Raw genomic sequence first — 55684 nt, 5'->3', positions numbered from 1 at the left:
GTGCCGTTCGTGGTGTCGGGCGACGCGGGCGCGGTTGCCGCAGGACGGTGTGCACCATTCCTGGCGTGGGTGCTCCTTGAGGAAGTAGCGCACACAGCGCGGCGCGTGGCAGGCGCGCAGCCGCTGCCGGTCGGGGCTCGCGAGAAAGGTGACGGCGGCCTGTGCGAGCACCGCGGTGAGCTCCGGGTCACCGTGCACGGCCTGCCGGTGCAGGGCGGGGTCGGCGTCGTCCGGCCAGTGCAGGACGGGGACGGTGGGCGTGCGGGCGGCCGCGGCATTGAGGCGGGCGAGGGCTTCGGGCACGGGCAGCAGGCGGGCCGCGTCGGCCGGGCTGGGCTCGGCGGGGTGTACGGCGCGGGCGAAGAGGGCGCGGACGGCGGCGCGCAGCTCGCGGACGGCGGTCAGGGCCTCGGCGTCGGCCGTGTAGGCGGTGGCATCGGGGACGGTGTCGGGGTGCGCGCGCACCCACGTGGTGAGGCCCGCCGGGTCGGTGAGGTCGTCGGCGACGCCGCCGTGTCCGTCGTGCCGGACGGTCAGGGCGAGATCCAGGGCGATCCGGGCGTCCCGGCTGAGCGAGTCCCGCATGACGCTAATGATAAGTGCACGCACAACCATTAACGAACGGGAGTGAGTGAGGGTTCAGGGACGCGCGGGGGCCGGGTCATTCCTCCGGCGGTGCCGGGGGCACCACGGCCACGGGGCTCGCCGCGTGCAGGAGTACGGCGTGCGTGACCGAGCCCATCAGGCGGGCGGGCGCGAGCAGCCGGCGGCGGTGCCGGCCCACGACGACCAGCTCGGCGTCCTTCGAGTGGGCGACGAGGTGGCCGGCCGCGTCGCCCGGGACCACGTACGGTTCGGCCCGGACCCCGGGGTGGCGCCCGCGGTGCGGGGCGAGGAAGCCCTCCGCGAGGGCCCGCGTCTCGTTCTCGACGGCGTCCTGGTCGATCCCGGTCGGGACCAGCTCACCGACGGCTCCCGCCCACAGCTGTACCGGCCACGGGTAGGCGGCGATCACCTGGAGGCGGGCGTCGCGCAGGGCGGCCTCGGTGAAGGCGAAGGTGAGAGCGGCGTCGTCGGGTCCGTCCACATTGAGACCGACGACCACCCGGGGTCCCGGCTCCTGCGGCGGCGCGTCGTCGACCTCGCGGCCGGGCCGGGGCACCACGACGACCGGACACTCGGCGTCGCGGGCGGCGGCCAGGCCGTTGGAGCCGAGCAGCAGCCGGGCGAAGCCGCCGCGGCCCCGGGAGCCGAGCACCATCAGCTGGGCTTCGGCGCCCAGGCCGGGCAGTACCGCACTGGGGGTGCCCTCCGGACCGCGGTACTCCACGACCGGCCCGTCGGTGCGCCCGGCCAGGTGCGCACGGGCCCGGGCGAGCACCGGGTCGTCCTCCGGCTCAGGAAGCCGGGCGACCTCGACACCGGCGGGTACCCGTACGGCGTACTGCCGCACATGGACCACCCGCAGGGGTACCGCGCGTCTGCGGGCGGCGTCGAGGGCCCAGTCCAGGGCCCGCAGACTGTCGTCCGAACCGTCGAACGCCGCGATGACCGGCAGGGTGCTCATGAGGTCCTCACCTCCGGACGGCGACCCACCACCTCTTCCAGGGCCAGCCTCGCTCAGGCGTGGCCCCGGGTGGGTTCACCGGATCGCGTGTCCGGAAAACACGGGCGGAACACCCCCGGTTCGGCCCGTCCACGTGGCTGCCCGGGTTCAGGTCAGGTCGAACTCGCCTTCCCGTGCCCCCGACACGAACGCACCCCACTCGGCGGGGGTGAAGATGAGGGAGGGGCTCTCCGGGCGGTCGCTGTTGCGCATGGCGATGAAACCCTCGACGAAAGCGATCTGGACATCCCCCAGGCCGCGGCTGCTGGACTGCCATTCGGCCTTGCTCAGGTCCAGTTCCGGCTTGTCCCAGCCCATGAGCGGCTTCTGCTGGGTGGTGGTCTCGGCCACGTCCGTGCTCCTCCCGACTCGTCGTCCGCGGCCAGCCTAGCGATCGGTTCCCATGGCCAACAGGCCACGTGAGGGGGACCTTTCAGGAGTGCGGGGGCGCGGAGCCCACGAGCCACATGGAGAAGAACTGGGAGCCGCCTCCGTAGGCGTGCCCGAGCACCCTGCGGGCGCCGTCCACCTGGTGCTCGCCCGCCTGTCCGCGCACCTGGAGCGCGGCCTCGGCGAAGCGGATCATGCCGGAGGCGCCGATCGGGTTGGTGGACAGCACGCCGCCCGACATGTTGACGGGCAGGTCCCCGTCGAGTTCGGTCACCCCGGACTCGGTGAGCTTCCAGCCCTCGCCCTCAGCTGCGAAGCCGAGGTTCTCCAACCACATCGGCTCGTACCAGGAGAACGGCACGTACATCTCGACGGCGTCGATGTCCCGGCGCGGGTCGGCGATCCCGGCCTGCCGGTACACGTCGGCGGCGCAGTCCCGCCCGGCCCGCGGCGACACGAAGTCCTTGCCGGCGAACAGGGTCGGTTCGCTGCGCATCGCCCCGCCCAGCATCCAGGCGGGCGGCCGGGGCGCGCGGGCCGCACCGGCCCGGTCGGTCAGGACCATGGCGCAGGCACCGTCGGAGGAGGGGCAGGTCTCGGAGTAGCGGATCGGGTCCCAGAGCATGGGCGAGGCCTGGACCTTCTCCAGGGTGATGTCGTGCTCGTGGAGGTGGGCGCAGGGGTTCTTCAGGGCGTTGCGCCGGTCCTTGTAGGCGACCAGCGAGCCGATGGTGTCGGGCGCGCCACTGCGCCGCATGTACGCACGCACGTGGGGGGCGAAGAAGCCGCCCGCACCGGCGAGCAGCGGCTGCTGGAAGGGGATCGGCAGGGACAGGCCCCACATGGCGTTGGACTCGGACTGCTTCTCGAAGGCGAGCGTGAGGACGGTGCCGTGCACGCGCGCCGCGACCAGGTTCGCCGCGACGAGTGCGGTGGACCCGCCGACCGATCCGGCCGTGTGCACACGCAGCATCGGCTTGCCCACCGCACCGAGCGCGTCGGCGAGGTACAGCTCCGGCATCATGACGCCCTCGAAGAAGTCGGGCGCCTTGCCGATGACGACGGCGTCGATGTCGGCCCAGGTCAACTCGGCGTCGGCCAGGGCACGTCGGGCGGCCTCGCGGACCAGGCCCGCGATCGACACGTCCCGGCGGGCGGCGACGTGCTTGGTCTGGCCGATCCCGACGACGGCCACAGGCTCCTTGCTCATCGTGGATCCCCTTCGAGTACGGCGACCAGGTTCTGTTGCAGACAGGGACCGGACGTGGCGTGGGCGAGGGCCCGGTCGGACGCACCGCGGTGGACACGGGCGGCCGCCTCGCCGATGCGGATGAGCCCGGCGGCCATGACCGGGTTGGCGGCGAGCGGGCCGCCGGACGGGTTGACGCACACTGTGTCGTCGAGCCGCAGCGCCTTGCGCAGGACGATCTCCTGCGCGGTGAACGGCGCGTGCAGCTCGGCCGTGTCGACCGGCCGGTCGAAGGCGCCGGCCCGCTCGGCGGCCAGGCGGGTGGAGGGCGAGTCGGTCAGGTCGCGCACACCGAGGCTGTGCGCCTCGATGCGGTGGTCGATGCCGCGGATCCAGGCGGGCCGTGCGCACAGGGCGCGGGCCCGCTCCCCGGCGGCGAGGATCACGGCGGCGGCGCCGTCGCCGACGGGCGGGCAGTCGCCGGTGCGCAGGGGCCGTACGAGGTAGTCCCCGTGCGGCACCGAACCCCTCAGCTGGGCATGGGGGTTGTCCTGACCGGCCGCCCGGCTGCGGGCGGCAACGGCCGCGAGCGCGGGTTCGTCGGTCTCGCCGGCGTCGATGAGGGCCTGCGCCTGGAGGGCGGCGAGAGCCACGGAGTCGGGCCACAGGGGCGCGACGTAGTACGGGTCGAGCTGGCGGGTGAGCACGTCACGCACCGAGCCGGGTGAGGACTTGCCGTACGCGTACACGAGGGCGGTGTCCGCCTCGCCGGTGAGCAGCTTGGTCCACGCCTCGTACAGCGCCCAGGCGCCGTCCGTCTCGACGTGCGACTCGGAGATCGGCGGCCAGGCGCCCACCCCGTCCAGGGCGAGGGTGAAGGAGAAGGCACGGCCGGCCAGGTAGTCGCTGGAACCGGAGCAGGTGAAACCGATGTCGGCGGTCTGCAGGCCGGTGCGGTCGAGCACCTCGTGCAGGACCGGCATGAGCATCTCCACCTCGGAGAGCTCGTCGCTGGTGCGCCGGTGGTCGGTCTGGGCGAAGGCAATTACAGCGATCTCACGCGTCACCGGGTCTCCAGGCAGTAGAGTCGTTGGCCGCGGAGCGAGAACCAAGCCCGCATGGCAGTTCCTTCCAAAACTTCATACATCCGGGCTGGTTTCAACCCTGCTGGTGCTGATCGCGTGAGACTCCGTCGTTCGCTGAGCGATCGAGCAGCGTGAGCCAGGAATCCCCGTCGTTCGCGAGGGGGAGGATTCAAAGCAGCTCCTTGTAGGTCTCGTATTGAGCGTCGGGTTCGCCGGTGGGGCGGTAGTGGTCGGGATACCGGGCCCCTTCCGTCCACACCGGCTCGACGCGCAATCCCATCCGCACCCGGTCGTACGGGATGCCGCCGATGCGTCCATGCAGGGCGAGGTCGGCGCCGTCGAGGGCGATGTGGGCGTAGACGTACGGCACTTCGATGTCGAGGTTCTTCGCCTTGATGTTGACGATGCAGAATGTGGTGACGGTGCCGCGCGGGCCGACCTCGACCTGTTCGGCGGTGGCGACGCCGCAGGTGGGGCAGGCGCCGCGGGGCGGCACGTACACCTTGCGGCAGGCGGGGCAGCGTTCCCCGACGGTGCGGTGCCCGGCCAGTGCGTCGATGTACGCGGACTGGGCGCGGCCAGGGCTGTAGGTGTAGTCGAGGCGGGCGGGGGCGACGATGCCGGTGACGGCGTTGTCGAAGTGGCCGTCGTGACCGGTGAGTCGGGGTGCTGCGCCGTCGTACGGCTCGAAGCAGGCAATGTCGGTGATGGCGCCGGTGCGTTCCTCGGCCCAGCGGATGCGGACGCGCATGCCGGTGCGGACGGTGTCGGGGCCGGGGGCGTCAAGGGCGTGCAGGAGGGCGGTGTCGGCGCCGTCGAGGCGGACCAGGGCCCAGGCGAAGGGGGTGTCGAGGGGCTGGCCGCGGCGCGGGGCGTGGTTCCAGGCCCAGGTGGTGACCGTGCCCGTGGGGGCGACCTCGACGAGGTCGCGCAGCTCCTCGGCGGTGACGGGGTCGTACTCGACGGGCGGGACGAGGGTACGTGCGTCGGACGTGCGGACGCCGAGGACGACGCGTTCGCGCAGACCGGTCAGGAAGGCGCTCTGGACGGGGCCGAGGGAGCGGGTGAAGGGGAACTCGAGGACCAGGGGGGCTTTGAGGACTTCGGGCACGGTGACTCCCTCGTCAGGCGCGTTTGTAGACGGGTGGCCGCTTCTCCGCGAAGGCGCGGGCGCCTTCCTTGGCGTCGGCGGTGTCGAAGACCGGCCAGCCGCGGGCGAGTTCCGCGGCGAGGCCGTCCGCCTCGGTCATCTCGGCCGTCTCGTACACCGACGCCTTGACGGCCTCGACGGCGAGGGGCCCGCACGCGTTGATCCGTTCGGCGATCTCCAGGGCCTTGCCGAGCGCCGTGCCGTCGGGGACGACCTGCCCGATCAGGCCGATGTCCGCGGCCTCCCGGGCACTGTACGGGCGTCCGGTGAGCAGCATCTCCAGGGCGTGGGTGCGTGGGATCTGGCGTTGCAGCCGGACCGTGGAGCCGCCGATCGGGAACAGCCCGCGCCGGACCTCGAACAGGCCGAAGGTCGCCGACTCGCCCGCGACCCGGATGTCGGTGCCCTGGAGAATCTCGGTGCCGCCCGCGACACAGTGGCCCTCGACGGCGGCGATCACGGGTTTGCGGGGGCGGTGGTGCCGCAGCATCGCCTTCCAGTGCAGGTCGGGGTCGGCCTTGAGCCGGTCCCGGTACTGCTGACCCGCCATGCCCTTCCCGGCCAGGGCCTTGAGGTCCATGCCCGCGCAGAACGCGCCACCCGCTCCGGTCAGCACGATCGAGCGGACCGTCTCGTCCTCGTCGGCCTCGAGCCAGCCGTCGTACAGGCCGACGAGCATCGGAAGCGAGAGCGCGTTCTTGGCGTCGGGCCGGTTGAGCGTGAGCACCAGCGTGGCGCCTTCGCGCTGCACGGTGAGGTGTTCGGTGCCACCCATGGGTGTCCTCCGTCCGCAGGAACGAGAACAGGTTGCAGGAGGCGGGGAAGCACTTCAAGGGTTTTCTGACAGTCAGTCAGTTTTCTCTGCGCGGACCCTTCCCAGTTGTGCCGCCCTTTGCTCTGATGACCGGCAACCGAGGGGCAGCGAGGTCAGGAGGAGCGGTGGAGTACAACCTTGCCGACCTGTTCGAGTCCGTCGTGGACGTGGTGCCGGACCGCGAGGCGCTCGTGTACCTCGACCATCCCGGCACGGGTGCGGAGCGCCGTCTGACGTACGCCGCACTGGACGCCGCCGCCAACCGCATCGGCCACCACCTGCTCGACAGTGGGATCCGCCCCGGCGAGCACCTCGGACTCCACCTGTACAACGGCGTCGAGTACCTCCAGACGGTGCTCGGCTGCCTCAAGGCACGGATCGTGCCGGTCAACGTCAACTACCGCTATGTGGAAGAGGAGTTGGTCTACCTCTACCGGGACGCCGATCTGGTGGCCCTGGTCTTCGACGCGGAGTTCACGGACCGGGTGGCGGCGGCGTTGCCGCGGGCGGAGAAGCTGCGGCATCTGGTGCGGGTGGGCATCGGTGGCTCGCTGGGGGTGCCGTTCGCCGAGGCCGAGGCCGCCGGCTCAGCGGAGCGCGGGTTCCCGGCGCGCTCGGGCGACGACCAGTTCATCATCTACACCGGCGGTACGACCGGGATGCCGAAGGGTGTGATGTGGCGGCAGGAGGACCTGTTCTTCTCCGGGCTGGGCGGCGGAGCGCCGACCGGTGAGCCGGTGAAGAAGCCGCAGGAGCTGGCCGAGCGCGTCGCGGCGGGCGGTTCGGGCATCACCTTCTTCCCCGCTCCCCCGCTGATGCACGGCACCTCCACCCTGACCGCGTTCATCGGCTTCAACTTCGGGCAACGGGTCGTGCTGCACCGCAAGTTCGTGCCCGAGGACGTGCTGCGGACCGTCGAGCGGGAGAAGGTCACCAGCATGTCGCTGGTCGGCGACGCGATGCTGCGCCCGCTCATCGACGCGCTCGCCGGGCCCATGAAGGGGACGGACTGTTCCTCGATGTTCAGCGTGTCGTCGTCCGGCGCGGTCATGTCGGAGACGGTCCGGCAGCAGTTCCTCGCCCTCGTCCCGCAGGTGATGCTGCTGAACAACTTCGGCTCCTCGGAGTCCGGCTTCAACGGCACGGCCACGGACGACTCCGGTCCCGAGCGCGGCTTCCGCATCCGCGTCAACTCCCGTACGCAGGTGGTCGATCCGGCCACGCACGAGCCGGTGGCCGTCGGCGAGGTGGGCCGGATCGCCCAGTGCGGCCATGTTCCGCTCGGCTACTACAACGACCCGGCGAAAACCGCCGAGACCTTCTTCGAGAAGGACGGCGAGCGATGGGTGCTCCTCGGCGACATGGCCACCGTCGACGAGGACGGCGTGGTGACCGTGCTGGGCCGTGGTTCGCAGTGCATCAACACCGGGGGCGAGAAGGTGTACCCGGAGGAGGTCGAACAGGCCCTGAAGTCCCACCCGGACGTGTACGACGCGCTGGTGGCCGGCGTTCCGGACGCCCGGTGGGGCAGCCATGTCGCGGCGGTCGTCCAGCTGCGCGAGGGCGCGCCGACCCCGTCCCTGGAGGACATCCAGACCCACTGCCGGGACCATCTGGCCGGGTACAAGATCCCGCGCCAGCTGGTGATCACGGAGTCCATCCGCCGCTCACCGAGCGGCAAGGCGGACTACCGGTGGGCGCGCGAGGTGGCGGTCGCGGCGGACAGACCGTAGGTCTCTCAGGCGCCGTCGAAGAAGGCGGCGGTGCGCCGGGCGAACCGGTCGGGGTCGTCGAGCCACGGGAAGTGCCCCGCTCCCGGCTGGACGGTGAACTCGGCGTTCGGGAAGACATCGGCGGCGCGGCGCGCCAGCTCGGGGCGGGGGCCGCCGTCGAGTTCACCGGCGTACACGAGAACGGGGACGGTCACTGCGGCGAGGGCGGCGCGGGTGGCGGGCGGGTCGTAGGCACCGTCGGAGCCGTACGTCTCCCCTGCCTCGTCGTTGGTCTGCTCCTCCTCGAGCGCGGCGTGCGCGGCGGCCGTGTCGTCCCAACGGCCGTAGAAGAAGGGCAGGAACACCGGGTCGAAGTCACCGTCGCCCGCCAGCCAGCGCTCGAACGCCGGGAAGGCCTCCTCGAACCACGGCTCGCCCTTGCGCAGCCGTGCCGCGGTCAGCCGGTCCTCGGCCGTCACGGGCAGGCCCAGCGCCCACGGGGTCGCGGTGATCAGCGCCAGCCGTGCCACCCGCTCGGGATGACGGGCCGCGTACAGCATCGCCAGGCTGCCGCCGGCCGAGTGGCCGAGCAGGTCCATCCGCTCCAGCCCCAGGTGGATCCGCAGCGCCTCCACGTCGCCCACCAGCCGGTCGCAGCGGTACGTCGCCGGGTCCGTCGGCACCGCGGAGTCCCCGGTGCCGCGCAGGTCGAGCAGGACCAGCCGGCGGTGCGCGGTGAGCCCGCCCAGGTCGCCGAGGTAGGCGGAGGCCCGCATGGGCCCGCCGGGCAGGACGACGAGCGGCTCGCCGGCACCGCGCGGGTGGTGGGCGAGCCGGGTGCCGTCGGGTGCGGTGAAGGTGGGCATGGCGCCGATCATCGGGGCCTGGGACCGGTCGCCGCAACACCCTTCCGCCTCAGCTGAAGCGGTCCCGGAGCTCCCGCTTGAGGATCTTGCCGCTGGAGTTGCGCGGAAGTTCGTCCACGAAGAGGACGCGCTTCGGTGCCTTGAACGGGGCCAGTTTCTCGCGGGCGTGGGCGATGAGTTCGGCCTCCGTGACCTCCCCGCGGGGTACGACGACCGCGGTGACGGCCTCGACCCACTTCTCGTCGGGCAGGCCGACGACGGCGACCTCGGCGACGGACTCGTGGGTGTAGAGGGCGTCCTCGACCTGGCGTGAAGCGACCAGGACACCACCGGAGTTGATGACGTCCTTCACCCGGTCGACGATCGTGAAGTAGCCGTCCTGGTCGCGTACCGCGAGGTCGCCGGAGTGGAACCAGCCGTCACGGAAGGCCTCGGCGGTCTCGTCCGGCTTGTTCCAGTAGCCCTCGCACAACTGCGGGGAGCGGTAGACGATTTCGCCCGGTGTTCCGTCGGGCGCGTCCTTGCCGTTCTCGTCGACCACCCGGGCGTCCACGAAGAGCACCGGCCGGCCGCAGGAGTCCATGCGGCCCTCGTGCTCGTCGGGGCCGAGGACGGTGGCGAGGGGACCGATCTCGCTCTGGCCGAAGCAGTTGTAGAAGGCCAGCTTCGGGAGGCGTTCGCGCAGGCGTTCCAGGACGGGGACCGGCATGATCGACGCGCCGTAGTACGCCTTGCGCAGCCCGCTGAGGTCGCGGGTGGTGAAGTCGGGGCGGTTCGTCAGGCCGATCCACACGGTGGGCGGGGCGAACACACTGTCCACGCGCCCGGCCTCGATCAGGTCGAAGAGCCGGTCGCCGTCCGGCGCGTCGAGGATGATGTTCGTCGCGCCGACCGCCAGGTAGGGCAGCAGGAAGACATGCATCTGCGCCGAGTGGTACAGCGGCAGCGCGTGCACGGGCCGGTCGCCGGCGCTGAGGTCGAGGGCGGTGATCGCGCTGAGGTACTCATGCACCAGGGCGCGGTGCGTCATCATCGCGCCCTTCGGCAGGGCCGTCGTACCGGAGGTGTACAGCAGCTGCGTCAGGTCCTCGCTGCGCGGTTCCGGACCGTCGTACGGCGCCGCCGCGGGCAGCCGGCTCAGCAGCGAGTCGTCCGCGTCCCGCAGCGGCAGCACGTCCACGGTGTCCGGCAGTCGGGAGGCCAGGTCGGGGTCGGCGAGGACCAGGGAGCTCTCCGACTGGCCGACGATGTACGCCAGGTCGTCGCCGGTCAGGTTCTGGTTCACCGGCACGTGCACCAGGCCCGCGCGGGCGCAGGCGAGGAAGGCGATGAGGTAGGCGTCGGAGTTGTGACCGTAGGCTCCGACCCGGTCGCCGGGGGTGAGTCCCCGGTCGAGGAGCACGCCGGCCGCCCGGGAGACGGCGTCGTCGAGCTCCTCGTACGTCCAGCGGCGGTCGCGGAAGTCGACCGCGACGCGTGCCGGGGTGCGGTGGGCGCTGCGCCGCAGCACCCCGTCGACCGTGCTGCCGTGTCCGGGCGTCATGGCACCCGATCCTCGGGCGACCGCCGGGGGAGGTCAAGCCGCCCGCCCGTCGATTCTGTCCTCACGATGACCGCCGGCACCTTGATCACCCACGGCCACGAGGCATGACCGCGCCGTACGTGGGACACGTGGTGAGCATGAGTACCACCGGAGTACGGCGGGGCGAGCCGGTCACCACGGTCCTCACCTGGGAGGTGCGCCCCGGTCGGGAGCAGGAGTTCGAGGAGTGGACGCACGGAATCACCCGCTGCGCCAGACGGTTCCCGGGCAACGAGGGCGTCTCGTGGCTGCGTCCCGAGAAGGGGCACCGCTTCCACGCGGTGCTGCGCTGGTCCGATCCGCATCGGCTGGCCGCGTGGCTGGGGTCGGACGAACGGGCGGAATGGCACGCGCGGATCGCGGACGTCGCCAGGGAGATCAGCAGCGAACGGCAGTCGACGTCCGGGATGGAGACCTGGTTCAGTCTGCCCGGCACCACCGTGCAGGCCCCGCCCCGCTGGAAGATGGTGCTCACCACGTTCCTGGGTGCCTATCCGTTCACGCTGCTGATCCAGTGGCTGGTGACGCCCCACACGGATGCCTGGCCCCTGCCGCTGCGGGCCGCCGTCTTCCCGCTGGTGCTGCTGCCGACGCTGACGTACCTGGTGATGCCACGGCTGAGCCGCCTGCTGCGGCATTGGCTGTATCCTCCGCCGGATCAGTGAGTCCGCCCGGAGCCTTCTGCCACCGCTGCCGGGACGCCGCTCCGCCGAGGAAGACATCATCGACGGTGATCCTGGCGCCTGCACGGGCCGTCGCCGTTCACACGGGACGGGTACGCCCCTCCCAGTACGGCTCCCGCAGCCGCCGTTTGTACAGCTTGCCGTTGGGGTCGCGGGGCATCTCGGCGATGAAGTCGACGCTCTTGGGCCGTTTGTAGCCGGCGAGGTGTGCGGCGCAGTGGTCGAGCAGGGCGGCGGCCAGCGCGGGGCCCGGCTCCCGGCCCGGGGCCGGTTCGACGACGGCCTTCACCTCCTCGCCCCAGTCGTCGTGCGGGATGCCGAAGGCGGCGGCGTCGGCGACGGCGGGGTGGGCGAGCAGGGCCGACTCGATCTCGGCGGGGTAGATGTTGACGCCGCCCGAGATGATGAGGTCGATCTTGCGGTCGCGCAGGAAGAGGTAGCCGTCCTCGTCGAGCACGCCGAGGTCGCCGACGGTGAAGAAGTCGCCGATGCGGTTCTTCCGCGTCTTCGCCTCGTCCTTGTGGTAGCTGAAGCCGCCCGTGGTCATCTTCATGTAGACGGTGCCGAGTTCGCCGGGCGGGAGCCGGTTGCCGGCGTCGTCGAAGATCGCGAGTTCGCTGATGGGCCAGGCCTTGCCGACGGTGCCGGGTTTCTTCAGCCAGTCCTCGGTCGTGGCGAAGGCGCCGCCGCCCTCGCTGGCCGCGTAGTACTCCTCCACGCAGTCGCCCCACCAGTCGATCATGGCCCGTTTCACATGGTCGGGGCAGGGGGCGGCGCCGTGGATGGCGTGCCGCATGGCGGAGACGTCGTAGCGCGCCTTCACGTCGTCGGGGAGGGCCAGCAGCCGGTGGAACTGGGTCGGGACCATGTGGGTGTGCGTGCACCGGTGGGCGTCGATGAGGCGGAGCATCTCCTGCGGGGTCCACTTGTCCATGAGGACCAGCTGGTGCCCGATGTGCAGGGACGCGCCCGCGAACTGGAGGACGGCCGTGTGGTAGAGCGGCGAGCAGACCAGGTGCACGTTGTCGTCGAAGGGCCTGATGCCGAAGATGCCGAGGAAGCCGCCGAGGTAGGCCTCTTCGGGGAGCTTGCCGGGCAGCGGGCGCCGGATGCCGCGCGGGCGGCCCGTCGTACCCGAGGTGTAGTTCATGACCCAGCCGAGGGTGCGGTCGGCGGGTGCCGACTCCGGTTGCCCGTCGAGGAGTCGGTCATACGGGCGGAAGCCCTCGACCTCGCCGACGGCGTACCGGTGGGTGGGCGGGAGGCCGGCCTCGTCGGCGGCGCGGCGGGCCGGTCCGGCGAAACGCTCGTGGGCGAGGAGGACCTTGGCACCGGAGTCGGAGACGATCCAGGCGATCTCGGGGCCGACGAGGTGGTGGTTGACGGGGACGAGGTAGAAGCCGGCCTGGGTGGCGGCCAGGTACGCGGTGAAGAACTCGGCCGAGTTGGGGAGGACGACGGCGAAGGCGTCGCCGCGTTCCATCCCGGCCGCGCGCAGGCCGTGGACGAGGCGGTTGGCGGCGGCGTGCAGACGTCCGGCGGTCCACTGCTCGCCGTCCGGCGCGATCAGGACCGTGCGGCCGGGGTCCTGGGTGGCCTGGGCCCAGAAACCGGCAGGGGGTGTGCTCGTCACCGGCCGCTCCTTCCGGCGATGCGGTTGATGCGGTCCACGGCCTGCTCGAAGCCGCGGGTGAGGTCGTCGAAGACGGCCTGGACGCTGCGCTCGCTGGTCATCCGGCCGACGATCTGGCCGACCGGCGTGCCGAGCAGCGGTTCCACCTCGTACCTCTGGATGCGCGACACCGCGTCGGCGACCAGCAGACCCTGCAGCGGCATGGGCAGGGTGCCCGGTCCGGCGGGGTCGTCCCAGGCGTCGGTCCACTCGGTGCGCAGCTGGCGGGCGGGCTTTCCGGTCAGGGCGCGGGAGCGGACGGTGTCGCCGGACTCTGCGGCGAGCAGTTTGCGGGTCAGGGCGGGCGAGTGGAGGTCGGCCTCGGTGGTGGTCAGCCAGATGGAGCCCGTCCACACTCCCTGGGCGCCGAGGGCGAGCGCGGCGGCCGCCTGCTGTCCGCTGCCGATGCCGCCGGCAGCCAGCACGGGCAGCGGGCCGACGGCGTCGACGACCTCGGGGGTGAGCACCATGGAGGCGATCTCGCCGGTGTGGCCGCCCGCCTCGTAGCCCTGGGCCACGACGATGTCGATGCCGGCGTCCTTGTGCTTGCGTGCGTGCCGGGCGCTGCCCGCGAGCGCGGCGACCAGCACGTCCCGGTCGTGGGCGCGGGCGATGACGTCGGCGGGTGGTGAGCCGAGGGCGTTGGCGAGCAGCCTGATCGGGTAGTCGAAGGCGACGTCGAGCTGGGTGCGGGCGACCTGCTCCATCCAGCCGGTGATGCGCCATCCCGAGGCCTCGCCGTCCGGGAGTTCGGGCACCCCGTGCTTGGCGAGGGTGTCCGCCACGAACTGCCGGTGTCCCTGCGGGATCATCGCCTCGACGTCGGCCTCCGTGACGCCTTCGACCTTCTTCGCGGGCATGACGACGTCCAGGCCGTAGGGCCTGCCCTCGGCGTGGGCCTCGATCCAGTCGAGGTCGCGCTTGAGGTCGTCGGGGGCCGTGTAGCGGACCGCGCCGAGCACTCCGAAGCCGCCGGCCCGGCTGATGGCGGCGGCGACGGCGGGGAACGGCGTGAAGCCGAAGACGGCGTACTCGACTCCCAGTTTCTTGCTCAGCTCCGTCTGCATGGGCGCAGGATGCCGCAGCCCGGCGGACGGCGGAAGAGGTTTTCTGACGTCCCGTCAGATTTTTGGTCACCTCATGCGGCCCGCATGCCCCATTGACACATCCCGCGCCTGACAGGAAAGTTTCACTCCGCAAGGCGGTCACGAAAAATACTTTCACGCTTGCGTACGGGAGGGTCCTCGATGGGCGAAGAGATGGCGACCGGGCTCACGCGCCGTCAACTGGGAACGCGGACCCTCGCCTTGGGCGGCGCTCTCGCCCTGGCACCCTTCCCGGCGGGACCGGCCGCGGCCGCCCCGGCAGCATCGAGTCACCCGACCCTGCGCCACGGCTCGCCCGAACGCGCGGGGCTGCTCCCCGCCCACCTGCGCCAACTCGTCACCGACGCCGAGGCGTTCCTCGGCGCCTCCCCCAAGTACCCCTGGTACGCCGGTGCCGTGCTGCTCGCCGGGCGCGGCGGCACCGTGGCGCTGCACGAGCCGATCGGGATGGCGGTGCGCTATGCCGCATACGACGAGAAGACCGACACCGGCGTCGAGTTCCCGGCCGGGGAGCAGATCCCGATGGCCGAGGACACCGTCTTCGACCTCGCATCCGTGTCCAAGCTGTTCACCTCCATCCTTGCCGTGCAGCAGATCGAGCGGGGGACGCTGGAGCTGGAGGCCGCTGTCGCCTCGTACCTGCCGGACTTCGCGGGCGGTGGCAAGCAGGACATCACGGTCCGTCAACTGCTGACGCACACCTCGGGGTTCCGTGCGTGGATACCGCTGTACAACGCGCCGACGTACGAGGAGAAGCTCCAGCTCATCTGGAACGAGGCGCCGCTCAACGCACCGGGAACCACCTACCTCTACTCGGACCTCAACCTGATCTCCCTCCAGCTCGTCCTGGAGAAGATCACCGCTCGCACTCTGGATGCCCTGCTCCACGACGAGATCACCGCTCCACTCGGGATGCACCGCACTCGTTTCAACCCGCCCGCCTCCTGGAAGCCGCGGATCGCCGCCACGGAGGACGCCCGAAAGCCCTGGTCGGGGCTGGACCGTGGCCTGGTGTGGGGCGAGGTGCACGACGAGAACGCCTTCGGCCTCGGCGGCGTCGCGGGCCACGCGGGAGTGTTCTCCAACGCGTGGGACCTGGCCGTGCTGGGCCGCACGCTGCTCAACGGCGGCCGCTACGGCCGGGAGCGCATCCTGCGGCCGGAGTCGGTGGAGCTGATGTTCACCGACTTCAACACCGCCTTCCCCGGGGACGAGCACGGCCTCGGCTTCGAGCTCTACCAGCACTGGTACATGGGGGCGATGGCCACCCCGCGCACGGCGGGGCACACCGGCTTCACCGGCACCTCACTCGTCCTCGACCCGACAACCGACTCGTTCCTCGTCGTCCTCGGCAACTCCGTGCACCCCGTGCGCAGTTGGCGTTCCGGCTCCGCGCCCCGGGTCGCCGCCGCGAACAACCTGGCGCGCGCCGTACCGGTCCGCCCGGCGCGAGGACGTACCGCCTGGTTCTCCGGGATGGCGAACGCGACGACCGCAACCCTCACGCTGCCCGCACTCGACACGTCCTCGGGCGGGGCACGGCTGCGCTGCGCCCTGTGGTGGGACACCGAACCGCGGGCCGACGGGCTCGTCCTCGAGTCCTCCGCGGACGGCGGCGACACCTGGCAGCCGGTCCCGTTCACGACGGCACGCCACGGCGAGGAACCCGAGGCCCACCCGGCCGGCCTGGCCACCGGATGGTCGGGACGCGTCTGGCACCGGCTGGCGGCGGACCTCCCGGCGGCCCCACGGCTCGCGCTGCGCTGGCGGTACACCACCGACCGGCTGTACGTCGGCCGTGGCGCCTACGTCGACGCCCTGCAGGTCGAGGCCGGCCGCACCGTCCTCTTCGACGAGGCGCGCCCTGCCGACGCGGCCCGCATCACGGCGACGGGCTGGACCGCTTCCGCCGGCTGACGGCCCGCGAAGCCCCGGCTCACCCCGGTCCGGTCGGCCCCGTCCGCCCCGGGACAACGCAGCGAAGCCGTCGGCCACCGCCGCACCGGGCGTCACCCGGCGAGGCCGTCGGCTCCCTCCAGCACCGCCATCGCCGCGTTGTGCCCGGGCACCCCGCTGACCCCGCCGCCGCGCACCGCGCCCGCCCCGCACAGCAGCACATTGGCGTGCCGGGTCTCCACGCCCCAGCGGCCGGTGCTCTCCTGGACGTACGGCCAGGACAGTTCGCGGTGGAAGATGTTGCCGCCGGGCAGCCGCAGCTCCCGCTCCAGGTCGAGCGGGGTCCTGGCCTCGATGCACGGCCGGCCGTCGGCGTCGGTGGCCAGGCAGTCGGCGAGGGGCTCGGCCAGGTGGGCGTCGAGCTGGTCGACGGTCGCCTTCAGCAGCGCTTCGCGCACGGCGTCGTTGTCCCGGGCGAACAGGCGAGCGGGGGTGTGCAGGCCGAACAGGGTGAGGGTCTGGTAGCCCCGCTCGACCAGATCCGGGGCGAGGATCGTCGGGTCGGTCAGGGAGTGGCAGTAGATCTCGGACGGCGGAGCGCCGGGCAGTTCACCGGCCGCGGCCTGGGCGTACGCGGTGGCCAACTGCTCGTATCCCTCGGCGATGTGGAAGGTGCCGGCGAATGCCTCGCGTGGGTCGACCGACGTGTCGCGCAGTCGCGGCAGCCGCTTGAGCAGCATGTTGACCTTCAGCTGGGCGCCCTCCGCGGGGGCGGGCGGAGTGTCACCGGTGAGCGCGGCCAGCTCCTGCGGCGAGGCGTTCACCAGGACGTGCCGGGCGACGGCGACGCCTTCCCCGTCGTGGGTGCGGTAGGTGACCTCGGCGGTGCTGCCGTCGGTGGCGATCCGCAGCGCCTCGTGCCCGGTGGCGATGACGGCGCCCGCCCGGCGGGCCGCGTCGGTCAGCGCGCCGGTCACGGCACCCATGCCGCCGACCGGTACGTCCCAGTCGCCGGTGCCGCCGCCGATCACGTGGTAGAGGAAGCAGCGGTTCTGCCGGAGTTCGGTGTCATGGGCATCGGCGAAGGTGCCGATCAGCGCGTCGGTGAGGACCACACCGCGGACCAGGTCGTCGGTGAAGTGGTGCTCGACGGCGACGCCGATCGGCTCTTCGAAGAGCATCCGCCAGGCGTCCTCGTCGTCGATCCGGCGGCGCAGTTCGTCCCGGGTGGGCAGCGGCTCGGTCAGCGTGGGGAACACGGCTCGGGCGACGCGTGCGGTCCTGCCGTAGAAGCGCTGCCAGGCCTCGTACTCGCGCTCGCCGCCGGTCAGCCGGGCGAAGGCCTCGCGGGTCCGCTGCTCGCCGCCGCCCACGAGCAGGCCGCTCGGACGGCCGCCGCGCTGGACAGGCGTGTACGAGGAGATCGTGCGGGTGCGCAGGCGGACGTCCAGGCCGAGGTCCCGGACGATCTTCTGCGGGAGCAGGCTGACCAGGTACGAGTAGCGCGACAGCCGGGCGTCGACGCCGGGGAAGGGGCGGGTGGAGACGGCGGCGCCCCCGGTGTGGTCCAGCCGTTCCAGCACCAGGACCGACCGTCCGGCCCGGGCCAGGTAGGCGGCGGCGACCAGGCCGTTGTGGCCGCCGCCGACGATGACGGCGTCGTACGCGCGATGTCCCTCGTGTTCAGGCATGGCTCTTCGTAACACGGAGTGATCCGAATCGGCCAGAGCAGGCCGGTGCGGATCACGCGTCGCCGGCCGCCCGCTGCCGGCGCAGCACCGCGACCCTGCGGTACAGCTCGACCGCCTCCTGTCCGCGGCCGAGCTGTTCCAGGCAGTGGGCCTCGTCGTTGCGGCTGGCGAGGGTGTCGGGGTGGTCCGGGCCGAGGACGCGTTCGCGGGCGGCGGCCACCGCGCGGTACTGGGCCAGCGCGTCCGCCCAGCGGCCGAGCCAGCCCAGGCCGACCGCGACCTCGCGGCGGCTGACCAGGGTGTCGGGATGATCCGGGCCGAGGACGCGTTCGCGGATCGCGCCCACGTCGCGGGACTCGGCGAGGGCCTCCTCCCAGCGGCCGAGGCGGCCGAGGTTGATGCCGAGGCCGTGCCGGGCGCGCAGGGTCTCGGGGTGGTCGGGGCCGTGCACACGGGTGCGGTCGTCGACCAGGTCGCGGTACAGCTTCAGCGCGTCCGTGCTGCGGCCGAGGCGGCCGAGGCTGATGCCGATCTCGTAGCGGGCGGCGAGGGTGTCGGGGTGGTCCGGGCCCAGGGCCTGGGCGCGGGCCTCGGCGACCTCGCGATAGGTCTCCAGCGCCTCCGGCCAGCGGCCCAACTGGCCCAGCGCGTAGGCGACCTCGTAGCGGGTGACCAGGGTGTCGGGGTGGCCGGGTCCGAGCACCCGGGCGCGCGCGGCGGCGACGTCGGACGCCATGCGGTACGAGTCCTCCAGGCGTCCCAGCCTGCTGAGGTTGAAGGCGAGGTTGTGCCGGCAGCGCAGGGTGTCGGGGTGGTCGGGGCCCATCGTGCGCTCCCGGGCGGCGAGCACCCGCGTGTACTCCTGGTGCGCGTCGAAGGGCCGCCCCGACTGGCCCAGCACGTAGGCCGTTTCCTGCCGGGCGGCGAGGGTGTCGGCGTGGTCGGCGCCGAGCACGCGCTCCCGGGCCCGGGCGACGTGCGTGTACTCGCGCAGCGCGTCGGCCGCCCGTCCGGTGCGGCTGAGGGTGAAGGCGATCTCGTAGCGGCTGGCGAGGGTGTCGGGGTGGTCCGGGCCGAGGAGGTGCTCGCGTTCGGCGGCGACCGCGCGGTGCACTTCGCCCGCCTCGGCCCAGCGGCCCAGCCGCCCCAGGCTCAGGCCCGCGTTGTGGCGGCCGGCCAGGGCCGTGAGCACCTCCGTGGACGGGGTGGGTGGTGTGTCCGGGACGGGGGCGGGGATGCGGTCCGTGCCCGGGCGGGCGATCCACTCGCTGGTGAGCGCGGCGCCGGCGTCCGGCGGTGTGGTGCGCAGCGCGGCACCGGCCGCCTTGTGGCCGGTGGTCATGCCGCGGGTCCAGGACGGCAGCCGCGGTTCGCGGGCCGCCGGTTCGGGCGGCTGCGCGGTGGCGACCGTCGGCACGTAAGGGGGCGTGGTGGCGCCCGCGCTGATCCTTTGCCCCAGTTCGGCGGCGTCGCGCGGACGTTGCTCCGGAAGCTTGGCCAGCAGATCCAGGATGATCTGCTCGAGGTAGGCCGGCAGCTCGGCACGGTGGGTGCGCGGTGGCGCGGGCGGCGTGTCGCGGTGGCCGACGAGGATCGCCCAGGCGTCGTCGAGGTCGAACGGCGGTACCCCGGTGGCGAGTTCGTACAGCACGCACCCCAGCGAGTACAGGTCGCTGCGCTGGTCGACCTCGTCCCCGCCGATCTGCTCCGGCGACATGTAGTGCGGGGTGCCCATCGCGACACCGGTGCCGGTCAGCCGGGAGGTGAAGCCGATGTCGGCCCCGAGGCGGGCGATGCCGAAGTCGCAGATCTTCACCGTGCCGTCGGTCAGCCGCACGATGTTGGCGGGTTTCAGATCCCGGTGCACGATGCCCTGCCGGTGTGTGTAGGCGAGGGCCGCGGCCACCTGGTCGGCGATGTCGACGATGTCGGGTACGGGCAGCGGATGGTGCTTGTTGTCCTCCAGGAGCTGGCTGAGGTTGCGGCCCTGCAGCAGTTCCATGACGAGGAAGAGGACGCCGTCGGACTCGCCGAAGTCGTGGACGACGGTCACGCCGCGGTGCTGGAGCGCGGCCGCCACCCGGGCCTCGCGGCGAAACCTTTCCCGCAGGACCCGGGTGAAGGACTGGTCGTGGTGCGGGCCGAGGGGCTTGAGGCACTTCACGGCGACGTGCCGGCCGAGCGACTCGTCGCGCGCCCGCCACACCTCGCCCATGCCCCCGCGCCCGATCAGGTCCAGCAGCCGGTACCGGCCCTGGATCAGCCTGGTCTCCCCCATCGCGTGCCGTCGCCCCCGTCGCTGTGAGCCGCGCCCTCCCCTGGCCCGTCCAGTATGGCGACCTGTGGTTCGAGTTTGTACGGTGCCGGGCGGGCGTCGGGGCCGAGTCGCGCCATCGCCCGCAGGATGTGCCGGGGCGGGAGTTGCCAGCGCACCCGGGCGGGAACGGCGCGCAGCAGGGTGCCGGTGAGCCGCAGGTGGCGGGTGACGGTCTCGGGTGCGGGGGCCGCACGCCCGTACAGCTCGTGGGCGTACGGTGGCAGGGAGGCGTACGCCAGTCGGGCCACGCGCCGCCACAGCAGCTCGCGCGCCGGTACCAGCAGCGGGTGCGTCGGCGGCCGGCGCAGGAAGTCGTCGACGTCCCGCGCCTCGGGCCCGGCGGTGAGTTCGGGCCGCACCTTCTCGAAGTAGGCGGCCATCTCCGCCCGGTCGGCGGGTACGGCGGCCGGGTCGAGGCCCACCAGGCGGGCGCTGACCCGGTGTTCGGCGATGTAGCGGTCGGCCTGGGCGTCGGTGAGCGGGTAGCCGGAGCGGCGCAGGACGTGCAGGTAGGAGTCGATCTCGGCGCAGTGCACCCACAGCAGCAGGCCGGGTTCGTCGATCCCGTATTCCTGACCCGTCTCCGGATCGGTCGCCGTGAGCATGCTGTGGATCTTCCGGACCCGGGCGCCCGCCCGCTCGGCCGCCTCGGTGGTGCCGTACGTCGTGGTGCCGACGAAGCTCGCGGTGCGCATGAGCCGCCCCCAGGCGTCACGCCGGAAGTCGGAGTTCTGCATGACGCCGCGCACCGCACGCGGGTGCAGCGCCTGGAGGTAGAGCGCGCGGATACCGGCGACCCACATCATGGGGTCGCCGTGCATCTGCCAGGTCACCGACCGTGGAGTGAACAGCCCCGGATCACCCGCCATGCGGGCAGGTTAGCGCCGTACCCGCGGCATCCCCAGACCGATCCACGAGATGATCTCCCGCTGGATCTCGTTGTTGCCGCCGCCGAAGGTGAAGATGACGGCGGAGCGGTAGCCGCGCTCCAGTTCGCCGTGGAGGACCGCACCGGCCGAGCCTTCCTGGAGGGCTCCCGTGGCGCCCACGATCTCCATGAGCCAGGCGTAGGCGTCACGGCGCGCCTCGGAGCCGTACACCTTGACGGCGGAGGCGTCCTGCGGCGTGAGGGTGCCGTGTTGGAGGGCGCTGACCATCTGCCAGTTGAGGAGCTTCAGGGCGTCCAGTCGGGTGTGGGTCTGCGCCAGCCGGCGGCGCACCCAGGGCAGGTCGATCACCCGGCGGCCGTCGGTGAGCTTGGTCTGCCGGGCCCAGCGCCGGACGTCGTGCAGGGCGCGGATGGCCATGGTGCCGTGCGCGGCCAGGGTGACGCGTTCGTGGTTGAGCTGGTTGGTGATCAGCCGCCAGCCCTGGTTCTCCTCGCCGACCCGGCGGGAGACGGGGACGCGGATGTTCTCGTAGTAGCTGGCCGTGGTGTCGTGCCCGGCGAGGGTGTGGATGACGGTGCAGGAGTAGCCGGGGTCGGTGGTCGGCACGAGGAGCATGGTGATGCCCCGGTGCGCCGGGGCGTTCGGGTCGGTGCGCACGGCCAGCCACACCCAGTCGGCGGTGTCGCCGTTGGTGGTCCAGATCTTGTGGCCGTTGACGACGTACTGGTCGCCGTCCCACACGGCGCGCGTCTTCAGGGAGGCCAGGTCCGTACCGGCGTCGGGCTCGCTGTAGCCGATCGCGAAGTCGATCTCGCCGGAGAGGATCCGCGGCAGGAAGTACGCCTTCTGCTCCGCCGTGCCGTACTGCATGATCGTCGGGCCGACGGTGTTCAGCGCCATCAGCGGCAGCGGTACGCCCGCCTGCGCGGCCTCGTCGAAGAAGACGAACTGCTCCGTCGGGGTCAGCCCGCGCCCGCCGTACTCCTTGGGCCAGCCCACGCCGAGCCAGCCGTCCGCGCCGAGGCGTCGGACGGTCTCGCGGTAGAACCGCTTCTGCGCGGCCCGGTCGGCGTGCCTCAGGTGGGCGTTGTCCGGCACCAGCTCGGCGAAGTAGGCGCGCAGTTCGGTGCGCAGCCGCTGCTGCTCGGGCGTGTAGTCGAGATGCACGGCGCCTCCAGGCTCCCCAAGGCCGGTCCTGACGGCGCACACGGTAGAACGTGTTTCAGTAATTGGGAATGGCGGTGGACCGTGCAGTCTTCGAGGCTCACCTCACCCCAGCGTGTTCAGGAAGTCCGTGCAGACCCGGGCGCAGGCGCGGCAGGCCGCCGAGGCGTCCTCGACGCCCGGCCGGCCGTCGAAGACGCGGGCGGACTCCAGGCACTGGGCCCGGCACCACTCCAGCTGGGTGCGCATCCCGGCTTCTTCGACGAGGTTCTGTTCGGCCAGCACCCGGCAGGTCGCGTCGCACACCTCCGCGCACATGATCCCTTGACGTCGTACGAGTTCCTGCTCCTCGGTTCCGTCCGGATCGACCAGGCTCGCGCGCAGCGCGCACACCCGGGCACACTCCGTGCACGCCTGCGCACAGGCGAAGCGGTCCTCCAGGAAACGGAAGAGCTCCTGCTGCGATGTCGTCACATGTCGCGGGTAGCCGTGACACACCGCACCAAACCCGGCGCGGGACGCGGGTCCGGTTTCCGCCCCTGCTCGCGGGAACCCGTCGCACCCGAGCACGGACGACCGGGAGGCGGAACAGACGCCCAGCCGGTTGACCGCCACTTTAGGGGGTATTTGTCCGATATGAGTAACGCATCGATGCAGATCGCCGCGCCGAGCGGCCTGCTCAGTCTCGCGCTGTTCGTGATCGCTGTCGCCGTCCTGGCGCTGCTGGCGGGCAGCTTCTGGTACGGCAACCGGATCAAGCTGAGCGAGCCCCCGCGCCCACGCCCCGAGGAGCAGCCGCATCTGCCGCCGGAGGGCCCGGTCCACGAGATCCGGGAGAACCGCGAGCCCGACGAGGTCCCCAAGATCCCCAAGGGCGGTCGCCCGCTCACGCCGTACGAGCTGAGCAACATGCAGACCCGGCCGAGCACGTCGAAGGAACGGCCCCGCTGGAGCCGCGGCAGCAGCGGATCGTTCGGCGGAGGAGGTCTCGGGGCGCACTGAGCCGCGGCGGACGCACGAAGGAGACGTCCCGAGGAGGGGAAGATCATGGCCGGCCCCGGCCGCAGCACCCTGCCGCTGCCCGACTACGACCATCTGCCGATCGGCGGGCTGGAGGCCCGGGTGCGTTCACTGACCGCCGAGGAGGTGGAGGAACTCCTCGCCCACGAGCGGACGCACGCGGATCGTGTGCCGGTGACCGAACTGCTGACCGCACGCCTCGAGCAGCTGAAGGCGGGCGCCGAGCCGACGTACGGCGACCCGGCGGCTCTGCGTCCCGAGCAGGGCGAAGGCCGCACCGGCTCGCCGGTGTCGCCCGCGACCTCGCCCGAGCCGTTCGGCCCACCGCCGCACGGCACACCCGACCAGCGCGGCAAGCCGAAGGGCGACCGCACGTAGGGCCTGTCCGGCGGATCAGGCCGGCTCCAACGGGCGGCCACCCACCGATCAGCCGCGTGAACAACCCTGCGGGTCAATACACCTAGGGCACCTTCGGGGCCGGCCGTCAGCGGCCGGCCCCGCGGTTGTCCATCCGGCCGATGCGGGCCACGTTCTCCCGGTCGTCGGCGTCCTCGCTGGGCTCGCCGGCGAACCAGGCGTCGAGGATCTCCTTCAGCAGCGCCTCCGAGGTCAGCCGCAGGCTCAGCGCCAGCACGTTGGCGTCGTTCCAGCGGCGGGCGCCGTCGGCCGTGCAGGCGTCCGTGCACAGGGCGGCCCGTACACCGGGCACCTTGTTCGCGGCGATCGAGGCGCCCGTGCCGGTCCAGCAGCACACGACCGCCTGGTCGGACGTCCCGTCGGCCACGTCCTGCGCGGCCGCCGCCGAGCACGCCGCCCACTGTGGGTCGTCGCCGTCGCGCAACGCCCCGTGCGTGCGCACCTCGTGGCCGCGCCCGCGCAGTTCCGTGACCAGCAGGCGGGCCACGGGTTCAGCCATGTCCGAGGAGACGGAGATCCGCATGCCTCGGAGCCTACGCCGACCCTGAGGGGCCGGTCGTCACGGGGACGCCTGTTCGCTGTCCTTCAGCGCGCCCCAGCCGTGCCAGCGGTCGACCTCGATCCAGGCGCTGACCCTGGCGCGGACCCGGTCCGGGTAGGGACTGCCCGTGTAGTGCCGGGAGAGGCGGTCGATGTCGGCCAGTCCCTCGTCCTCCTTCAGTTCGGTCGCGCGGCCGATGAGGGTCACGTGCGTGTACCAGTTGTCCTTGTCGAGGACGGTCAGGGTCACCCGCGGGTCGCGGCGCAGGTGCTTCAGGCGGACGCGGCCCTCGTCCATGCTGATCAGCACCCGGCCGTCGTCCCACACGTACCAGGTGGGTGTGGAGACCGGCGTGCCGTCGGCGCGCAGGGTGGCCATGACACACGGGTTGGCGCGGCGCAGCAGGGCATCGGCCTCGGCCGGCAGCGGTGGCTTGGACATCCGAACCTCTCAGTGACGTGCTGACGTGCTGGTTTCCGGGAGCCCTGCACTCAGGCGGACCGATCTCCCTCGAAGTCCCCGTCGAAGCTGGCGAAGTAGGCGGCGGCCATGTCCTCGTCGCCGTGTCCCTGGGCGGCGGCGCGGGCGAGGCGTTCGGCGCTCGCGGCGGCCACGTCCAGGCGGATGCCGTGCCGCTCCCCCGCCTCGACGATCAGACGGGCGTCCTTGACGGCGGTCGCGACCGCGAACTGGGCCGGGGACAGCCGGTCGTCCAGGATCAGCCCCGCCTTGACGCGCAGATAGCCCATGTCGAGCGGACCGCCGTCGATGGCGTCGAAGAAGCTCTGCGGGTTCACGTCGAGCGCCTTCGACAGGGCCAGGACCTCGCCGACCGCGTTGGTGGCGGCGATGACCCAGCTGTTGGCGACCAGCTTGAGGCGGGTGGCGGTGCCGGCCGCTCCGTCGTCACCGGTCCACACGGTCCGGGCGCCGACGGCGTCGAAGACCGGCGTGACCGTCTCCCGGCTCTCGCTCGGCCCCGCCGCGAGGACCAGCAGCTGTCCGGCCTCGGCGGGCTGGCGGGTGCCGAGCACCGGGGCGTCGTAGAAGACCAGCTCGTGGTCGCGGGCGAAGGCGGCCAGGTCGCCGATCGCCGCGATACCGGCGGTGGTCGACTGCACCCATGCGGTGCCGGGACGCAGCGCCGGGGCCGCGTCCCGCATGACCTCCAGAGCGGAGGCACCGTCGTACAGCATCGTCAGGACGACGTCGGCGCCCTGGACGGCCTCGGCGGGGGTGGCCCCGACGTGCGTGCCGTCGGCGGCCAGCGGGGCGGCCTTGTCGGGGGTGCGGTTCCAGACGCGGACGGTGTGCCCGGCCCTGGCCAGATTGCGGGCCATGGCGGCGCCCATGATCCCGGTGCCCAGGACACTCACGGTGAGCGTGTCGGTCATGACGTCACCTTCCTGTCGTTCTGCGGTGCGGTGGTTGTCGCTGGTGGGGAAGGCGGCCGGCGCTCACTCCGGGAGCATCAGCCGGCCCGTCTCGCCCGGTTCGAGACGTACCGCGCGGTCCGGCAACCGTACGTCGACCGGGGCCGTGTCGGAGGAGGGCACGGTGATCTCGAGCTGGCCGTGCCGGAGCCGCACCCGTACTCCCCAGTTGCCCTGGTAGCGCAGGTTGAAGCCGTAGGAGGACAGCTCGGGCAGCGGGACGGGGTCGAGCCACAGCGCGCCGCCGCGGGTCTCCAGGCCGGTCAGTCCGCGCTGGACCAGGTCGAGGGTGCCGGCCATTGCGCCCAGGTGGATGCCCTCGCCGGTGGTGCCGCCCTGCACGTCGGCGATGTCGCCCCGCAGGGCCTCCTGGCAGAACTGCCAGGCCTCGGCGCGCCGGGCGCGGGCCAGGATCCAGCCGTGCACGAGGCCGCTGAGGGTGGAGCCGTGGCTGGTGCGGTGCAGGTAGTAGTCGACGGTGCGGTGCCAGGTCTCCTCGTCCAGCCGCAGTCCCAACCGGCGGAACATTCCCTGCAGTTCCGCCGGTGAGAACAGGTAGCCGAGCATCAGGACGTCGGCCTGCTTGGAGGCCTGGTAGCGGTTGACCGTGTCGCCCTCGGCCTCCAGGATCCGGTCCAGCCGCCGGATGTCGCCGTACTCCTGCCGGTAGCGGTGCCAGTCGAGTTCGGCGAGATCGCCGTAGCCGTCGAACTGGCTGATGACACCGTCGTGGAACGGCACGTGGAGGGTGCGGGACACCTCCTCCCACCGCTGGAGTTCGTCGTCGTCGAGCCCGGTGCGCTCGGCGAGTTCGCGGCGCCGCGGTTCGGGCAGGCCGTCCAGCAGCTCCAGGGTGCGGCTGAGTACCCAGGAGGCGGTGACGTTGGTGTAGGCGTTGTCGTCGAGTCCGGGCCGCTGTGCGTCGGGGTAGGCGTCGTGGTACTCGTCGGGTCCTACCACGCCCTTGATGCGGTGCCGTCCGAGTCCCTCGTCGTAGCCGGCCACGTCCGCCCAGAAGCGGGCGATCTGGAGCAGCATCTCGGCGGCCTTGGTGTGCAGGAACTCGATGTCGCCGCTCGCCTCGCAGTACTCCCACACGTTGTACGCGATCGCCGAACCGACGTGGTACTGAAGCCGGGAGTGGTCCGGCAGCCAGCGGCCCGAGCGCGGGTTGAGGTGCAGTTCCTGGGTCTCCTCCCGGCCGTCGCTGCCGCTCTGCCAGGGGTACATCGCGCCCCTGCGGCCCACGGCGCGGGCGGCGGTGCAGGCCTGTTCGAGGCGGCGGTGGCGGTAGTGCAGGAGGGCGCGGGAGACCTCGGGGAAGTGCAGGTTGAGGTAGGGCAGGACGAACAGCTCGTCCCAGAAGACATGGCCGCGGTAGGCCTCGCCGTGCAGTCCACGGGCGGGCACACCGACGTCGAGGTCGGCAGTGTACGGGGAGAGCGTCTGCAGGACGTGGAAGAGGTGCAGCCGCAGGATGCGGCCCGCCTCACCGGGGACGTCGAGGTCGGCGCGGCGCCACAGCTGGGCCCAGGCGGTGCGGTGGGAGCGGAGCAGGTCGTCGAAGCCGGGGGCCCGGCCGACCCGGGCGACGGCGGCGTGCAGCGGGTCGCTGATGGCGGGGTCGCGGGAGGTGTGCAGGGCGACGGTCTTGTCGACGGTGGCGGTGCGGCCGGGCGCCAGCTGCAGCCGGGTCCGCTGGGTGGTGCGCGGGCGGGCGTGCCGGATCGAGAGGGGCCCGTCGGCGGTGAGGCGGGAGGCCATGCCGATGCGGATGTCGGAGGTGCGGGTGCGGCAGCGCAGCCAGACCGTGTCGTGTTCGGCGGTTCCGGATTGCTGGTGCGTCAGGTGGCGGCCGTCCAGGTCCCGGTAGCGCGGCACTCCGGCGTTGGTGACACCGCCGTCGAGGGCGGCCTCGACATGGAGTTCGCCGGAGAAGCCGTCGGCGGTGAACTCGGTGCGCAGTGCGGCCAGGTGCGGGTCGGCCATGTGCACCAGCCGCTGCTGCCGCACGGTCAGCGCCCGCCCGTTGCCGAACGCGTATCGGGTCAGGCGCTCCAGCACGCCCGAGGACAGGTGCAGCACCATGCGGTGTTCGAGCACGGTCGCGGTGTCGGGGGTGAGCCAGGGGCGGCCGCGCAGGCGGAAGCGCAGCGGCAGCCAGTTGGGCACGTTGACCATGTCCTCGTTCTCGACCATGCGGCCGGCCACATCGGAGGTGAGCCGGTTGTAGCACCCCGCCACATACGTCCCCGGGTAGTGCACATCGTCCGCGGCGCACTCCGGCAGGGCGCCACGGGTGGCGAAGTAGCCGTTTCCCAGTGTGCACAACGACTCCCGCAGTCGCTCGTCCGCGGCCTCGTAGCCCTCGTACTCCCAGGTCCAGCCCGTCACGTCGGCACTCCTCCCGCAGCAGGCAGCTCGCCGGGATCTCGTACGAGGATCCCGGCACCGTCCCCCAGCAGTGTCTCCCGGGGCCGGGCCGGGCAGTGCGGCCCACGCCGCGGACGAGGGGGAGGGGACGCCTCGGGCCTACGGTACGGGGGGTGCCACTCCGGCCGGATCGCGGGGCAGCACCGTGACCCGGTGGAAGTTGCAGCCGCCGACGGATGCGAGCTCCGCCGGGGGCAGGTCCTGGTGGGCCTGGAGGGCGACGCTCACCAGGCTCAGCAGCAGGTCGACGTCCCCCTCGCAGTCGAGGTGGACGGTGACCCACCGGGAGCCGGGCACCAGGCGGATGGCCGTGGACTCCCTGAGGTCCTCGGCGAAACGTCCGATGGCCCGGCGGGTGAGATGCAGGTCCACATCGTGGCCCGAGTGGAAGTGGGCGATCTCGCTGTGAGCGGAGCTGATTGCCCGCCCTGTCCCGCAACTGGCCGGTCCCGCCGTGAGGTCGGGCCAGGCTGCCAGTTGCTCCAGGGCGCGCTGGGCCAGAGTCATGACTCCATCGTCACCGCATCACCCCGCGGATACCAGAGGTTGAGCCTTTTGTAACTCAGGCGTGAGGATCCTCACCAGGGCAGGCGCCGGGCCGGGCGGAACCTGTACGCGGCTGACAGTGCGGCGAGGTCAGCGGGCCGGGGCCGGTCCCGTGCTGCGGCGGACGATGAGTTCGACGGGTACGACGGGCTCGACGCGGGGTTCGTCGATGCCGTCGATGCGGTCCAGGAGGAGGCGCAGGGCGCGGCTGCCGATCTCGGCGAAATCGGTGCGCACGGTGGTCAGCGGCGGCAGCAGGTGGGCGGCCTCGGGGATGTCGTCGTAGCCGACCACGCTGACGTCGTCGGGCACCCGGCGTCCGGCCTCGTGCAGGGCGCGCAGCAGGCCGAGGGCCATCTGGTCGTTGGAGGCGAACACCGCGGTGACATCGGGGCGTCGGGCCAGTCGGCGGCCCAGTTCGTATCCGGAGTCGGCGCTCCAGTCACCGACGAGGGCGTCGGGGACCTCGGCGCCGGCGACGGTCAGCGTCTCGCGCCAGCTGTCCGTGCGGACGTCGGCGGAGGTCCAGCCGGTGGGCCCGGCGATGTGGTGGACGGTGGTGTGGCCGAGGCGCAGGAGGTGACCGGTGGCCGCGCGGGCGCCGGCCCAGGAGTCTGCGGTGATCAGGGGGGTACGGCCGCCGAGGTCGTTCTCCAGCACCACCATGGGGGTGTCGATGCGGGCCTCGGCCAGCGCCGTGCCGACCCGGCGCTGGGGGGCGATGGCGATCACGCCGTCCGCGCCCTCGGCCGAGAGCGTGTCGACGGCCCTCACCACCGTGTCGCGTTCGGCGGTGTCGAGGGCGATGGAGCTGACCAGGTAACCGGCGCCCTGCGCCGCGGTGTTGATGGCGGTCAGGATGGAGGCGGGTCCGTAGCGGGCGGCGTCGAAGGAGATCACGCCGACCATGCGGGTGCGTCCGCTGGCCAGGGAGCGGGCGCTGCGGCTGGGCCGGTAGCCGAGCGTGCGCATGGCGTCCAGCACCGCGGCCCGGGTCTCGGGGCGTACGGCGGGATGGTCGTTGAGCACCCGGGACACGGTCTGCTTGGACACACCGGCCAGCCGGGCCACGTCGTCCATCACGGGGCGCGCTCCGGCGAAGCTGCGGCGGCTGCGCCCCCTGGGAGCGGGGCCGTCGGCGGTGCTTCGGGTCATGGCGGGCGGTGTTTCCTTCGGCCTCGTTCCCCGGCGGTCCTTTCCCGCCCGGCGGATCCACAGGATAGGCCGGGCGGCCGGCTTCAGGGCGTCAGCCCGTGGTGACGGGCCAGGTCCGGCTCGTGACGGTCCCGTCGGCGGACGGCAGCAGCGGTGGCGCGCCGGGCGCGGGGACGCGCAGGCGGTGCGGTCGGGTCGTCAGCGCTGCTCCGGTCCGAGATCGGGGGTGTCGGTGAGGTGGGCGCGCGGGCTGGTGGTGGCGTGCAGCTCGAGCAGGACGAGGTCATTGCTGCCGGGGCGCAGGGCGGGTGCGGGGATGTACAGGGTGCGTTGCGGGCCGCGGTTCCAGTAGCGGCCGAGGTGGAAGCCGTTGATCCAGGCCTGGCCCTTGGTCCAGCCGGGCAGCGACAGGAAGGTGTCGGCCGGTTCGGTCACCTCGAAGGTGCCGTGGTGGAATGCGGGTCCGGCGGCAGTGCCGGCCTCGAAGGTCAGTCCGCTCAGGTCGTTCAGGGGCAGCGGGACGCAGTCCCAGCCGTGCAGCGCCGCGCCGTCGAAGGTGACGGCGCCGAGCAGGCCCTTGGGTGCGCCGATGCGGGGGCCGTAGTTGACGCCACCCATGTTCTCCACGAGGACGTCCAGCGTGGCCCCGGCGCGCGGGACGCGCACGGGCAGGGTCTCGTCGTGGCGTTCGCGTTCCAGTACGCCGACGGGGGCTCCGTCCAGGAAGACCTGGGCCCGGTCACCCACGCCGCCCGCGAAGTGCAGCACTCCGTCGCCCGCGGCGGGGACGGTGGTGCGGTACAGCGCGTATCCGGACCGCAGCCCGAGCTCGTCCAGGGTGAGCGGGCTCTCGGTGCGCACGGGCCGCTCGGCCTGCCTCGCCGCGTGCGGCAGCAGCGGCGCCTGCCGGTCCAACTCCGCCACGGTGGGCGCGAGTTTCCGGCTCGGGGCCGGGGCGGGCTCGTCGGGGACGGGAGCGTGGCGGGCGATCACCTCGCGGAAGGCGTGGTACTTCGGGCCGGGGTCACCGGACTCCGTCAGTGGGGCGTCGTAGTCGTACGACGTGACGATCGGGGCGTAGGCGTGGTCGTGGTTGGCGCCGTTGGTGAAGCCGAAGTTGGTGCCGCCGTGGAACATGTAGATGTTGACGGACGCACCGGCCGACAGCAGCCGGTCGAGGTCGGCCGCGGCGTCGGCCGCGTCCCGGACGTGGTGCGGTTCGCCCCAGTGGTCGAACCAGCCGATCCAGAACTCCGCGCACATCAGGGGCCCTTCGGGCTGGTGGGCGCGGAGCCGGGTCAGGTTCTGGTCGACCTTGCTGCCGAAGGTGCCGGTGACGAGCGTGCCGGGCAGCGAACCGGCGGCCAGGTGTTCGGGGTCGGTCTGCTCGCAGGTGAAGAGCAACTCCTCGATGCCGCGCGAGCGCAGGGACTGGTGCAGGTGCTTCAGGTACGTGGTGTCGTCGCCGTAGGCGCCGTACTCGTTCTCCACCTGCACGGCGATCACCGGGCCGCCGGCGGCCGCCATGTGCGGCAGCAGCGGAGGCAACAGCAGGTCGAGGTAGCGGTCCACGGCATCCGTGAAGCGCGGGTCACTGCTGCGCAGCCGGATGTCGGGGTCGGTGGTGAGCCACGAGGGCAGCCCGCCGCCGTCCCACTCGCCGCAGATGAAGGGGCCGGGGCGCAGCAGCACATGGAGGCCCTCCGCGCGGGCCAGGCTCAGGTAGCGCGGCAGGTCGAGGATGCCGTCGAGGACGAGGGGGCCGTCGGGGTCGGGCTGGTGGAGGTTCCACGGCACGTACGTCTCCACCGTGTTGAGGCCCATCAGCCGGGCCTTGCGCAGCCGGTCGGCCCACTGGCCGGGGTGGATGCGGAAGTAGTGCATCGCTCCGGAGACGATCCGGAACGGCTCGCCGTGCAGCAGGAAACCGTCGGACGTGGTGGTCAGGGCGGGCATGCGGAACTTCCCTTCAGCTGGAGCGGGTCAGGACGGGCGGGTGGTGCGGATCAGCCAGAGGGTGGCGGCCAGGCAGAGGGCGGAGACACCGCTGAGCAGGAGCGGGACCGCGCCCGTGCCGGACAGTTCGATGGCCTTGCCGAGTGCCGGGCCGGCCGCGACACCGCCCACCATGGAGGCGGCGATGACGATGGCGCCTGCCCGACGGGCCTGTGGGGCGGCCCGGTTGAGCCAGGGCAGTCCGGTCGGGAAGATCGGCGCGATGAACAGGCCGACACCCGCGTACGCGTAGGGGGCGAGCTCCGGCACCGCCGCCAGCAGCAGGCAGACCGTCATTCCCGCACAGGAGACGGTGACGATGGTCTGGGCGGTGCAGCGCAGCGCGATCGGCACGACCAGGAACCGGCCGACCGTCATCATCAGCCAGTACACGGAGGTGGCGGTCGCGGCGGCTCCGGCGCCGTATCCCACGCTCTCCAGGTGGGTGGGTTCCCAGCCGCCGACGCCGGCCTCGATGCCGACGTGCAGGACGTAGAGCGTGACGAACACGGCCAGCACCGAGCCCAGGCTCCGGGCGAGGACGGGACCTGCTTCCCCGGCCCCGCCGTCGGGCCGGGGCGATCGGTCGCGTACACCCTTCAGGCACAGCAGCAGCGGCAGGTTGGCCAGCGCGAAGCCGAGGAAGACGGCCGGGTACCGGTCGGCGCCGACCACGCCGACGAGAGCCGGGCCGAGGATGGCGCCGATGCCGAAGTGGGCGTTGAGGACGTTGAGCATCGCGGTCGACCGATGGCCGAAGCCGGTGGCGAAGAGCTGGTTCAGGCCGTAGTCGATGCCGCCGAAGCCGAGCCCGGCGAGCAGCGCCACGGCCAGTGCGGCCGGCCAGGTGGGGGCCAGGGCGACGCCTGCCGCGCCGACGGCCATCAGGAGGTACGAGCTGCCGAGGATCTGCCGGTTGCCGAGCCGCCCGTAGAGGCGGTCGAAGAGCAGCACCCCGGCGACACCGCCGACGAAGTGGGCGCTGAGCCCCATGCCGGCGGCGGACGGCGACAGCCCGAACTCCCGTCGGAACGCCGGGATGGCGGGCCCGTACAGGGCCTGGAGCGCCCCGATGAGCACGAAGCCCGCGCAGGACGCGACGACGGCGAGCGGGCTGAAGACGGGGGCCTCGGGGACGCTGCGGGCGCCTGCGCGGGGCGGTCCGGTCGTTGGCTCGGTCACGCGGACTCCAGGGAAGGGCCCAGACGGCGTGGGCGGAAGCGGCTCTGCGACGAGCACGAGTGTTACCGGTAACATTCCGCCCGTCAAGCTCCCCTGCATGCTTCCGCGGCGGAGGAGCCGGGAGGGACCCCGGTGAGAGCTCAGGTCTGTTCGGCGAGGCCGTCCAGGCGGCTGAGGTGGGCAGGGGTCAGCCGGAGGCGGGACGCGGCGAGGTTCTCCTCCAGGTGGTCGATCCGCGCGGTGCCCGGGATGGGGAGGATCACCGGTGACCGGGCGAGCAGCCAGGCCAGCGCGACCTGCGTCGGTGTGGCGTCCAGTTCGTGTGCGACGGCGGCGATCTCCGCCCGCGCGCCGGACGCCCCGTGCGCGACCGGCCGCCACGGCAGGAACGCGATGCCCGCTGCCGTACAGGCCTCGAGGACCGGCTCGTGCTCTCGGTCGAGCAGGCTGTACCGGTTCTGCACGCTCACCACGTCGACCATCGCCCGCGCCTCGTCGAGTTCGGCGACCGTGACCTCCGACAGGCCGATCCGGCCGACCTTGCCCTCGGTCTGCAACCCCCGCAGCGTGCCGAGCTGATCGGCGAGCGGCGTCTGCGGGTCGATACGGTGCAGCTGGAGCAGCTCGAGGCGGTCGACGCGCAGTCGCCCGAGGGCCTGGTCCACCTGGTCCCGCAGAACGGCCGGCCGGCCGTCGAGCCGCCAGTCTCCACCGGGGCCGGTGCGTGCGACGCCCACCTTCGTGGTGATCAGCAGTTCCGCCGGATACGGATACAGGGCCTCGGCCAGGAGCTCCTCGTTGGCTCCCCCGCCGTAGAGATGGGCGGTGTCGATCAGGGTGACGCCCAGTTCGACGGCCCGCCGGGCGACCGCGAGGGCGGCCTCGCGGTCGGCCGCGGGCTCCGTCGGCAAGTGCATGGCACCGAAGCCGAGGCGCCCCACGAGCCGTTCTCCGCCGATCCGGAACTCGTTCGAAGTCATGTGCTGTCTTCCCCCCTCGTTCACGCGAGCACGCTACCAACGCCGTTGCCACGGCCGCCGCGCACACTGCGGGGCGGTCCCTGCCCCGAACGGGCCAGCGTCCGGCAGCGGCGCGGCGGTCCGGGGGTACGGATGTCGCACCGTCCAGACCGAGGAGTCCGATCGTGCAGCCGCCGAACCAGCCCTTGGGCCAGCCGCAGATGTCGAAGGAGACCGCAGGCGATCCCGCCCCGGGCGCCCGCCCGCCGGGGCCGCGGGTCGACGCCTCCCGGTTGTGGACCGGCGGGATCATGACCGCCGCGATCGCCGGACTCACCGCCGTGGCCGCCGTGCTGCTGGTCCGCGGGGTCATGGGCTTCCCGGTGCTCGCGCCCGACGGCCACGGCGCCCTGGGGGACGCCTCGACGGGGCTGCTGGCCGCCGGTGCGGCGGTGGTCGCGCTGGCGGCGACGGCGGTACTGCATCTGCTCATGCTGAGCACCGCGCAGGCGGGACGGTTCTTCGCGTGGATCGTCGCCCTGATCACGGCGGCGGTGGTGCTGCATCCGTTCACCTCGTCGGTGAGCAGCGAGGCCAAGGTGGGCACCGGCGTCGTCCGCCTCGCGATCGGCGTCGCCATCGGGTCTCTGCTGTCCGCGGTGGGCCGGGGAGCGGGCCGACGTGCCGCCTGACCGGGCTGCGCCGGGTACGCCGCGTGAGGGGGACTCGGCCGTTTCGGGGCCCGCGGCCCCCTGCAGCACGCATGAGGGCTCCCCGGCGGATGCGGGGAGCCCTCGTGCGGTCAGTCCGCGTCGGCCGGAGCCCCGGTCCGGGTGCGACGGTGGACGTACCAGCCCGTTGCCGTGAGCAGCGCGGCAAGGGCCGCCGCGGTGCCGACCGTGACGCCGGTGGAGGCGAGGCTGCCGCCGGAGGTGGTGGTCGTGCCGGTGCCGCCGGTGCTCGTCCCACCGGTCGTGCCGGTGCCGCCGCCGGTGCTCGTCCCGCCGGTCGTACCACCGGAGCCGGTGCCGCCCGTGCCGCCGGTGCCGCCGTCGGTGTCCACGGGGTCCTGGCCGACGAAGGCGACCGGGACCTTGACGTCCTGCGAGCGGTCACCGGAGAGGGTGTGGTCGGCCCGGGTGGCGAGCACGCACTTCGCCTTGAAGCAGTCGGTGAACTCGTCCTTGGCGTCGACGGTCAGCTCCACCTCGAAGGTGCCGCCGTCGCCGTACGGGATCGCCAGGTCCTCGCCGTAGTCCGGCGGGTTGGAGGAGATCCACGCCGAGGAGTGCGAGGTGCCGGTCATGTCGACACCGCCGATGCACGGCGTGGGCAGTTCGCCGTCGCCGTTGTCGACGCACAGGGCGACGTAGATGCCCTTGTCGACGTCGTAGCCGGAACCGGTGACGGTGAGCTTCTGGTCGTCGGTGGCGAGGTTGTTGACCGGGGTGACGGTGAGCTTCTGGCCCTCGGGGCCGGTCACCGTCCTGGTGCCGGACGGCTCGGTGTTCTCCTCGCCGTCGCCGCCCCCCGCGCCGCCGCCGTTGTCGCCGCCGGGCGCGGAGACGGTGAGCGTCACCGGCGACGTGCGGGTGCTGCCCACGGAGTTGGCGAACTCGGCGCGATACCGGTAGCCGTCGTGCGACTCCTTCGCGGTGAAGGAGTACGCGTTCCGTGTCGCCCCCTCGATCGTGGACCAGGTCTGGCCGTCGTCGGCGCTGACCTGCCAGCGCACGGTCGGCTCCGGGGTGCCCTCGGCGGCGGCGACGAAGGTCACCTCGTCGCCCGGTGCCACCGACTGGTCCGTGGGAGCCTGGGTGACCTTCGGGGACATGCGGCGGTCGAACCTGACGACCTCGCTCTCGGCCTGGTTGGTGAGGTAGACCGAGCCGCCGCCCGGGGTGACGGCGACGCCTGCGAAGCTCGCGGCGCGGCTGCCGGGCAGGGCGACCGGGTCGGCCGCCTGCTGGAAGATCGCGCTGTCGTAGACCTCCAGGGCGCCGACGTTGTCCGCGCCGTCCTCGGCGCTGCCGTAGTCCTCCCGGAGGAGGAAGGCCTGGCGGGTGGTCCTGTCGAAGGCCACCGCGGTGGGCCTGTCCTGTCCCTTCAGGGTGGCCAGCAGCTTGGCGTCCTTGTCGAAGACGAGCACCGCATAGCCGCTGCCCACCCACACGTTGCCGGTCTCCGGGTCCACCTCGACGAAGGAGAGCAGGTCCGCGGGCAGTTCGGCCGTGGCGGTGACCGTGAAGGAGCCGGTGTCGACGCGGCGGAGCTTGCCGCCGGTGGCGTCGGCGGACCAGGCGGCCTTGCGGGCGGTGTCCACACCGAGCGCGCTGCCGCTGTCGAGCGTGACCGTCCGCTTGACGGCGCCGGTCGCCGTCTCGATCTCGGACAGCACCGCACCCTGCGTGATCAGCACCGTGGAGGCGTCGGCGCCGGGCCCGACCCCCGTGACGGTGCCGCCGGGAGGCCAGACGCCCTTCGCGGCGGTGTCGCCGTCCTTGGCGGTGCCGATGCCGCGCACCGGGTACTGGAAGGCGACGCCGTCGCCGGCCAGCGGCGCGATGATCCGGTACACCGGGCGGGCGGCCATGGTGCCGGTGGACCCCGGCGCCTGCGCGATGTGGCTGAGCACCTTGCCGTCGTCGGGGTCGAGGACGTACAGGCCCGCCTCGTTGACGTCCGAGGTGTCGGGGATGTTGTGGGAACCGACGTACAGCTTCCCGGAGTCGGGGTGCAGCAGGAGGTCCAGCGGCTGGCCCGCGGTGGTGTACTCGGCGGCCTTGGTGTAGGTGACGGTGCCCGCGGGGACGTCCACGCCGTCACCGCCGTCGCCGTCTCCGGGGTCCTGGCCCTCGAAGGCGACGGGGATACGGACGTCCTGGGAGCGGTCGCCGGCGGCGCGGTGGTCGACGCGGGTGACGACCGAGCAGGCGACCTGGGTGCAGTCGAGGCCGCCGTCCTTGGCCTTGACCTCGATCTCGACGTCGAAGGTGCCGCCGTCGCCGTAGATCTCGGTGAGCTCTCCCTCGTTGGGGTCGCCCTCGGGGACGATCCACTTCGAGGCGCCGCTGTCCCCGGACTGGTCGGCGCCGCCGAGGCAGGGCGTGGGGATCCGGTTGTCGCCGTTGTCCTTGCACAGGGCGACGTAGATGCCCTTGGTCTCGTCGTAGCCCTCGCCGGTGACGCGGAGCGTCTCGCCGTCCGGGTCCAGATTCGCGGAGGCGGAGACCGTGAGCTTCTGGCCGTTCTTGCCGAGTGCCGTCTTCGGCGTGTCGGCGGCCTGCGCGGGTGATCCGGCCGTCATGGCCGTGACTCCGGCGGCCACCAGGGCGGCGGCGCCGAGGAGTGCGGCGGGGCGTCTGAGCCGGGGTCTGGGCGTGCCGTCCGGCCGCTGCCGGTCCGTGGTGTCGTCTGTCATGGAAGGTTCCTCGCTGGTCGGGTGTGCCCGGCCCCGTGGGACGCCGAGGGCCGGGCCCGGTGGCGGCGGGCCCGGCCGAACAGGGGCGGTTACTGGAAGGCGATGGGGACGTGGACGTCGTACTTGCGGTCGCCGCTGTCGAAGTGGTCGGCGCGGGTGACCACGGCGCAGGTGACGTCCTCACCGCAGACGCGGCCGTCGTCGAGGGTGGCCTTGACGTAGATCTGCACGCTGAAGGTGCCGCCGGAGCCGAACTTGGAGCTGTTGGCGAACATGCCGCCGAAGGTGTTGTTCACCCAGTGGGAGGCACCCGTCGAGCCGGTCTCGTCCTGGCCGCCCAGGCATGGGGTCGGCTTGTTCACGCCCTGGGCGCCGTCGACCACGCAGAGGCCGACGTAGATGCCCTGGCTCGGGTTGTAGCCGGAGCCGGAGACGGTGATGACCTGGCCTGCGGCCGCGGCCGTGGCGGGGCTGGTCAGCGACAGGTTGTAGGTGGTGCTGCCGTCGACGACGCTGCGGGTGGAGGTGGCGGCGGAGGCCGAGGTGGCCAGGCCCAGGGTCAGCGCGGCGGAGGCGGCGACGGCGAGACCGGCACGGGCGGCGTTCCGGGCGGAGAGAACAGATCTCATGGGGTGACGAGCACCTTTCTAGTTTCAGCGGCCCAACTTAGGTAAGGCAAACCTAAATAGACCGCTCGCGCTTCTGTCAATGGACGGCGAGGAATCCTCGACTCCCGTGCAGTCACAGGGACTTGGGCATGCCGAGGAGCGGACCGTGAGCGGCCCGCTCCTGTGTGGGTTCAAGTCCGGTAACACGCCGGTCAGTCCGCGGACTGCACCCCGAACCGGGCGACGGCGCTGCCGCGTTCGCCGGTCACGCTGTACAGCTCGACCGTGTGCGCGCCGTCAGCGGCGTTGGCGTACACGGGGAACGTCCGGCTGAGCCGGCCCTGTTCGTCCGCGACCGCCTGGTACCGGGTGTCGCCGTCGATCGCGACGAGGACCACCGCGCCGGGTTCGAAGCCGTCGCCGGTGACCTGCTGTCGGCCGCCGACGGTCAGGGTGGGATGCGTGACGGCCGCGGTGGGCTTCGAGTCGACCTCGTCCGGGGCAGCGGGCGCGGCGGCGACCGGCGGGGCAGGCTGCAGCGTGGGACTCTCGCCCGCCCCTTCGGGTTGCGCGGGCGACGGCGAGGCCCCGCCTCCCGTGCCCACCGTCAGGTCGAGCAGGCCCAGCGCGTCCCCCGCCGCGAACTCCTGCCCGCTCCAGGCGGCCAGCAGCCGGGCACCCTCGTCCGTCAGGGCAGCCCGCAAGCCCGTCCACGTCACACCGCCGTCGCGTACAGCGGGTGCGGTGCCACCCGACTCCACGTCCGCCAGGGCGACTTCGCGTTCCTCACCGTCGAGTCCGGTACGGGCGTACAGCGTGCCCCCGTCGTGGACCAGTCGCAGGCGCAGAGCACCGAGGAGCAGCGGGTCGTCGGGATCGGCGGACCGGGTGAGCCGGGCCGTGCCGTCGAACTCGACGTCCGCGACGCCGGTTTCCGGGTCCGTGCCGCCGCCGGTGGCCGGGAACCAGGTCCGGTTCGCGGAACCCTGTACGCCTTCACCGGCCTTCAGGGACACACCCTGGTCCGTCAGCACGGTGGCGGTCGTGGCCCAGCTCGCATAGCCGCCGGACACCTCGCGCGGGAACGCGTCCCCGTCCTGTGCGACCGCCACGCCCGGGCTCAGCAGCGCGAACAGGGCAGCGCCCGTCAGGACGACGGCGCCGGGTCTTTTCCTCGCCTTCACGTTCAAGCCTTTCTCTGCAGTACGACGATGACGTCGACGTCAGCCCGCATGTCCCCCACGCCGCCGGCGCGCCCAGTACCAGGTGCCGACTCCGGCGGCGACCAGCCCGGCGGCGGTGAGCCCGAGCGGCACCGCGAGGTCCGAACCGGTGCCGGCCAGCGGGCCGTCCGAAGCGCTCTCGTCGGTGTCGGCGGCGGCATCCGTATCCCCGCCAGGGGTGGACGCGCTCGCAGTGGCCGCCGGGGAGTCATCGGCGGACGCACCCCCGCCGCTGTCGCCGAAGGTGACCGGAATCCGTACCGTCTGGCTCTGGTCGCCGCCCCGCGTGTGGTCGTTGCGGGTGATGACGGCGCAGGTGACGCCGGACTTGGTGCAGTCGGTGTTGGCGTCCTTGGCGCGCACCTTGATCTGCACACCGAACGAGCCCTTGTGCCCACTGCCCTCATAGGGCTTGGCCAGCCCCTCCCCGTACGACGGCGGGTTGGAGGAGACCCACGCGGACGCCCCGGACTCGCCGGACATGTCCACCCCGCCCACGCACGGCGTGGGCGTCTTGCCGGGGCCGTTGTCCACGCAGAAGGCGACGTAGATGCCCTTCTCGGTGTTGTAGCCGGAGCCGGACACGGTCACCGTCTCGCCCGCCGGATCGAGGCCGGAGGCCTTGGAGACGGTGAGTTTCTGCTCCTCGGGGCCCGTCGCCGACGCCCCCGCGGCGACCGCTGGGGACGTCGTCAGCGCCAGCACCACCGAGGCGGCAGCCACCGGCAGCCACCCAACTCGCCTGCTGTGCAGGCCACTTGACCATGCCATGGAAACCCCCACCACACGATAACTTAGGTGAGGCTAACCTAAACTACTGATCATCTGTATGCCAGCCGAGAGGAAAGGGCCGAGCCATGCGCGCACCCGGAAGACCCCACCGCCCCCCGCGACGGCGGGCTGCCGCCACCCTCGCTCTGGTTGTCGCGCTGGTGACGGCGGCGTGCGGAGGCGGCTCGGGTTCCGCGGGGGCGGACGCGTCACCGGCCTCCGCGAGCGAGCGTGCCGCGGCGGCACAGAAGCAACTGGCGGGGAACTCCCTCGTACCGCTCGAAGGGGAGCCGCCCACACCGGAGTTGCCCGTCACGGTCGACTCCTCCGACGGACGGAAGGTCACCGTCAGGGACGCCTCCCGGATCCTGCCGCTCAACGGCGGCGTGGCGGAGATCGTCTTCACCCTCGGGCTCGGCGACCGGGTGGTGGGGCGCGACATCACGGCCACCTTCGAGGAGGCGAAGGACCTGCCCCTGGTCACCAAGGCGCACGACGTGAGTGCGGAGAGCGTGCTCTCCCTGCGTCCCACCGTCGTCCTCGCCGACACCGACACGGGGCCGCAGGAGGTGATCGACCAGATCCGTGACGCCGGCATCCCCGTCGTCGTGCTCGATCCGGCCACCGAACTGGCCGACGTCTCCACCCGGACGACCCGGATCGCCGCAGCCCTCGGCGTCCCCGAGGCGGGCAAGGCCCTCGACTCCCGTATCGGCAAGGACCTCGCGGCGGCCAGGGCGGCCGTCCCCGAGGGCAGCCGTCCGACAGTGGCCTTCCTCTACATGCGCGGCAGCGCGGCCGTCTACCTCATGGGCGGGAAGGGCTCGGGGGCCGACTCGCTGATCGAGGCCGCGGGCGCGGTGGATGCGGGCGTCGCGTCCGGCCTGGACAAGCCGTTCACTCCGCTGACCAGCGAGGCCCTGGTCAAGGCCCAGCCCGAGGTGATCCTGATGATGAGCAAGGGGCTGGAATCGGTCGGTGGCATCGACGGCCTCCTCGACGTCCCCGGCATCCGCGAGACCCCGGCCGGCATGAACCGCCGCATCGTCACCCTCGAGGACGGCGTCCTCCTCAGCTTCGGCCCGCGCACCCCCCTGGTGATCGACATCCTGGTGGACCGTGTACATCGGGGATGACCTGGGACCGCTCGAACCGGTCGGCACACGGTGCACCGACTCCTTCCGAAGATGCCCTGACTCCCCTACGCTCAGTTATGCAACAAGTTGCATTAGTCCATGAGAGAGGCGATCACATGCACCCCTTCCGCAAGGCGGTCGAAAGCAAGGACGTCGACGCCATGGAGGCGCTACTGGCCGACGACGTCGTCTTCACCAGCCCCGTCGTCTTCAAGCCGTACACCGGCAAGGCGATCACCGCCGCGATCCTGCGCGCCGTGTCCGAGGTATTCGAGGACTTCACCTATGTACGGGAGTTCACCCACCCCGACGGCCGCGACCACGCCCTCGTCTTCACCGCCACGGTCTCCGGAAAGCAGATCCAGGGCTGCGACTTCCTGCACGTCGACGAGGACGGGAGGATCGACGACCTGATGGTCATGGTCCGCCCGCTGTCGGCCGCCAATGCCCTTGCCGCGGCGATGGGCGCTCGGTTCGAGGACATCGCCCGGGAGGCGGCGGGGCGGTAAGGGGGCACGCTCACGCCCTCGACGGCAGCGCGGTCGACCGGGAGATCGCGACGGCGGGGCAGCGGAAGAGGCGGGCGGCCCCTTTGGAGCTGCCCGCCCCAGGAGCAGCGCCTCCGGCGCCTGGCGTGACATGGAACATACACGTTTATCGCCCGATTGCGGGTAGGTTGGGGTGCTTGCCCTGCACACAGCGTTGCGTCATCGGGTGCACCGTCCTAACGACTTTCCAGGAGGCTCATGCGCCCCCGAATAACCTCCGTTCCGCGAATTGCCTCCGTTCCGCCCCTCGCCCTGGCCGGCGGTGTGCTGACCCTCGGCGTCGGCGGTCTGTATCTCGCCGGGCTGCTGCTCACAGGCGGTGAGATCGAGGCGGGCACGACGGTGCGCGGTGTGGACATCGGGGACCTGAGCCGTGCAGAGGCCACCAGGAAGCTGGAGAAGCACTTGGCGGCGGCCGGCTCACATGAGCTGGCCGTGAAAGTCGGCGACCGCACGGGCGCGGTCGATCCGCAGCAGGCCGGACTCACCTTCGACGCTCAGCAGACCGTTGACCGGGCGACGCGCACCGGCAACGATCCCTTCAGCATGATCGGCGGACTTTTTCGTACGGGCGGTGACATCGAGCCGGTCGTACGCGTCGACGAGGACAAGGCCCGCGCCGTCCTCGGGAAACTGGCGAAGACACTCGACCAGAAGGTCCGCGACGGCGCGATCACCTTCGCGGACGGCCAAGCCGAGCAGGTCGCTCCGCGCAGCGGGTACGCGCTGGACGTGGATGCCGCGGTCGGCCCCCTGCGCACCTCCTTCCTGCGCGGCAAGGCCGACTCGGTCACGGTCCTGCCCGCCCGAGAGACCAAGCCGAAGGTCACCGCGGAGCAGGTGCGGCGAGCGATGCGCGGGTTCGCACAGCCGGCCATGTCGGCGCCCGTCACGCTCACCGCGGGCGGCAAACGGTTCACGATCAGCCCGGCCGTCCTGGGCGAGCACCTGACGATGCGGCCGGACGGCACCGGCAGGCTGACGCCGAAGCTCGACGCCGAGGGCCTGCGCGCCGCTCCCGCGGTGGCCGACCCCATCGCCGACATCACCGGCAAGGCCGAGAACGCCAGGCTGCGCCTCGACGGCGACAAGGTCGTAGTGGCCGACGACGCCAGGGCCGGCCTGGAGGTCACCGACAAGGCGCTGAGCAAGGCCGTGCTGCCGCTGCTCACCAAGTCGGGCACCGCCCGCACCGGCGAAGTGGCCACCCGCAGGACCCAGCCGGAGGTGACGCGCGAGAACGCGGCGCAGCTGGGACTGACGGAGAAGATGTCCTCCTTCACCGTCAACTTCGAACCGGCCGCCTACCGCACGAAGAACATCGGCCGGGCCGTGGAACTCATCAACGGCTCCGTCGTCCTGCCGGGCGAGACCTGGAGCTTCAACCGGACCGTCGGCGAACGCACCGAGGCCAACGGCTTCGTCGAGGGCATCATGATCCTCGACGACCAGTTCACCAAGGCGTCCGGCGGCGGTGTCTCCGCCGTGGCCACGACCGTCTTCAACGCGATGTTCTTCGCCGGGGTCGAGCCCGTGGAGTACGGCGCCCACTCCTTCTACATCGAGCGCTACCCCGAGGGCCGCGAGGCGACGGTCGCCTGGGGCAGCCTCGACCTCAGGTTCACCAACGACTCCGGCAACGCCATGTACATCCAGGCCGAGTCCACGGACACCTCCGTGACCGTCACTTTCCTCGGCACGAAGAAGTACGACGAGATCAAGTCGGTCAAGGGGCCACGCACCAGCGTGAAACAGCCGGCGCACAAGGTGAGCACCGACAAGGAATGCGTGCCGCAGACCCCGCTCGAGGGCTTCGACGTCACCGTGGAGCGGGTCTTCTACAACGACGGCCGGGAAGTGAACCGGGAACCGTTCCGCACCCGATACACCCCGCGGGACGAGATCACCTGCGAGTGAGCCCGAGATCCACGGCCGCCCCGACCTCACCGTGGCCCGGCGCATACGGGCAGTTCCCGGCCGGCCGGCGGCCGGCCCCAGCACGTATGCCGGACCTTACGGCCTCTGGTAGTCGAGTGCGGCGAGCCAGTTGTCCCGGCCTTGGCGGGTCAGGTCGAGGATGTGCCATACCGGGCTGAGCAAGTCGATGCCTCGCTGGTCGATGTCGTCGGACATCCGGGGGTGCGCCGAGTAGAAGTGGCGCACCGACCCGTTGTCGTCGCGGGTGAACACCGACACCGTCGAGTCCTGGTTGCCCTCGGCGTCCTCGCTGCCCAGGTCGTATTTGAAGGTGCTGGACCCGGCGCTGAGCAGACGCAGATTCGTCCACCTCCGGTTTCGGGCGTGTGCGCGGAGCGTGGACAGGTCGGCTGCGGCGACGATCGCGAGGTCGACGTTCTGCGCGATGTGGTGGGCCACTCCGTTGAACCCGTCGCACCACATCGTGCACATGGGGCACGGCTCGGTCTGCTTCTTGCCATACATGAGGTGGTAGACGACCAGGTCACGCCCGGGCCGAGTGAACAGTTCGCCCAGGCGCACAGTCTGCGCCGGCGCGTCACCAGCCTGCAGATCAGCAGGCCCCTCCTCGAACTCGTAGTCATCGACGACCGGGCCCAGTGGCAACCGGCGACGCAGGTCGGCGACGCGTTCACGATGGCGCATCAGCTCGATCTCGGCTTGCCGCAGTTCCTCGCGGGCGCCGACGTATTCGGCCGACTCGCCGGTGAGATTGGTTGGACGCATCGCTACTCCCGGCCTGGCTGCTGTCTGGTGGCCACCATCTGCTCTGGCACACCACCGTATGACCGACCACAGAGCTGTCAGACAGCGAAATGACCCGGACCTGGTCCGTGCACTCCTATGGATCAACCAAAATCCATAGGACAGCCCCGGGGCAGCGCTGCACCTGACGCACCCTCACCCTTCACCGGCGCACCGGACCGGGACCCTCGCGGCAGCCTCGGCGCCCTGGTACCAGCCTCGCCACGCGCGTACGGCGATTGCACCCCCGTGGTGGGCACACGTGACCTTCGCTGCCGCAAGGTCGATACTGCGGACAGTGGCACCCAGCCGGCCCACGTCGGCTCACCATCGCCAGAACCTGCTTCCGAGCGCCAGGAACCGCCCAGATCAACAACTGAGGTCACCCCCCTGACCAGCTAAAACGCAGGTCGGGGTCCGACTGCCAAGATCCCCAGGAGGCACCCGTGAAGATGCTCATCAACGTCCCGGAGACCGTCGTCGCCGATGCACTGCGGGGCCTGGCGGCGGCGCATCCCGAGCTGACCGTCGACGTGGAGAACCGGGTGATCGTACGGCGGGACGCGCCCGTCGCCGGGAAGGTGGCGCTCGTCTCCGGTGGCGGCTCGGGGCACGAGCCGCTGCACGGCGGGTTCGTCGGGCCCGGCATGCTGTCGGCGGCCTGCCCCGGGGAGGTCTTCACGTCGCCGGTGCCGGACCAGATGCTGCGGGCGGCGGCGGCCGTGGACAGCGGGGCCGGGGTGCTGTTCGTCGTGAAGAACTACACCGGTGACGTGCTCAATTTCGACATGGCGGCCGAGCTCGCCGAGGACGAGGGCATCCAGGTCGCCAAGGTGCTGGTCAACGACGACGTGGCGGTCACCGACAGCCTCTACACGGCCGGGCGGCGCGGGACGGGCGCGACGCTGTTCGTGGAGAAGATCGCCGGGGCCGCCGCCGAGGAGGGCCAGCCGCTGGAGCGGGTCGAGGCGATCGCCCGGCAGGTCAACGAGGCCTCCCGCAGCTTCGGCGTGGCGCTGAGCGCGTGCACGACACCCGCGAAGGGCACCCCCACCTTCGATCTGCCGCCCGGCGAGCTGGAGCTGGGCATCGGCATCCACGGGGAGCCCGGCCGGGAGCGGCGGGCGATGATGACCTCGCGGGAGATCGCCGACTTCGCGGTGCACGCCGTCCTGGAGGACCTCGCGCCGCGCAATCCCGTCCTGGTCCTGGTCAACGGCATGGGGGCGACACCGCTGCTGGAGCTGTACGGCTTCAACGCCGAGGTGCAGCGGGTGCTGGCCGAGCGCGGGGTCGCCGTCGCCCGCACCCTCGTCGGCAACTACGTCACCTCCCTCGACATGGCGGGTGCCTCGGTCACCCTCTGCCAGATCGACGAGGAACTGCTGCGACTGTGGGACGCGCCGGTGCGGACGCCGGGCCTGCGGTGGGGTGGGTGACGAGGCGGTCCAGGCGATCACCGTACCTACCACGCCGTACCTACCACGCAAGGAGATCCAGTGCTCGACGCCGACTTCTTCCGCCGTTGGATGACGGCGACCGCCGCATCCGTGGACCGCGAGGCGGAACGGCTCACGGCCCTCGACTCCCCCATCGGGGACGCCGACCACGGCAGCAATCTCCAGCGCGGGTTCACCGCAGTGATCGCGACGCTGGAGAAGGAGGCCCCGGACACGCCCGGCGCGATCCTGATGCTGGCCGGGCGGCAGCTCATCTCGACGGTCGGCGGTGCCTCCGGGCCGCTGTACGGCACGCTGCTGCGGCGGACCGGCAAGGCGCTCGGGGACGCGGCCGAGGTCGGCGAGGAACAGCTCGCCGAGGCGCTGCGGGCGGGCGTGGACGCGGTGATGCAGCTCGGTGGCGCCGCGCCCGGCGACAAGACGATGATCGATGCGCTGGTGCCGGCGGTGGACGCGCTCGGTGACTCCTTCGGCGCGGCACGGGCCGCCGCCGAGCAGGGCGCCCTGGCGACGACTCCGTTGCAGGCCCGCAAGGGCCGGGCGAGCTATCTCGGCGAGCGGAGCATCGGGCACCAGGACCCGGGCGCCACTTCGTCGGCGCTGCTCATCGCGGGGCTCGTGGAGGCCGCCGATGAGTGACGCGAAGCTGGTCGGGATCGTGCTGGTGTCGCACAGCGCGCAGGTGGCCGCGTCCGTTGCCGAGCTGGCGAAGGCGCTGTCGGGCGGCGGCACGGCGGTGCCCGTCGCCCCGGCCGGCGGCACCGAGGGCGGTGAGCTCGGTACCAGCGCGGAGCTGATCTCCGCCGCGGCCGCGTCCGTGGACCGCGGTGCCGGGGTCGCCGTCCTCGCCGACCTCGGCAGTGCCGTCCTCACCGTGAAGGCGCTCCTCGCCGAGGGCGACGAACTCCCCACCGGCGCCCGCCTGGTGGACGCGCCGTTCGTCGAGGGTGCCATCGCCGCGGTCGTCACAGCGGCCACCGGAGCCGACCTCGACGCGGTGGAGGCGGCGGCCGGGGAGGCGTACACGTACCGGAAGGTGTGACGCCCACGCCCACAGGGGGGCCAGTTCCCTCCTCCCCATCGACCGGCATGCCGGTCAGGTGATCCCCTCCGCCGCCAGCGCAACAGCCGAGCGCACGGCACCGGCCAGCTCGGTCTGCGCCGTGCGGCGGTCGGTGGCCGCGTCGGCGGTGCGCCAGGCATGGTGCTCGACCGCGGCGCGCAGGGCGGCGTTGAGCATCGCCGCCTGGATCGCCGGCCGCAGGTCGTCGGCGGGCAGCCCGGCCCGTTCGGCGAGGGCGCGGGCGAAGGCCGGCTCGGCCTCATCGTAGGTCTGGAGCCACACCGCGCGCAGGCCCGGCTCCGTCCGGGTCAGGCGTACCAGCGCCCCCAGCGTGGCGCCTTCGGTCCCGGTCACCCGTTCCTGCCCGGTGCTGAACGCCCGCTCCAGGGCCGCCACGAGGGGCTGCCCGGGCCGCCAGTCGCGCAGGCATGCGGCGATCAGGTCGATGCCGGCCGAGAACAGGGGACGTACGCAGTTCTCCTTGCTCGGGAAGTACCGCCACACGGTTCGCGCCGAGACGCCGACGGCCTGCCCGATCTGCTCGCCGGTGGTCGCGGTGACCCCCTGACGCACGAACAGATCGACCGCCGCCCGGGCGATCTCCAGCCGGATCTCGGCCTTGCGTTCCTCGGTCAGGGGCGGTCGGCCCGTCCGTCCGCGGGCTGCAGTCATCTGTTCCTCCGGCGCCGGTGTTCGGTCCTCCGGAATTCTCCACCACGATTTTATGTCACTCACAGACAATAAGTCGTACGGTGGACCGCACCGGGCCCGGCGCCCCTCCCCTCACCCCTTAGGAGCACACCCATGACCACTGGACTGGACGGCCGCAGCGTCATCGTCACCGGAGCGGGCTCGGGCATCGGGCGCGCCGCCGCCCTGGCCTTCGCCGGGGAAGGGGCCCGGGTCGTGGTGGCGGACCTCGACGCCGAGGGCGCGGACACCACCGTCAAGGAGATCGAGCAGGCGGGCGGCACGGCCGTCGCCGTCACGGGCGACCTGAGCGAGCAGGCCGTGGTGGACCGGGTCGCGCAGACCACGGTCGAGCGCTTCGGCGGGGTGGACGTCCTGGTGAACAACGCCGGGATCATGGACCGGATGTCGGCACTCGCGGACGTCGGCGACGCGGAGTGGGAGCGGGTCATACGGGTCAACCTCACCGCGCCCTTCCTGCTCACCCGGGCTGTGCTGCCGCACATGCTCGCGGCCGGCCGGGGCGCGATCGTCAACACCGCCTCCGAGGCCGGTCTGCGGGGCAGCGCCGCGGGTGCCGCGTACACGGCGTCCAAGCACGGGGTGGTGGGCCTGACGAAGTCCCTCGCCGTGATGTACCGCAAGCAGGGCATCCGGGCGAACGCCATCGCGCCGGGCGGCACGCAGACCGGCATCGTCGTGGAGGCCGAGGCCGACGCCCACGGGCCCGCGGCTCTGGGCCCGCACTTCGTCAACGTCGGCCGTCTGGCCCAGCCCGAGGAGCAGGCCGCCGCGATCGTGTTCCTCGCCTCGGACGCGGCGAGCAACATCAACGGGGCGATCCTGCCCGTCGACGACGGCTGGTCGGCCGTCTGACGGCGGATCAGGATCCCCCGACGAACTGGCGCGCCAGCCGCTCCCCTTCCGAGACTGCGGCCTCGTGGCTCTCGATGGGTGAGGCCTGGGAGTCCTTGAAGACGATGTAGGTGACACCGGAGTCCGTGCCGCCGGCCCGCGGGTCGGGCGGGATACCGAGCGCCGCGGCGGTGGCGTACGACGCCTCGCCGATGATGTCGGCCGGCCCGGTGTCACCGACGACCGCGTACTGCACCTGGTCGCGGTAGACGACGGCGACCACCGATCCGCCGCGTACGCCGTGGTCGCGGTAGTTCCAGATGTCGCTCGGCATGGGCACGACGACGTAGGGCAGGCGCTCGGCGTCCAAGTAGCGTCCGTCGGACTGCTGGAAGGCCGTACTGGGGAGGAAGTACGGGTCGGTGGCGCTGTTGCAGTGGATGCCGGGGCGGCCGTCGCAGTCGATGTCCATGTCCGCCTTCCAGAAGACGGCATCGTGTGTGCCGCAGACGGGGACGGTGGCCGCGGTGTCGCGGTCGGTGCGGTAGCGGCCGTTCGAAACGGGGGTGCAGTCCCTCACCTTGGCCAGCAGGTCGGCGGCCGTCACGGTGCCTTCGTGCGGCACGGTCGTCCGCTGGTGCCGTATGGCGAAGTCCGGATCGGGATGGACGGGGGTGGACACGGTCGTGGCGAGCAGGGCGGCGCCTGCCGCGGCGAGCGTGAAGTGCTGGACACGCACGATAAGAGACTCTCTGCTGGGGGACACTGAGGGACATTCGGCCCCAATCTGCTGCCGATGCGATCACACTGCCACCCGAAGAGGCCGGAAATGGCGCGCGCGCCCCGAACTGTCCACCAGGGGCCGGGCGCCCGAGCCGGTGTCGGCTCCGGCCGCCCGGCCGCCCGTGCCGGCGCGGGATCAGCGACGACAGCGGTCCGCGCCATCGGCATGAACTCCCCGATCCTCAGGGAGAGTTCAGCCGCGAGAAACTTCAGCATACGTAACCGCGCGGCCTGCCCGGCACCCGCCGCCCTCTTGATGTGATCGCACCAGCCGCGCCATATTGGTCCGGACCAGTGCCGTCACTCCGTCAGCGGAGGCCCAGAGGTGCGACGCGTCCCCGTTCCCGCTGCCCTCGTCTGCGGCACGCTGCTGCTGGTCTCCGCCTGCGGCGCGGGCGGCACAGGAGCGGCCGACGACGGCAGGCTGCCCGGGGCGCCGACGGGGGTGACCGCCACGGCAGGGAGCGCGACGAGCGTCCATGTGATGTGGAACGCGGTGTCCTCCGGCATCAGCGCCTACGAGGTGTACCGGAACGCCACCAAGGTCAAGGAGGTGCCCGGCTCCGCGCACATGGCCGACGTCACCCGCCTCACCCCGTCGACGGCATACGTCTTCACCGTGCGGGCGCGCGACACGGACGGGCGGCTCGGGCCGCCCAGCCGGGGGGTCCGGGCCACCACACCCGCCGTCGGCCCGGTCGACCGCTCGGCCCCGTCGCGGCCCGGCGCGGCGCAGGGACGGGCCGTCGGCAACCGGGCCGTCCAGTTGTCGTGGGCCGCCTCGACGGACGATCGTGGAGTGGCCTCGTACGACATCCATCAGGGCGCCACGAAGATCCACAGCGTGAGCGGGGCGCAGACCGCGACCATGGTGACCGGGCTCAGACCCGGCACCCGCTACTCCTTCACCGTGCGCGCGCGGGACGCAGCCGGCCGTGTCTCGTCCGCGAGCCGGGTCGTCCGGCTCACCACCGCACCGGGCACGGACGACGGGCGCGGCACTGCGCCCACCGGGTTCCGGGCGACGACCCGGCGCGCCGACGGGGCGTACCACATCGACCTGTCCTGGGTGCCGCCCGAGGCCGACGGGGTGATCACGGAGTACCAGGTCCACCTCGACGGCCGTCCGGCCACCTCCCTCGTCTGGGGCGGGACGGCGCCGCGCGACCGGGCGACGTACAGCTTCTACCTGGGCCGGGAGACCGGGGTGACCCATCGGGTGCGAATCCGGGCCAGGCTCCCGGACGGCACCTGGGGCGGCTTCTCGGCGGAACGGACGGTCACGACGGGCGCTGCCGCAAGGCCGTGAGCCACCCGTCTGAGCCGGATGGTGGATTACGTCACCTGCACGGGGGATGCCCGCATGCGGGGCGGGCCGGGGCCACGTTGGCTGCCACTGAGGCAGCACGGGCGTTTCCCGACCCCAGGCGGCGCAAGGGATGTACCGCCAACCGTGCCGCCGGAGGACAGTCCCATGCCTACTTCTCAGCCACTTCTCCGCTCCGGGCTGACCGCAGCCGCCGCCGCACTGCCACTGGCCCTGGCCGCCGGACCGGCCGTCGCGGTCAACGGGATCTCGGTGAGCACGGCCGGCTCGACGGTCTCGGTGACGACCAGCGCGTGCACCCAGATCAACGGCAGCTGGGGCACCGCCTCGCTCCTCAACAGCAACCAGGCGACCTTCGCCGAGGGCCGCCAGGTGTCGCTGTCGGGCTCGAGCGGTCTGCAGTCCGCGGCCTGGTCGAACGTCAGCCCCGGTACGTACACCGTCATCGTCATGTGCTCGAACAACAACACCGCCGGCACCCAGTCCGTCATCGTCTCCTCCGGCTCCACGCCCACGATCTCGACGACGTCCTCGCCGTCGCGCGGTGTGGTCGGCGGGGTCGGCGGCTCGACCAGGGACTACGGCACCATCACCTTGGTGGCGGGCGGGGCGCTGGTGGGCACCGGTGTCATCGCAGCGGCCTGGTTCCTGCGCCGCCGCTCGAAGCCCTACCGGCTCTGAACCGGCTCTGAGGCTCGTCCGCGCTCACTTCGCGTCGCGGCCCGGCAGTTCGGCGAACTCCGCCAGTGCGTGCTCGAGCCATTGCGTCCAGAAGGTCTCCAGGTCGATGCCCGCCCGCAGCACGAGGTGCTGGAGCCGATCCTGGGCGCTGTCCTTGCCGGGCGGGAAGTCGCGCTGCTCGATCTTCTCGTACTCGGCCAACTGCTGCCGGTGCAGGTCGAGATGGCGGCGCAGATCGGCTTCCAGCCCTGCGGTGCCGACCATGGCCGCGGCGCGCAGCCGCAGCAGCAGTGTGTCGCGGTGCGGCTTGGGGTCCTGCGCGGCGGCGGTCCAGCGGGCCAGTTCGGCGCGGCCCGCGGGCAGAACCTCGTAACTCTTCTTCTGCCCGCGGACCGGCTGCTCGGCCGGCAGGGCCCGGATCAGGCCTTCGGCCTCCAGTTTTCCCAGCTCGCGATAGATCTGCTGATGCGTCGCCGACCAGAAGTAGCCGATCGACCTGTCGAACCGGCGGGTCAGCTCCAGCCCCGAGGACGGCTTTTCGAGCAGGGCGGTGAGAATCGCGTGCGGGAGTGACATGGGGGTCATCCTAGGGACGCCCCCGGGACCTACAGCGTGGCCGCCAGCTCGGTGCCCTGCTTGATGGCGCGCTTGGCGTCCAGTTCGGCGGCCACGTCGGCACCGCCGATGAGGTGCACACTGCGACCTGCCGCGAGCAGCTCCTCGTAGAGGTCCCGCCGCGGCTCCTGACCGGTGCACAGCACGATGGTGTCGACCTCCAGCACGGTGCTGGTGTCGCCGACGGTGATGTGCAGACCGGCGTCGTCGATGCGGTCGTAGCGCACGCCCGGGACCATGCTGACGCCGCGGTGCTTGAGCTCGGTGCGGTGGATCCAGCCGGTGGTCTTGCCCAGGCCCGCGCCGACCTTGGTGGTCTTGCGCTGGAGCAGGTGGACGGTGCGCGGCGGCGCGGGCCGCTCGGGGGCGGCGAGGCCGCCGGGCCCGTCATAGGTCATGTCGACGCCCCAGTGGCGGAAGTACGTCGCCGGGTCCTCGTGCGCCTTGTCGCCGCCGTCGGTGAGGAACTCGGCGACGTCGAAGCCGATGCCGCCCGCGCCGAGGATCGCGACGCGCTCGCCGACGGGGGCGCCGTCGCGCAGCACGTCGAGGTAGCCGACGACACTCGGGTGGTCGACGCCGGGGATGTCCGGGGTGCGCGGGGTGACGCCGGTGGCGACGACGACCTCCTCGTACTCGGCGAGATCGTCGGAGGTCACCCGCGTGTTCAGCCGTACGGCCACGCCGTGCGCGTCGAGCTGGTGGCGGAAGTAGCGCAGCGTCTCGTCGAACTCCTGCTTGCCGGGGACCCTGCGGGCGACGTTGAGCTGCCCGCCGATCTCGCTCCCCGCGTCGTACAGCATGACGTCGTGGCCGCGTTCGGCCGCGCTCACGGCACAGGCGAGCCCGGCGGGGCCGGCGCCGACGACGGCCACGCGCTTGCGCCGCCTGGTCGGGGAGAGCACCAGCTCGGTCTCGTGGCAGGCGCGCGGGTTGACCAGACAGGAGGTGATCTGCCCGCTGAAGGTGTGGTCGAGGCAGGCCTGGTTGCAGCCGATGCAGGTGTTGATGGCCTCGGGGCGGCCGGCCGCCGCCTTGGCGACGAAGTCGGGGTCGGCGAGCATCGGGCGGGCCATCGACACCATGTCGGCACAGCCGTCGGCGAGCAACTCCTCGGCGAGCTCGGGGGTGTTGATGCGGTTGGTGGTCACGAGCGGGACCGCCACCTCGCCCATCAACCGCTTGGTGACCCAGGTGTACGCGCCGCGCGGCACGGAGGTGGCGATGGTCGGGATCCGTGCCTCGTGCCAGCCGATGCCGGTGTTGATGATGGTCGCTCCGGCGGCCTCGACGGCCTTCGCGAGGGTGATCACCTCGTCGAGGGTGGAGCCGCCGGGCACGAGGTCCAGCATGGACAGCCGGTAGATGACGATGAAGTCCTCGCCGACCGCCTCGCGCACCCGCCGGACGATCTCGACCGGGAAGCGCATGCGGTTCTCGTACGAGCCGCCCCAGCGGTCGGTGCGGTGGTTGGTCTGCGCGGCGATGAACTCGTTGATGAGGTAGCCCTCGGAGCCCATGATCTCGACGCCGTCGTAGCCGGCCTGCCGGGCGAGGCGGGCGGCGCGGGCGTAGTCGTCGATGGTCCGCTCGACGTCGTCGTCGGTGAGCTCACGGGGCGGGAAGGGGCTGATCGGGGCCTGTACGGGGCTGGGTGCGACGAGGTTCTGGTGGTAGGCGTACCGCCCGAAGTGCAGGATCTGCATCGCGATCCGGCCGCCCTCGCGGTGGACGGCCTCGGTGATGCCCCGATGCTGCTCGGCCTCCGCGTCGGTGGTGAGCTTGGCGCCGCCCTCGTACGGCCGTCCGTCATCGTTGGGTGCGATACCGCCGGTGACGATCAGGCCCACTCCCCCGCGCGCCCGGGCGGCGTAGAACTCCGCCATGCGCTCGAAGCCGCGCTCGGCCTCCTCCAGGCCGACGTGCATGGAGCCCATCAGGACGCGGTTGGGCAGGGTGGTGAAGCCCAGGTCGAGCGGGCTCAGCAGATGCGGGTAACGGCTCATGGCCCCTCCGTGCGCGGTGTCGTGCCCGTAGTTGTAGAGCACCGCGCACGGTTTATGCAACTAGTTGCACAACAAGGGAGAGCCAGGTCACCTGCTTTCCAGCCGTACGTGCAGTTCCCGCTCCTGGTCGCCGGAGGCCGTGCAGAGGTCGCGCACCGTGAACAGGTCGTTCAGGGTGGTGCGGAAGCGGTCGATGGCCCAGTAGCCACCCTGCACGTCGGCCTCCACGGAGGACGTGAGCCGGCCGGCCGGGCGGGCGCCCTCGTGCGGTTCGGCGACGTCGAACGTGCCCAGCCACACCGTCGGCCGGGTCTGGTGCCACTCCTGCGGCACGTCGTCGGAGCACCGGTCCGAGGCGAAGCACGCGCACAGCGTGTCGAACACGATCCGGGCGTCCTCCTTGCTGCATCCGCTGATCTCCACCGAGACGGACTCCGGGTGCAGTCGCTCACTGTCCATCCTGATCGCTCCTCTCGTGGCCGCGCTGCGGTACCGCAGCGAGTTCCCCCGCGACACCGCGCCGCACTCCAAGAAAACCACCACATTCCGGGACGCACAGCCCCGAGAGGAGCGTCGCTCGGTCCGACGGGTCAGCTCTTCGTGAAGCGGTACGTCACGCTGTCCGTCAGGATGCAGAAGCCCGGCGACAGGACGATCACGCGCAGAGTGCCGGTGCGGCGGTCGTAGTCGATGCCCTCCGTCTCGAACGTGCCCGAGCAGCCGCTGCGCAAGGGGAGCTGCCGCAGGGCCGTGACATGGCCGGTCACGTCGGCCGTGCCGTTCGGCTCGGCCGACAGGTCGATCTGGAGCAGCGGCTTGGTCATGCCGAAGAGCGTGCCGGCCGGGTCGTCCGAGGAGCACAGCAGGCGAGTGGCGCTCACGAAGTCGCAGCCCTGCACGTCACGCACGGCGTGGTCGAGGTGGACGGTGGAGGCCTGCGGGAGGTTCGCCGCCGGGGAGGTGCCCGGGTTGACGCCCGGGGTCGGGAAGACCAGCAGACGGTTCATGGTGCCCCACTCGCCCGCGAGCATCCACTGTCCGCCCGGTGAGACGGCGACCCAGGAGTTGTTCAGCGCCTCCCCGGCACTGAGCGTGTGCACGTACTCCGACCAGGTGCCGCCGGGGGCCTGCACCCGGAACATCTTCGTGGTGCCCGAGTCCCGCTGGTACGGCTCGATGTAGAAGCCCCCGTAGGAGGCGTCGGGGTCGCCGACGTGGTTCCAGCCGCGGCTGCCGACACCGGCGGGGATCGTGCCGATTCCCGTGTAGCGGTTGGGGCTTCCGGCCGGGACCTCGACGGAGGTCAGACCCTGGCTCTCGGTCAGCGGATCGGCGCGGTCGGAGCCGGCCTCGGTCCAGGTGTCGGCGGCCGTGGCGGACGGGGCGGCGGACAGGACGGCGGCGGTGGCGAGAGCGAAGGCGGCGAGGCCGGTCAGGGCGGCATGACAACGTTGCCGGGTGCGCAGGGGCATGGTCGGCTCCTCGATCGGGGGGTGGGGGCGCGCTCGGCGCATCAGTGTGGCCCGATCAGGTAGTCATGTACAGACCAATGGAGAAACGCGAGCTGTCGGCTCGGCGACCGCTCCCTGGCGCTTCGCCGGACGACAACGGTCGTGTTGAGGGATGGTGGAGAAGGGCCGTCGTGGCGTAAGAGAGATGGTTGAGCGCGGTACAACGAGCAAGTCGGCACGGGGGACCGCGTGCCGGGAGGATGGCGAAGGCGGTGCGTGCGATGGGTGCAACCGGGCCTCCCGTGGCCGACGGGACAGAACCGGGCCGCGGGTCGTTGGGGCCCAGCGGCCTGCTCGACGTGCTGGGCGTGGCCTCGGTGGTACTCGACGCCGAGGGCCGGATCGCGCTGTGGAGCCCCCAGGCGGAGGAACTGTTCGGTTACCCGGCGCAGGAGGCGCTCGGCCGGTACGCGGCCCGGGTGATGGTGCACGAGCAGCACGTCGGCCTGGTCAAGAAGCTGTTCGCCGATGTGATGGCCACCGGCCAGGGCTGGGCCGGGGCCTTCCCCATCCGGCGCAAGGACGGCACCACCCGGCTGGTGGAGTTCCGCAACATGCGGCTGCTCGACGACCGGGGGCATGTGTACGCCCTGGGGCTCGCCGCCGACCAGACGACCGTGCGCAGCCTGGAGCAGGACGTGGCGCTGTCGACGCGGATGATCTCGCAGTCGCCGATCGGGCTGGCCGTCCTGGACACCCGTCTGCGGTACGTGACCGTCAACCCGGCGCTGGAGCGGATCAACGGCGTCCCCGCCGAGGAGCACACCGGCC

52 protein-coding genes and 1 pseudogene (2 of these 53 running past the window's edge) are annotated in these 55684 nt (G+C 72.0%); 16 read left to right on the top strand and 37 right to left on the bottom strand.

Annotation, left to right across the window (positions count from 1 at the left end; translation table 11 throughout):
* From StrepF001_RS08650 to StrepF001_RS08620, 7 genes are all read right to left on the bottom strand, one after another.
* Positions 1 to 585, bottom strand: the 5' portion of a protein-coding gene (locus StrepF001_RS08650) for an ABATE domain-containing protein (RefSeq protein WP_129797714.1). The gene continues 15 nt to the left of window position 1, outside the view; 585 of the gene's 600 nt are visible here — the first part of the coding sequence; it begins with the start codon at positions 583 to 585; its stop codon lies off the left edge, out of view.
* 76 nt (positions 586 to 661) lie between these two features.
* Positions 662 to 1567 (bottom strand): universal stress protein, encoded by a 906-nt coding sequence (locus StrepF001_RS08645; RefSeq protein WP_129797713.1) that lies wholly within the window; start codon positions 1565 to 1567, stop codon positions 662 to 664.
* A gap of 147 nt (positions 1568 to 1714) precedes the next feature.
* Positions 1715 to 1957: a DUF397 domain-containing protein gene (locus StrepF001_RS08640; protein WP_129797712.1), complete on the bottom strand. Its 243-nt coding sequence runs from the start codon at positions 1955 to 1957 to the stop codon at positions 1715 to 1717.
* A gap of 82 nt (positions 1958 to 2039) precedes the next feature.
* Positions 2040 to 3206 (bottom strand): thiolase domain-containing protein, encoded by a 1167-nt coding sequence (locus tag StrepF001_RS08635; RefSeq protein WP_129797711.1) that lies wholly within the window; start codon positions 3204 to 3206, stop codon positions 2040 to 2042.
* A complete protein-coding gene (locus StrepF001_RS08630; RefSeq protein ID WP_129797710.1) occupies positions 3203 to 4252 on the bottom strand; it encodes a thiolase domain-containing protein in 1050 nt (349 codons plus the stop codon). The genes StrepF001_RS08635 and StrepF001_RS08630 overlap by 4 nt, the downstream gene beginning before the upstream one ends.
* A gap of 187 nt (positions 4253 to 4439) precedes the next feature.
* On the bottom strand, positions 4440 to 5381 hold the full coding sequence (locus StrepF001_RS08625) for an OB-fold nucleic acid binding domain-containing protein (protein ID WP_129797709.1): 942 nt from the start codon (positions 5379 to 5381) through the stop codon (positions 4440 to 4442).
* A 13-nt stretch (positions 5382 to 5394) separates the two neighbouring features.
* On the bottom strand, positions 5395 to 6195 hold the full coding sequence (locus StrepF001_RS08620) for a crotonase/enoyl-CoA hydratase family protein (protein WP_129797708.1): 801 nt from the start codon (positions 6193 to 6195) through the stop codon (positions 5395 to 5397).
* Positions 6196 to 6359: 164 nt separating this feature from the next.
* On the opposite strand from StrepF001_RS08620, the gene StrepF001_RS08615 reads away from it, so the two are divergent.
* Complete coding sequence (locus StrepF001_RS08615) at positions 6360 to 7967, top strand: acyl-CoA synthetase (RefSeq protein ID WP_129797707.1); 1608 nt, start codon at positions 6360 to 6362, stop codon at positions 7965 to 7967.
* 5 nt (positions 7968 to 7972) lie between these two features.
* Here StrepF001_RS08615 and StrepF001_RS08610 read toward each other — a convergent pair whose 3' ends face one another.
* Both StrepF001_RS08610 and StrepF001_RS08605 read right to left on the bottom strand, forming a co-directional pair.
* On the bottom strand, positions 7973 to 8812 hold the full coding sequence (locus tag StrepF001_RS08610) for an alpha/beta hydrolase (RefSeq protein ID WP_129797706.1): 840 nt from the start codon (positions 8810 to 8812) through the stop codon (positions 7973 to 7975).
* A gap of 49 nt (positions 8813 to 8861) precedes the next feature.
* Positions 8862 to 10355, bottom strand: coding sequence for an acyl-CoA synthetase (locus StrepF001_RS08605; RefSeq protein WP_129797705.1), 1494 nt, complete (start codon positions 10353 to 10355; stop codon positions 8862 to 8864).
* Positions 10356 to 10492: 137 nt separating this feature from the next.
* On the opposite strand from StrepF001_RS08605, the gene StrepF001_RS08600 reads away from it, so the two are divergent.
* The gene (locus tag StrepF001_RS08600; RefSeq protein WP_129797704.1) at positions 10493 to 11059 is read left to right on the top strand and encodes an antibiotic biosynthesis monooxygenase; all 567 of its coding nucleotides are present in this window, start codon (positions 10493 to 10495) and stop codon (positions 11057 to 11059) included.
* Here StrepF001_RS08600 and StrepF001_RS47350 read toward each other — a convergent pair.
* From StrepF001_RS47350 to StrepF001_RS08585, 3 genes and pseudogenes are all read right to left on the bottom strand, one after another.
* A pseudogene (locus StrepF001_RS47350) lies at positions 11058 to 11153 on the bottom strand (chloramphenicol phosphotransferase); the annotation flags it as partial. The gene StrepF001_RS08600 and the pseudogene StrepF001_RS47350 sit on opposite strands and share 2 nt — an antisense overlap.
* A 3-nt stretch (positions 11154 to 11156) precedes the next feature.
* A complete protein-coding gene (locus tag StrepF001_RS08590) occupies positions 11157 to 12710 on the bottom strand; it encodes an acyl-CoA synthetase (protein ID WP_129797703.1) in 1554 nt (517 codons plus the stop codon).
* Positions 12707 to 13816: a nitronate monooxygenase gene (locus StrepF001_RS08585; protein ID WP_129797702.1), complete on the bottom strand. Its 1110-nt coding sequence runs from the start codon at positions 13814 to 13816 to the stop codon at positions 12707 to 12709. The genes StrepF001_RS08590 and StrepF001_RS08585 overlap by 4 nt, the downstream gene beginning before the upstream one ends.
* Before the next feature lie 180 nt (positions 13817 to 13996).
* Here StrepF001_RS08585 and StrepF001_RS08580 point away from each other — a divergent pair, with 180 nt between their 5' ends.
* Positions 13997 to 15772: a serine hydrolase domain-containing protein gene (locus StrepF001_RS08580; protein WP_129797701.1), complete on the top strand. Its 1776-nt coding sequence runs from the start codon at positions 13997 to 13999 to the stop codon at positions 15770 to 15772.
* Positions 15773 to 15864: 92 nt separating this feature from the next.
* On the opposite strand, the gene StrepF001_RS08575 is transcribed toward StrepF001_RS08580, so the two are convergent.
* From StrepF001_RS08575 to StrepF001_RS08555, 5 genes are all read right to left on the bottom strand, one after another.
* Positions 15865 to 17442: an NAD(P)/FAD-dependent oxidoreductase gene (locus StrepF001_RS08575; RefSeq protein WP_206306799.1), complete on the bottom strand. Its 1578-nt coding sequence runs from the start codon at positions 17440 to 17442 to the stop codon at positions 15865 to 15867.
* Positions 17443 to 17494: 52 nt separating this feature from the next.
* Positions 17495 to 19720, bottom strand: a complete 2226-nt coding sequence (locus StrepF001_RS08570) for a serine/threonine-protein kinase (protein WP_129797700.1) — start codon at positions 19718 to 19720, stop codon at positions 17495 to 17497.
* Positions 19702 to 20628 (bottom strand): oxygenase MpaB family protein, encoded by a 927-nt coding sequence (locus StrepF001_RS08565; protein ID WP_129797699.1) that lies wholly within the window; start codon positions 20626 to 20628, stop codon positions 19702 to 19704. The genes StrepF001_RS08570 and StrepF001_RS08565 overlap by 19 nt, the downstream gene beginning before the upstream one ends.
* Positions 20629 to 20637: 9 nt before the next feature.
* Positions 20638 to 21816: an acyl-CoA dehydrogenase family protein gene (locus StrepF001_RS08560; protein ID WP_129797698.1), complete on the bottom strand. Its 1179-nt coding sequence runs from the start codon at positions 21814 to 21816 to the stop codon at positions 20638 to 20640.
* Positions 21817 to 21918: 102 nt separating this feature from the next.
* Positions 21919 to 22287: a ferredoxin gene (locus StrepF001_RS08555; protein ID WP_129797697.1), complete on the bottom strand. Its 369-nt coding sequence runs from the start codon at positions 22285 to 22287 to the stop codon at positions 21919 to 21921.
* Between the two features lie 162 nt (positions 22288 to 22449).
* Between StrepF001_RS08555 and StrepF001_RS08550 the strand changes: the two genes are divergently transcribed.
* Together StrepF001_RS08550 and StrepF001_RS08545 are read left to right on the top strand one after the other, a co-directional pair.
* Entirely contained in the window at positions 22450 to 22815 is a 366-nt protein-coding gene (locus StrepF001_RS08550; RefSeq protein ID WP_206306798.1) for a DUF6479 family protein, read from the top strand.
* A 45-nt stretch (positions 22816 to 22860) separates the two neighbouring features.
* Positions 22861 to 23211: a hypothetical protein gene (locus StrepF001_RS08545; protein WP_129797696.1), complete on the top strand. Its 351-nt coding sequence runs from the start codon at positions 22861 to 22863 to the stop codon at positions 23209 to 23211.
* 106 nt (positions 23212 to 23317) lie between these two features.
* On the opposite strand, the gene StrepF001_RS08540 is transcribed toward StrepF001_RS08545, so the two are convergent.
* From StrepF001_RS08540 to StrepF001_RS08500, 9 genes are all read right to left on the bottom strand, one after another.
* A complete protein-coding gene (locus tag StrepF001_RS08540; RefSeq protein WP_129797695.1) occupies positions 23318 to 23773 on the bottom strand; it encodes an RpiB/LacA/LacB family sugar-phosphate isomerase in 456 nt (151 codons plus the stop codon).
* Between the two features lie 36 nt (positions 23774 to 23809).
* The gene (locus tag StrepF001_RS08535; protein WP_129797694.1) at positions 23810 to 24232 is read right to left on the bottom strand and encodes a PPOX class F420-dependent oxidoreductase; all 423 of its coding nucleotides are present in this window, start codon (positions 24230 to 24232) and stop codon (positions 23810 to 23812) included.
* A 50-nt stretch (positions 24233 to 24282) separates the two neighbouring features.
* Positions 24283 to 25185 carry an NAD(P)-dependent oxidoreductase gene (locus tag StrepF001_RS08530; protein WP_129797693.1) on the bottom strand — a complete coding sequence of 301 codons (903 nt, stop codon included), beginning with the start codon at positions 25183 to 25185 and terminating at the stop codon, positions 24283 to 24285.
* Between the two features lie 63 nt (positions 25186 to 25248).
* Positions 25249 to 27618: a glycosyl hydrolase family 65 protein gene (locus tag StrepF001_RS08525; protein ID WP_129797692.1), complete on the bottom strand. Its 2370-nt coding sequence runs from the start codon at positions 27616 to 27618 to the stop codon at positions 25249 to 25251.
* Positions 27619 to 27756: 138 nt separating this feature from the next.
* The gene (locus tag StrepF001_RS08520) at positions 27757 to 28164 is read right to left on the bottom strand and encodes a luciferase family protein (RefSeq protein WP_129797691.1); all 408 of its coding nucleotides are present in this window, start codon (positions 28162 to 28164) and stop codon (positions 27757 to 27759) included.
* A gap of 129 nt (positions 28165 to 28293) precedes the next feature.
* Positions 28294 to 29358 carry a LacI family DNA-binding transcriptional regulator gene (locus tag StrepF001_RS08515; RefSeq protein ID WP_129797690.1) on the bottom strand — a complete coding sequence of 355 codons (1065 nt, stop codon included), beginning with the start codon at positions 29356 to 29358 and terminating at the stop codon, positions 28294 to 28296.
* 198 nt (positions 29359 to 29556) lie between these two features.
* Positions 29557 to 31314, bottom strand: a complete 1758-nt coding sequence (locus tag StrepF001_RS08510) for a beta-galactosidase family protein (protein WP_129797689.1) — start codon at positions 31312 to 31314, stop codon at positions 29557 to 29559.
* 27 nt (positions 31315 to 31341) lie between these two features.
* A complete protein-coding gene (locus StrepF001_RS08505) occupies positions 31342 to 32535 on the bottom strand; it encodes an MFS transporter (RefSeq protein WP_240797335.1) in 1194 nt (397 codons plus the stop codon).
* 140 nt (positions 32536 to 32675) lie between these two features.
* Complete coding sequence (locus StrepF001_RS08500; RefSeq protein WP_129797687.1) at positions 32676 to 33515, bottom strand: aldo/keto reductase; 840 nt, start codon at positions 33513 to 33515, stop codon at positions 32676 to 32678.
* Between the two features lie 164 nt (positions 33516 to 33679).
* Here StrepF001_RS08500 and StrepF001_RS08495 point away from each other — a divergent pair, with 164 nt between their 5' ends.
* Positions 33680 to 34186, top strand: a complete 507-nt coding sequence (locus StrepF001_RS08495) for a DUF6069 family protein (RefSeq protein WP_206306797.1) — start codon at positions 33680 to 33682, stop codon at positions 34184 to 34186.
* A 110-nt stretch (positions 34187 to 34296) separates the two neighbouring features.
* Here StrepF001_RS08495 and StrepF001_RS08490 read toward each other — a convergent pair whose 3' ends face one another.
* The 4 genes from StrepF001_RS08490 to StrepF001_RS08475 form a co-directional block, all read right to left on the bottom strand.
* The gene (locus StrepF001_RS08490; RefSeq protein ID WP_129797686.1) at positions 34297 to 36915 is read right to left on the bottom strand and encodes an immunoglobulin I-set domain protein; all 2619 of its coding nucleotides are present in this window, start codon (positions 36913 to 36915) and stop codon (positions 34297 to 34299) included.
* An 89-nt stretch (positions 36916 to 37004) separates the two neighbouring features.
* Entirely contained in the window at positions 37005 to 37544 is a 540-nt protein-coding gene (locus StrepF001_RS08485; RefSeq protein ID WP_129797685.1) for a hypothetical protein, read from the bottom strand.
* Positions 37545 to 37735: 191 nt separating this feature from the next.
* Positions 37736 to 38707, bottom strand: a complete 972-nt coding sequence (locus tag StrepF001_RS08480; RefSeq protein ID WP_240797459.1) for an HtaA domain-containing protein — start codon at positions 38705 to 38707, stop codon at positions 37736 to 37738.
* A gap of 39 nt (positions 38708 to 38746) precedes the next feature.
* The gene (locus StrepF001_RS08475; RefSeq protein ID WP_129797683.1) at positions 38747 to 39517 is read right to left on the bottom strand and encodes a hypothetical protein; all 771 of its coding nucleotides are present in this window, start codon (positions 39515 to 39517) and stop codon (positions 38747 to 38749) included.
* Positions 39518 to 39603: 86 nt separating this feature from the next.
* On the opposite strand from StrepF001_RS08475, the gene StrepF001_RS08470 reads away from it, so the two are divergent.
* The 3 genes from StrepF001_RS08470 to StrepF001_RS08460 all read left to right on the top strand — a co-directional run bounded on the left by StrepF001_RS08470 (position 39604) and on the right by StrepF001_RS08460 (position 43118).
* Entirely contained in the window at positions 39604 to 40653 is a 1050-nt protein-coding gene (locus StrepF001_RS08470) for an ABC transporter substrate-binding protein (protein ID WP_129797682.1), read from the top strand.
* Positions 40654 to 40769: 116 nt separating this feature from the next.
* On the top strand, positions 40770 to 41162 hold the full coding sequence (locus StrepF001_RS08465; RefSeq protein ID WP_129797681.1) for a nuclear transport factor 2 family protein: 393 nt from the start codon (positions 40770 to 40772) through the stop codon (positions 41160 to 41162).
* Between the two features lie 237 nt (positions 41163 to 41399).
* Positions 41400 to 43118: a VanW family protein gene (locus StrepF001_RS08460; RefSeq protein ID WP_129797680.1), complete on the top strand. Its 1719-nt coding sequence runs from the start codon at positions 41400 to 41402 to the stop codon at positions 43116 to 43118.
* Between the two features lie 96 nt (positions 43119 to 43214).
* Here StrepF001_RS08460 and StrepF001_RS08455 read toward each other — a convergent pair whose 3' ends face one another.
* Positions 43215 to 43904, bottom strand: coding sequence for a DUF899 family protein (locus StrepF001_RS08455; RefSeq protein ID WP_129797679.1), 690 nt, complete (start codon positions 43902 to 43904; stop codon positions 43215 to 43217).
* Between the two features lie 464 nt (positions 43905 to 44368).
* On the opposite strand from StrepF001_RS08455, the gene dhaK reads away from it, so the two are divergent.
* Genes dhaK through StrepF001_RS08440 form a run of 3 tightly spaced genes read left to right on the top strand, consistent with a single transcriptional unit; the run spans position 44369 to position 46424 of the window.
* On the top strand, positions 44369 to 45361 hold the full coding sequence (gene dhaK, locus StrepF001_RS08450; RefSeq protein WP_129797678.1) for a dihydroxyacetone kinase subunit DhaK: 993 nt from the start codon (positions 44369 to 44371) through the stop codon (positions 45359 to 45361).
* A 60-nt stretch (positions 45362 to 45421) separates the two neighbouring features.
* Positions 45422 to 46021, top strand: coding sequence for a dihydroxyacetone kinase subunit DhaL (dhaL, locus tag StrepF001_RS08445; protein ID WP_129797677.1), 600 nt, complete (start codon positions 45422 to 45424; stop codon positions 46019 to 46021).
* On the top strand, positions 46014 to 46424 hold the full coding sequence (locus StrepF001_RS08440) for a PTS fructose transporter subunit IIA (protein ID WP_129797676.1): 411 nt from the start codon (positions 46014 to 46016) through the stop codon (positions 46422 to 46424). Before dhaL ends, StrepF001_RS08440 begins: the two co-directional genes overlap by 8 nt.
* Before the next feature lie 54 nt (positions 46425 to 46478).
* Here StrepF001_RS08440 and StrepF001_RS08435 read toward each other — a convergent pair whose 3' ends face one another.
* The gene (locus StrepF001_RS08435; RefSeq protein ID WP_129797675.1) at positions 46479 to 47117 is read right to left on the bottom strand and encodes a TetR/AcrR family transcriptional regulator; all 639 of its coding nucleotides are present in this window, start codon (positions 47115 to 47117) and stop codon (positions 46479 to 46481) included.
* A 132-nt stretch (positions 47118 to 47249) separates the two neighbouring features.
* Here StrepF001_RS08435 and StrepF001_RS08430 point away from each other — a divergent pair, with 132 nt between their 5' ends.
* Positions 47250 to 48011, top strand: a complete 762-nt coding sequence (locus tag StrepF001_RS08430; protein ID WP_129797674.1) for a glucose 1-dehydrogenase — start codon at positions 47250 to 47252, stop codon at positions 48009 to 48011.
* A gap of 7 nt (positions 48012 to 48018) precedes the next feature.
* Here the strand turns inward: StrepF001_RS08430 and StrepF001_RS08425 are convergent, their stop codons facing one another.
* The gene (locus tag StrepF001_RS08425; protein WP_129797673.1) at positions 48019 to 48729 is read right to left on the bottom strand and encodes a glycoside hydrolase family 75 protein; all 711 of its coding nucleotides are present in this window, start codon (positions 48727 to 48729) and stop codon (positions 48019 to 48021) included.
* A gap of 369 nt (positions 48730 to 49098) precedes the next feature.
* Here StrepF001_RS08425 and StrepF001_RS08420 point away from each other — a divergent pair, with 369 nt between their 5' ends.
* Positions 49099 to 50082, top strand: coding sequence for a fibronectin type III domain-containing protein (locus StrepF001_RS08420; protein ID WP_129797672.1), 984 nt, complete (start codon positions 49099 to 49101; stop codon positions 50080 to 50082).
* A 165-nt stretch (positions 50083 to 50247) separates the two neighbouring features.
* Positions 50248 to 50781, top strand: a complete 534-nt coding sequence (locus StrepF001_RS08415; protein ID WP_129797671.1) for a hypothetical protein — start codon at positions 50248 to 50250, stop codon at positions 50779 to 50781.
* A gap of 24 nt (positions 50782 to 50805) precedes the next feature.
* Here StrepF001_RS08415 and StrepF001_RS08410 read toward each other — a convergent pair whose 3' ends face one another.
* From StrepF001_RS08410 to StrepF001_RS08395, 4 genes are all read right to left on the bottom strand, one after another.
* Entirely contained in the window at positions 50806 to 51357 is a 552-nt protein-coding gene (locus tag StrepF001_RS08410) for a PadR family transcriptional regulator (RefSeq protein ID WP_129797670.1), read from the bottom strand.
* 29 nt (positions 51358 to 51386) lie between these two features.
* Positions 51387 to 53402 carry an NADPH-dependent 2,4-dienoyl-CoA reductase gene (locus StrepF001_RS08405; protein ID WP_129797669.1) on the bottom strand — a complete coding sequence of 672 codons (2016 nt, stop codon included), beginning with the start codon at positions 53400 to 53402 and terminating at the stop codon, positions 51387 to 51389.
* An 87-nt stretch (positions 53403 to 53489) separates the two neighbouring features.
* Entirely contained in the window at positions 53490 to 53861 is a 372-nt protein-coding gene (locus StrepF001_RS08400) for a hypothetical protein (protein WP_129797668.1), read from the bottom strand.
* A gap of 131 nt (positions 53862 to 53992) precedes the next feature.
* Positions 53993 to 54874, bottom strand: a complete 882-nt coding sequence (locus StrepF001_RS08395) for a hypothetical protein (RefSeq protein WP_129797667.1) — start codon at positions 54872 to 54874, stop codon at positions 53993 to 53995.
* A gap of 260 nt (positions 54875 to 55134) precedes the next feature.
* Here StrepF001_RS08395 and StrepF001_RS08390 point away from each other — a divergent pair, with 260 nt between their 5' ends.
* On the top strand, positions 55135 to 55684 hold the beginning of the coding sequence (locus StrepF001_RS08390; RefSeq protein WP_129797666.1) for a SpoIIE family protein phosphatase. The gene runs 1529 nt beyond the window's last position; the window shows 550 of its 2079 coding nt (coding positions 1–550); the start codon lies at positions 55135 to 55137; its stop codon lies beyond the right edge, outside the window.

Source organism: Streptomyces sp. F001 (assembly GCF_004187715.1).
In the GTDB taxonomy this organism is placed as follows: domain Bacteria; phylum Actinomycetota; class Actinomycetes; order Streptomycetales; family Streptomycetaceae; genus Streptomyces; species Streptomyces flavusporus.
Note: the sequence above shows the minus strand (reverse complement) of the source record. Positions and strands in the feature narration are given on the sequence as shown.

Bases quoted from the DNA above. Each gene is read 5' to 3' on its own strand.
- StrepF001_RS08550 (WP_206306798.1), top strand. From the start codon at position 22,450: ATGAGTAACGCATCGATGCAGATCGCCGCGCCGAGCGGCCTGCTCAGT.
- StrepF001_RS08460 (WP_129797680.1), top strand. From the start codon at position 41,400: ATGCGCCCCCGAATAACCTCCGTTCCGCGAATTGCCTCCGTTCCGCCC.
- StrepF001_RS08430 (WP_129797674.1), top strand. From the start codon at position 47,250: ATGACCACTGGACTGGACGGCCGCAGCGTCATCGTCACCGGAGCGGGC.
- StrepF001_RS08570 (WP_129797700.1), bottom strand. From the start codon at position 19,720: ATGGGGGAGACCAGGCTGATCCAGGGCCGGTACCGGCTGCTGGACCTG.
- StrepF001_RS08620 (WP_129797708.1), bottom strand. From the start codon at position 6,195: ATGGGTGGCACCGAACACCTCACCGTGCAGCGCGAAGGCGCCACGCTG.
- StrepF001_RS08395 (WP_129797667.1), bottom strand. From the start codon at position 54,874: ATGCCCCTGCGCACCCGGCAACGTTGTCATGCCGCCCTGACCGGCCTC.
- StrepF001_RS08490 (WP_129797686.1), bottom strand. From the start codon at position 36,915: ATGACAGACGACACCACGGACCGGCAGCGGCCGGACGGCACGCCCAGA.
- StrepF001_RS08475 (WP_129797683.1), bottom strand. From the start codon at position 39,517: ATGGCATGGTCAAGTGGCCTGCACAGCAGGCGAGTTGGGTGGCTGCCG.
- StrepF001_RS08470 (WP_129797682.1), top strand. From the start codon at position 39,604: ATGCGCGCACCCGGAAGACCCCACCGCCCCCCGCGACGGCGGGCTGCC.
- StrepF001_RS08540 (WP_129797695.1), bottom strand. From the start codon at position 23,773: ATGCGGATCTCCGTCTCCTCGGACATGGCTGAACCCGTGGCCCGCCTG.
- StrepF001_RS08485 (WP_129797685.1), bottom strand. From the start codon at position 37,544: ATGAGATCTGTTCTCTCCGCCCGGAACGCCGCCCGTGCCGGTCTCGCC.
- StrepF001_RS08500 (WP_129797687.1), bottom strand. From the start codon at position 33,515: ATGACTTCGAACGAGTTCCGGATCGGCGGAGAACGGCTCGTGGGGCGC.
- StrepF001_RS08520 (WP_129797691.1), bottom strand. From the start codon at position 28,164: ATGACTCTGGCCCAGCGCGCCCTGGAGCAACTGGCAGCCTGGCCCGAC.
- StrepF001_RS08415 (WP_129797671.1), top strand. From the start codon at position 50,248: ATGCCTACTTCTCAGCCACTTCTCCGCTCCGGGCTGACCGCAGCCGCC.
- StrepF001_RS08565 (WP_129797699.1), bottom strand. From the start codon at position 20,628: ATGGCGGGTGATCCGGGGCTGTTCACTCCACGGTCGGTGACCTGGCAG.
- StrepF001_RS08405 (WP_129797669.1), bottom strand. From the start codon at position 53,402: ATGAGCCGTTACCCGCATCTGCTGAGCCCGCTCGACCTGGGCTTCACC.
- StrepF001_RS08440 (WP_129797676.1), top strand. From the start codon at position 46,014: ATGAGTGACGCGAAGCTGGTCGGGATCGTGCTGGTGTCGCACAGCGCG.
- StrepF001_RS08510 (WP_129797689.1), bottom strand. From the start codon at position 31,314: ATGCCCGCCCTGACCACCACGTCCGACGGTTTCCTGCTGCACGGCGAG.
- StrepF001_RS08545 (WP_129797696.1), top strand. From the start codon at position 22,861: ATGGCCGGCCCCGGCCGCAGCACCCTGCCGCTGCCCGACTACGACCAT.
- StrepF001_RS08515 (WP_129797690.1), bottom strand. From the start codon at position 29,358: ATGACCCGAAGCACCGCCGACGGCCCCGCTCCCAGGGGGCGCAGCCGC.
- StrepF001_RS08600 (WP_129797704.1), top strand. From the start codon at position 10,493: ATGAGTACCACCGGAGTACGGCGGGGCGAGCCGGTCACCACGGTCCTC.
- StrepF001_RS08610 (WP_129797706.1), bottom strand. From the start codon at position 8,812: ATGCCCACCTTCACCGCACCCGACGGCACCCGGCTCGCCCACCACCCG.
- StrepF001_RS08580 (WP_129797701.1), top strand. From the start codon at position 13,997: ATGGGCGAAGAGATGGCGACCGGGCTCACGCGCCGTCAACTGGGAACG.
- StrepF001_RS08435 (WP_129797675.1), bottom strand. From the start codon at position 47,117: ATGACTGCAGCCCGCGGACGGACGGGCCGACCGCCCCTGACCGAGGAA.
- StrepF001_RS08645 (WP_129797713.1), bottom strand. From the start codon at position 1,567: ATGAGCACCCTGCCGGTCATCGCGGCGTTCGACGGTTCGGACGACAGT.
- StrepF001_RS08455 (WP_129797679.1), bottom strand. From the start codon at position 43,904: ATGCGTCCAACCAATCTCACCGGCGAGTCGGCCGAATACGTCGGCGCC.
- StrepF001_RS08575 (WP_206306799.1), bottom strand. From the start codon at position 17,442: ATGCCTGAACACGAGGGACATCGCGCGTACGACGCCGTCATCGTCGGC.
- StrepF001_RS08530 (WP_129797693.1), bottom strand. From the start codon at position 25,185: ATGACCGACACGCTCACCGTGAGTGTCCTGGGCACCGGGATCATGGGC.
- StrepF001_RS08535 (WP_129797694.1), bottom strand. From the start codon at position 24,232: ATGTCCAAGCCACCGCTGCCGGCCGAGGCCGATGCCCTGCTGCGCCGC.
- StrepF001_RS08605 (WP_129797705.1), bottom strand. From the start codon at position 10,355: ATGACGCCCGGACACGGCAGCACGGTCGACGGGGTGCTGCGGCGCAGC.
- StrepF001_RS08410 (WP_129797670.1), bottom strand. From the start codon at position 51,357: ATGTCACTCCCGCACGCGATTCTCACCGCCCTGCTCGAAAAGCCGTCC.
- StrepF001_RS08465 (WP_129797681.1), top strand. From the start codon at position 40,770: ATGCACCCCTTCCGCAAGGCGGTCGAAAGCAAGGACGTCGACGCCATG.
- StrepF001_RS08635 (WP_129797711.1), bottom strand. From the start codon at position 3,206: ATGAGCAAGGAGCCTGTGGCCGTCGTCGGGATCGGCCAGACCAAGCAC.
- StrepF001_RS08400 (WP_129797668.1), bottom strand. From the start codon at position 53,861: ATGGACAGTGAGCGACTGCACCCGGAGTCCGTCTCGGTGGAGATCAGC.
- StrepF001_RS08585 (WP_129797702.1), bottom strand. From the start codon at position 13,816: ATGCAGACGGAGCTGAGCAAGAAACTGGGAGTCGAGTACGCCGTCTTC.